Source organism: Synechococcus sp. A10-1-5-1 (genome assembly GCF_023115425.1).
Classification (GTDB): domain Bacteria; phylum Cyanobacteriota; class Cyanobacteriia; order PCC-6307; family Cyanobiaceae; genus Vulcanococcus.
Genome location: NZ_CP096032.1, coordinates 112,063 through 169,733, shown reverse-complemented (window position 1 = coordinate 169,733; position 57,671 = coordinate 112,063). Strand labels below are relative to the sequence as shown.

The 57,671-nt window shown below is 58.1% G+C and carries 52 protein-coding genes (2 of these 52 only partly in view); 28 read left to right on the top strand and 24 right to left on the bottom strand.

Going from position 1 to position 57,671, the window contains the following annotated elements; translation table 11 throughout:
- Positions 1–849: the 5' portion of a DUF4336 domain-containing protein gene (locus MY494_RS00850; protein WP_247910856.1), read on the bottom strand. 312 nt of this gene lie to the left of the window's left edge; 849 of the gene's 1,161 nt are visible here — the first part of the coding sequence; the start codon lies at positions 847–849; its stop codon lies off the left edge, out of view.
- 8 nt (positions 850–857) lie between these two features.
- Positions 858–1,733, bottom strand: coding sequence for a zinc transporter ZupT (gene zupT, locus MY494_RS00845; protein WP_247910855.1), 876 nt, complete (start codon positions 1,731–1,733; stop codon positions 858–860).
- 88 nt (positions 1,734–1,821) lie between these two features.
- Between zupT and MY494_RS00840 the strand changes: the two genes are divergently transcribed.
- On the top strand, positions 1,822–2,115 hold the full coding sequence (locus MY494_RS00840; protein WP_247910854.1) for a cell division protein SepF: 294 nt from the start codon (positions 1,822–1,824) through the stop codon (positions 2,113–2,115).
- Between the two features lie 141 nt (positions 2,116–2,256).
- Here the strand turns inward: MY494_RS00840 and MY494_RS00830 are convergent, their stop codons facing one another.
- From MY494_RS00830 to MY494_RS13260, 3 genes are all read right to left on the bottom strand, one after another.
- Positions 2,257–3,102: a PfkB family carbohydrate kinase gene (locus MY494_RS00830; RefSeq protein WP_247910852.1), complete on the bottom strand. Its 846-nt coding sequence runs from the start codon at positions 3,100–3,102 to the stop codon at positions 2,257–2,259.
- A gap of 128 nt (positions 3,103–3,230) precedes the next feature.
- A complete protein-coding gene (gene psbA / locus MY494_RS00825) occupies positions 3,231–4,307 on the bottom strand; it encodes a photosystem II q(b) protein (protein WP_247910851.1) in 1,077 nt (358 codons plus the stop codon).
- Positions 4,308–4,494: 187 nt separating this feature from the next.
- Positions 4,495–5,010, bottom strand: coding sequence for a YcjF family protein (locus MY494_RS13260; protein WP_371820730.1), 516 nt, complete (start codon positions 5,008–5,010; stop codon positions 4,495–4,497).
- Between the two features lie 997 nt (positions 5,011–6,007).
- On the opposite strand from MY494_RS13260, the gene MY494_RS00815 reads away from it, so the two are divergent.
- The 5 genes from MY494_RS00815 (at position 6,008) to MY494_RS00795 (ending at position 9,891) form a co-directional block, all read left to right on the top strand.
- Entirely contained in the window at positions 6,008–6,937 is a 930-nt protein-coding gene (locus tag MY494_RS00815) for a cation diffusion facilitator family transporter (protein WP_247912082.1), read from the top strand.
- Positions 6,930–7,442, top strand: a complete 513-nt coding sequence (locus MY494_RS00810; protein WP_247910849.1) for a hypothetical protein — start codon at positions 6,930–6,932, stop codon at positions 7,440–7,442. Before MY494_RS00815 ends, MY494_RS00810 begins: the two co-directional genes overlap by 8 nt.
- Before the next feature lie 19 nt (positions 7,443–7,461).
- Positions 7,462–7,929, top strand: coding sequence for a hypothetical protein (locus MY494_RS00805; protein ID WP_247910848.1), 468 nt, complete (start codon positions 7,462–7,464; stop codon positions 7,927–7,929).
- A 61-nt stretch (positions 7,930–7,990) separates the two neighbouring features.
- Positions 7,991–9,019 (top strand): tryptophan--tRNA ligase, encoded by a 1,029-nt coding sequence (trpS, locus tag MY494_RS00800; RefSeq protein ID WP_247910847.1) that lies wholly within the window; start codon positions 7,991–7,993, stop codon positions 9,017–9,019.
- A 209-nt stretch (positions 9,020–9,228) separates the two neighbouring features.
- Positions 9,229–9,891, top strand: a complete 663-nt coding sequence (locus tag MY494_RS00795; protein WP_247912081.1) for a glycoside hydrolase family 104 protein — start codon at positions 9,229–9,231, stop codon at positions 9,889–9,891.
- Here the strand turns inward: MY494_RS00795 and MY494_RS00790 are convergent.
- Positions 9,882–10,244 carry a DUF2605 family protein gene (locus MY494_RS00790; RefSeq protein ID WP_247910846.1) on the bottom strand — a complete coding sequence of 121 codons (363 nt, stop codon included), beginning with the start codon at positions 10,242–10,244 and terminating at the stop codon, positions 9,882–9,884. The two genes, MY494_RS00795 and MY494_RS00790, sit on opposite strands and share 10 nt — an antisense overlap.
- A 176-nt stretch (positions 10,245–10,420) precedes the next feature.
- Here MY494_RS00790 and thrS point away from each other — a divergent pair, with 176 nt between their 5' ends.
- From thrS to MY494_RS00760, 6 genes are all read left to right on the top strand, one after another.
- Positions 10,421–12,139, top strand: a complete 1,719-nt coding sequence (gene thrS, locus MY494_RS00785) for a threonine--tRNA ligase (RefSeq protein WP_247912080.1) — start codon at positions 10,421–10,423, stop codon at positions 12,137–12,139.
- Positions 12,140–12,145: 6 nt separating this feature from the next.
- Entirely contained in the window at positions 12,146–13,150 is a 1,005-nt protein-coding gene (gene glk, locus MY494_RS00780) for a glucokinase (RefSeq protein WP_247910845.1), read from the top strand.
- Between the two features lie 31 nt (positions 13,151–13,181).
- Positions 13,182–14,126 (top strand): homoserine kinase, encoded by a 945-nt coding sequence (thrB, locus tag MY494_RS00775; protein ID WP_247910844.1) that lies wholly within the window; start codon positions 13,182–13,184, stop codon positions 14,124–14,126.
- A 154-nt stretch (positions 14,127–14,280) separates the two neighbouring features.
- Positions 14,281–15,906 carry an NAD(P)H-quinone oxidoreductase subunit 4 gene (locus MY494_RS00770; RefSeq protein ID WP_247910843.1) on the top strand — a complete coding sequence of 542 codons (1,626 nt, stop codon included), beginning with the start codon at positions 14,281–14,283 and terminating at the stop codon, positions 15,904–15,906.
- Between the two features lie 63 nt (positions 15,907–15,969).
- Positions 15,970–18,096, top strand: a complete 2,127-nt coding sequence (locus MY494_RS00765; RefSeq protein ID WP_247910842.1) for a M3 family metallopeptidase — start codon at positions 15,970–15,972, stop codon at positions 18,094–18,096.
- Between the two features lie 38 nt (positions 18,097–18,134).
- Entirely contained in the window at positions 18,135–19,544 is a 1,410-nt protein-coding gene (locus MY494_RS00760; RefSeq protein ID WP_247910841.1) for a hypothetical protein, read from the top strand.
- Here MY494_RS00760 and MY494_RS00755 read toward each other — a convergent pair.
- The 8 genes from MY494_RS00755 to MY494_RS00720 all read right to left on the bottom strand — a co-directional run bounded on the left by MY494_RS00755 (position 19,518) and on the right by MY494_RS00720 (position 29,638).
- A complete protein-coding gene (locus MY494_RS00755) occupies positions 19,518–20,648 on the bottom strand; it encodes an alpha/beta hydrolase (RefSeq protein WP_247910840.1) in 1,131 nt (376 codons plus the stop codon). The genes MY494_RS00760 and MY494_RS00755 overlap by 27 nt on opposite strands.
- Positions 20,649–20,651: 3 nt before the next feature.
- The gene (locus tag MY494_RS00750; RefSeq protein WP_247910839.1) at positions 20,652–21,191 is read right to left on the bottom strand and encodes a hypothetical protein; all 540 of its coding nucleotides are present in this window, start codon (positions 21,189–21,191) and stop codon (positions 20,652–20,654) included.
- 25 nt (positions 21,192–21,216) lie between these two features.
- Complete coding sequence (locus MY494_RS00745) at positions 21,217–21,921, bottom strand: DUF6629 family protein (RefSeq protein ID WP_247910838.1); 705 nt, start codon at positions 21,919–21,921, stop codon at positions 21,217–21,219.
- A 76-nt stretch (positions 21,922–21,997) separates the two neighbouring features.
- A complete protein-coding gene (locus tag MY494_RS00740; protein WP_247910837.1) occupies positions 21,998–22,597 on the bottom strand; it encodes a triacylglycerol lipase in 600 nt (199 codons plus the stop codon).
- Between the two features lie 4 nt (positions 22,598–22,601).
- The gene (gene folB / locus MY494_RS00735) at positions 22,602–22,973 is read right to left on the bottom strand and encodes a dihydroneopterin aldolase (protein WP_247910836.1); all 372 of its coding nucleotides are present in this window, start codon (positions 22,971–22,973) and stop codon (positions 22,602–22,604) included.
- Entirely contained in the window at positions 22,970–24,211 is a 1,242-nt protein-coding gene (locus tag MY494_RS00730) for a glutamate-5-semialdehyde dehydrogenase (RefSeq protein WP_371820729.1), read from the bottom strand. The genes folB and MY494_RS00730 overlap by 4 nt, the downstream gene beginning before the upstream one ends.
- A gap of 102 nt (positions 24,212–24,313) precedes the next feature.
- The gene (locus MY494_RS00725) at positions 24,314–25,201 is read right to left on the bottom strand and encodes an ROK family protein (RefSeq protein WP_247910834.1); all 888 of its coding nucleotides are present in this window, start codon (positions 25,199–25,201) and stop codon (positions 24,314–24,316) included.
- Positions 25,202–25,210: 9 nt separating this feature from the next.
- Entirely contained in the window at positions 25,211–29,638 is a 4,428-nt protein-coding gene (locus tag MY494_RS00720; RefSeq protein WP_247910833.1) for a translocation/assembly module TamB domain-containing protein, read from the bottom strand.
- A gap of 33 nt (positions 29,639–29,671) precedes the next feature.
- Here MY494_RS00720 and MY494_RS00715 point away from each other — a divergent pair, with 33 nt between their 5' ends.
- The 9 genes from MY494_RS00715 to MY494_RS00675 all read left to right on the top strand — a co-directional run bounded on the left by MY494_RS00715 (position 29,672) and on the right by MY494_RS00675 (position 38,172).
- Positions 29,672–30,145 carry a Ycf51 family protein gene (locus tag MY494_RS00715; RefSeq protein WP_247910832.1) on the top strand — a complete coding sequence of 158 codons (474 nt, stop codon included), beginning with the start codon at positions 29,672–29,674 and terminating at the stop codon, positions 30,143–30,145.
- Entirely contained in the window at positions 30,142–30,555 is a 414-nt protein-coding gene (locus MY494_RS00710; RefSeq protein ID WP_247910831.1) for a DUF4332 domain-containing protein, read from the top strand. The genes MY494_RS00715 and MY494_RS00710 overlap by 4 nt, the downstream gene beginning before the upstream one ends.
- A gap of 61 nt (positions 30,556–30,616) precedes the next feature.
- Positions 30,617–30,901 (top strand): hypothetical protein, encoded by a 285-nt coding sequence (locus MY494_RS00705; RefSeq protein WP_247910830.1) that lies wholly within the window; start codon positions 30,617–30,619, stop codon positions 30,899–30,901.
- Positions 30,898–32,457, top strand: a complete 1,560-nt coding sequence (locus tag MY494_RS00700; protein WP_247910829.1) for a CocE/NonD family hydrolase — start codon at positions 30,898–30,900, stop codon at positions 32,455–32,457. The genes MY494_RS00705 and MY494_RS00700 overlap by 4 nt, the downstream gene beginning before the upstream one ends.
- Positions 32,458–32,478: 21 nt before the next feature.
- Positions 32,479–33,255, top strand: a complete 777-nt coding sequence (locus MY494_RS00695) for a DUF3887 domain-containing protein (RefSeq protein WP_247910828.1) — start codon at positions 32,479–32,481, stop codon at positions 33,253–33,255.
- Between the two features lie 67 nt (positions 33,256–33,322).
- Positions 33,323–35,626, top strand: a complete 2,304-nt coding sequence (glgB, locus tag MY494_RS00690; RefSeq protein WP_247912079.1) for a 1,4-alpha-glucan branching protein GlgB — start codon at positions 33,323–33,325, stop codon at positions 35,624–35,626.
- Between the two features lie 56 nt (positions 35,627–35,682).
- On the top strand, positions 35,683–36,741 hold the full coding sequence (gene hemE, locus MY494_RS00685; protein ID WP_247910827.1) for a uroporphyrinogen decarboxylase: 1,059 nt from the start codon (positions 35,683–35,685) through the stop codon (positions 36,739–36,741).
- Positions 36,738–37,736, top strand: coding sequence for an NAD(P)-dependent oxidoreductase (locus MY494_RS00680; RefSeq protein WP_247910826.1), 999 nt, complete (start codon positions 36,738–36,740; stop codon positions 37,734–37,736). The genes hemE and MY494_RS00680 overlap by 4 nt, the downstream gene beginning before the upstream one ends.
- Positions 37,737–37,830: 94 nt before the next feature.
- Positions 37,831–38,172: a c-type cytochrome gene (locus tag MY494_RS00675; RefSeq protein WP_247910825.1), complete on the top strand. Its 342-nt coding sequence runs from the start codon at positions 37,831–37,833 to the stop codon at positions 38,170–38,172.
- Positions 38,173–38,471: 299 nt separating this feature from the next.
- On the opposite strand, the gene MY494_RS00670 is transcribed toward MY494_RS00675, so the two are convergent.
- Positions 38,472–38,705, bottom strand: a complete 234-nt coding sequence (locus MY494_RS00670) for a hypothetical protein (protein ID WP_247910824.1) — start codon at positions 38,703–38,705, stop codon at positions 38,472–38,474.
- 28 nt (positions 38,706–38,733) lie between these two features.
- On the opposite strand from MY494_RS00670, the gene MY494_RS00665 reads away from it, so the two are divergent.
- The 3 genes from MY494_RS00665 (at position 38,734) to clpB (ending at position 42,280) form a co-directional block, all read left to right on the top strand.
- Entirely contained in the window at positions 38,734–39,111 is a 378-nt protein-coding gene (locus MY494_RS00665) for a hypothetical protein (protein ID WP_247910823.1), read from the top strand.
- Between the two features lie 102 nt (positions 39,112–39,213).
- Positions 39,214–39,525: a hypothetical protein gene (locus MY494_RS00660; protein ID WP_371820633.1), complete on the top strand. Its 312-nt coding sequence runs from the start codon at positions 39,214–39,216 to the stop codon at positions 39,523–39,525.
- A gap of 136 nt (positions 39,526–39,661) precedes the next feature.
- Entirely contained in the window at positions 39,662–42,280 is a 2,619-nt protein-coding gene (clpB, locus tag MY494_RS00655) for an ATP-dependent chaperone ClpB (protein ID WP_247910821.1), read from the top strand.
- Between the two features lie 9 nt (positions 42,281–42,289).
- On the opposite strand, the gene asnB is transcribed toward clpB, so the two are convergent.
- From asnB to MY494_RS13250, 5 genes are read right to left on the bottom strand one after another with little or no spacing between them, the layout of a single operon-like run.
- Positions 42,290–44,101 (bottom strand): asparagine synthase (glutamine-hydrolyzing), encoded by a 1,812-nt coding sequence (gene asnB / locus MY494_RS00650; protein WP_247910820.1) that lies wholly within the window; start codon positions 44,099–44,101, stop codon positions 42,290–42,292.
- Positions 44,102–44,133: 32 nt separating this feature from the next.
- Positions 44,134–44,418 carry a 4a-hydroxytetrahydrobiopterin dehydratase gene (locus MY494_RS00645; RefSeq protein WP_247910819.1) on the bottom strand — a complete coding sequence of 95 codons (285 nt, stop codon included), beginning with the start codon at positions 44,416–44,418 and terminating at the stop codon, positions 44,134–44,136.
- Between the two features lie 36 nt (positions 44,419–44,454).
- Complete coding sequence (locus MY494_RS00640; RefSeq protein WP_247910818.1) at positions 44,455–44,733, bottom strand: cupin domain-containing protein; 279 nt, start codon at positions 44,731–44,733, stop codon at positions 44,455–44,457.
- Between the two features lie 15 nt (positions 44,734–44,748).
- Positions 44,749–45,003 (bottom strand): hypothetical protein, encoded by a 255-nt coding sequence (locus tag MY494_RS13255; protein WP_371820632.1) that lies wholly within the window; start codon positions 45,001–45,003, stop codon positions 44,749–44,751.
- Between the two features lie 3 nt (positions 45,004–45,006).
- Positions 45,007–45,462, bottom strand: a complete 456-nt coding sequence (locus MY494_RS13250) for a secondary thiamine-phosphate synthase enzyme YjbQ (RefSeq protein ID WP_371820631.1) — start codon at positions 45,460–45,462, stop codon at positions 45,007–45,009.
- 178 nt (positions 45,463–45,640) lie between these two features.
- Between MY494_RS13250 and MY494_RS00630 the strand changes: the two genes are divergently transcribed.
- Positions 45,641–46,063: a thiol-disulfide oxidoreductase DCC family protein gene (locus MY494_RS00630; RefSeq protein ID WP_247910817.1), complete on the top strand. Its 423-nt coding sequence runs from the start codon at positions 45,641–45,643 to the stop codon at positions 46,061–46,063.
- Between the two features lie 24 nt (positions 46,064–46,087).
- Here the strand turns inward: MY494_RS00630 and MY494_RS00625 are convergent, their stop codons facing one another.
- Positions 46,088–47,719, bottom strand: coding sequence for a TolC family protein (locus tag MY494_RS00625; RefSeq protein ID WP_247910816.1), 1,632 nt, complete (start codon positions 47,717–47,719; stop codon positions 46,088–46,090).
- Positions 47,720–47,837: 118 nt separating this feature from the next.
- On the opposite strand from MY494_RS00625, the gene MY494_RS00620 reads away from it, so the two are divergent.
- Genes MY494_RS00620 through MY494_RS00610 form a run of 3 tightly spaced genes read left to right on the top strand, consistent with a single transcriptional unit; the run spans position 47,838 to position 53,933 of the window.
- A complete protein-coding gene (locus MY494_RS00620; protein ID WP_247910815.1) occupies positions 47,838–49,052 on the top strand; it encodes a hypothetical protein in 1,215 nt (404 codons plus the stop codon).
- The gene (locus MY494_RS00615; RefSeq protein WP_247910814.1) at positions 49,049–51,232 is read left to right on the top strand and encodes a peptidase domain-containing ABC transporter; all 2,184 of its coding nucleotides are present in this window, start codon (positions 49,049–49,051) and stop codon (positions 51,230–51,232) included. The genes MY494_RS00620 and MY494_RS00615 overlap by 4 nt, the downstream gene beginning before the upstream one ends.
- Position 51,233: 1 nt before the next feature.
- Positions 51,234–53,933, top strand: coding sequence for an ABC transporter ATP-binding protein (locus MY494_RS00610; protein WP_247910813.1), 2,700 nt, complete (start codon positions 51,234–51,236; stop codon positions 53,931–53,933).
- A 45-nt stretch (positions 53,934–53,978) separates the two neighbouring features.
- On the opposite strand, the gene MY494_RS00605 is transcribed toward MY494_RS00610, so the two are convergent.
- The 3 genes in view from MY494_RS00605 to MY494_RS00595 are tightly spaced (at most 5 nt apart) and all read right to left on the bottom strand, a layout consistent with a single transcriptional unit that may run on beyond the window.
- Positions 53,979–55,364, bottom strand: coding sequence for a hypothetical protein (locus MY494_RS00605; RefSeq protein ID WP_247910812.1), 1,386 nt, complete (start codon positions 55,362–55,364; stop codon positions 53,979–53,981).
- Positions 55,365–55,369: 5 nt separating this feature from the next.
- Entirely contained in the window at positions 55,370–56,923 is a 1,554-nt protein-coding gene (locus tag MY494_RS00600; protein ID WP_247910811.1) for a TfuA-like protein, read from the bottom strand.
- Positions 56,920–57,671, bottom strand: partial view of a YcaO-like family protein gene (locus MY494_RS00595; RefSeq protein WP_247910810.1) — the 3' portion only. The gene runs 490 nt beyond the window's last position; the window shows 752 of its 1,242 coding nt (coding positions 491–1,242); its start codon lies beyond the right edge, outside the window — the gene reads right to left on this strand; the stop codon is at positions 56,920–56,922. Before MY494_RS00595 ends, MY494_RS00600 begins: the two co-directional genes overlap by 4 nt.

Genomic DNA, 57,671 nt, shown 5'->3' with positions numbered 1-57,671 from the left:
TTCACGGGAACTCGAGCGCCATTGGAAGGGGAAGAACCCGAAGTAACTCCGGGCTGAACGACAGCCTGGCTGAAAGGCCTTGGCCAAGAGCTGCGCCAGGGGGGGGACCTCAAGGGCCTCCGGCCGCAGAAACGAGGCGAACAGTGCCAGGCGTTCCCACCCCTTTTGACGCAGTTCTGGGGTGTCCTTGAGCGGTTGATCGCCACTGTCGCGGGCGTGAAACAGCAGAGGTGTGGGGTCAAGGTCAAAGATTGCCGGGGGTGTCGAGTTGATCGCCACCAGCGCATCAGTCAGGAGCAGCGAGCCACTGGCCTGATGCAAACAAGCGAATTCCTGAAAGCGGCCCAGCCCCAGATCGAGCGGTCCAAGGGACGACCAGCTCAGCTCATCGCCATGGGGATAGCCGTCCTCCTGAAGCACCCGGGTCCGTCCCCGAGGGAATCCCAGCCAGGCCGGCGGCAGATTGACCGGAAAGCTCCATTGACCTGGCGTGATCCAGACCACCGCCTGAGGGAAGGCCCTGGCCATTGGGGGGACAGGCAGTTTGTGCTCCAAGCCGGAAGCCGTCGGCAAAACGATGGATTGGACCGGTCCAAATCGCGCCTCTAACGCCTGCAGAGCTGCACGCACCTCCTGGGTTGGCGCCACGGGGGCGTAAAGCATCAAGCCCCCCCGCACCCGGACCACCGTCATCCGAATGGGCACGGCCACATAGAACACACCCTGCAGTTGCTCAAAGCTCCAGAGCTGCTCTGGGATCAACTCACGCACCAAGGTGCGCTTGCGCCCGTAGGGATAAAGCGGCAACAGCGGCCACCAATTCCAGCGCTGATCGGAAGCTGCAACCATCGAGCGCTTCAGCTGAGCAGCACCAGACTGATGCTCATCACCAGCATCCCTGCCGTTACACCGGCCATCATCAAGTGGTGCTTGGCGCCGGTGCGCTGGGCAGCCGGAAGCAGTTCGTCAAAGCAGATGTAGATCATGATTCCGCCGACGCTGGCGAAGACCAAGCCGAGAACCACATCGTTCAGGAATGAACGCAGGAAGACATAGCCGATGAGCGCCCCGAGCGGTTCGGCCAAGCCCGAGGCACAGGAAATCCAAAACGCCTTACTGCGGCTGCCCGTGGCGTAATAGACGGGGGCTGAAACCGCCAGTCCCTCAGGGATGTTGTGGATGGCAATGGCAATGGCGATGCCAATGCCGAGACGGGGCTCGGAGAGTGCCGCCACAAAAGTGGCCAAGCCCTCAGGAAAGTTGTGGATGGCGATGGCCAGGGCTGAAAACAACCCGGTGCGCATCAGAGCGGAGGCATCAGAGCCCTCCCTCAAGGGCAAGATCGCCAGTTCATGGGAGGGGAGCAGTCGATCGATCAGGGCCAGGGCCAGCATCCCGGCAAAAAAGGCCAGAACCGTGACCAAGTAAGCGGTACTGGAGCCCAGGGCTGGCGTTAGAGACTGCCGTGCCTTGGGGAAGATCTCAACAAAGGAGACAAAAATCATCACCCCGGCCGAGAAGCTCAAGGCCGTGGTCAGCAATCCAGGGCTGAAGCGCCGGCTCAGCACACCAAGCCAACTGCCAATACCCGTTGAAAGGCCTGCTCCGAGGGTGAGCAAGAAGGCCGGCAGTACCTGGTGGTCCAGCGTTTGCAAGCCCGGCTCCTCGGCAAAGGTGGTTCGATGATCGCAGGCCAGGAGTCCATTGGTGGGTGGATCGATCGATCCACGCACGTTTCAACAATCGCCCCCTGAGCCCGCGCTGCCCTGGACAGACGCCCCTGCATGGGGCAGAACACAGACAACGCTGCACGAGCGGTCCATGCAGACACCATTTGGGATCTGGCTGCCGCAGGTCACGGTGCTGCGCTGTCAGCAGTTCGAGCAGGCCAGTGATGCCGTTGACGCGGTCCGAGAGCGGCAATGCGTCGTCCTGCAGCTCGAGGGGATGGAGCCGAGCGAAGCCCAGCGGATCCTTGACTTTGTCGCCGGGGCCGTCCATGCCCTCGATGGGCAAATGGAGCGGGTTGGCGATGGGACCTATCTCTGCGCGCCTGCGGGGGTGGGGGTCAGTCAGCTCCGTGGCTCGTCAGACGTATCCGTGGAGCCAGCCTGAAGACGGCGCTCCAACTGCACAAACAAAAACCAAGCCAGCCCCGCCGAGACGCCCCCAGCCCAATCCGAACGCAGCAGCTCAATGATGGAGGCGGTGCTCGCCGTCACCCTGAGCAGACGCAAAGCAAAACGACCGATTGGACTAGCCATAGGGCCCAAATCGAGTGGCACAGACCGCGCCACACTGGGCACCGAGCCTGATGGCATCCGCCAAGGGCCACTGGGCGGCCATGCCTGTTACCACCCCTGCCGCAAAACTGTCACCACAGCCATAGCTCTCCACCATGGGGCCTGGAAGCGGAGCTGCGAGGTAACGCCCGCCCGGAGAACTGATGCCACCTGAGGCTCCTTCAGTGCGGATCAAGGCCTGAGGCGCTGGATTGAGTTGATCCGGGTCCACCAACTCGCCGGGATCCAGTCCACTGCCAATCAGGGCATCCAGTGGCACCGCGGCCTGCTGAAGCACCGGAAGACGAACCCGCGGGGTTGCCGCCAGAACTTTGGCGCCGCGGCACGCCCTCAGCAGAGGGGGATCAGCCGCCGTCACAAAAAGGCCGTCGCAGCGAGCCAGGTCCTCCCAAGGCAGCGCGTCATCAAGAGAGGGACTCAAACGCTCTCCAATCACGGTGATTGCCCGATCTCCCTCACGGTCAACCAAACTCAGGCCCCGCCGGGTTGGCGCATCCCTCCAGGCGACATGGAGCTCAAGGCCCAATTGCTCAAGGCGCTGGACGGCGGCCTCTCCCACCGCATCGCGGCCCAGAGCTGTGAAGAACTGGACGGGCTGCTTGAGCAAACGCGCCATCTGGACGGCGACGACGGCTCCACCGCCGGCAGGTTCCTCCAAGGTCTGGAGTGCGTGACCAATCGCTCCCGGACGAGGCAGTTGATCCACCGCCAGGAACTGCACCCATTCGACATGCCCAACAACCGCCAAGCGAAGGGATGGCAACGCTGGCCATGGCGGCAGAGCGGAGGCGGAAGACAACGAGGGCCAAGAGCACGTGCAGACCCCATCAAAGTCCAATCAAACCCCTGAGACCAAACAAAAGAGCCCCCGCCGAAGCGAGAGCTCTTGGGCCTGAGCCTGAACTCAGGGGTGATGCGGACTGGTCCTCAGCCGATGGTGGGAGCGCTCAGAGCCACAGGAGTGGACTCGGACGCAGCCAGGTCGAGAGGGAAGTTGTGAGCGTTGCGCTCGTGCATCACTTCCATACCGAGGTTGGCGCGGTTCAGCACGTCAGCCCAGGTGTTCAGCACACGACCCTGGGAATCCAGGATCGACTGGTTGAAGTTGAAGCCGTTCAGGTTGAACGCCATGGTGCTCACGCCCATGGATGTAAACCAGATCCCGACAACAGGCCAAGCACCCAGGAAGAAGTGGAGGCTGCGGCTGTTGTTGAAGGAGGCGTATTGGAAGATCAGGCGACCGAAGTAACCGTGGGCAGCCACGATGTTGTAGGTCTCTTCCTCTTGGCCGAACTTGTAGCCGTAGTTCTGGGACTCGCTCTCGGTGGTTTCACGCACCAGGGAGGAGGTCACCAGGGAGCCGTGCATGGCGGAGAACAGGGAACCACCGAAGACACCAGCCACACCAAGCATGTGGAAGGGGTGCATCAGGATGTTGTGCTCAGCCTGGAACACCAGCATGAAATTGAAGGTGCCAGAGATGCCCAGGGGCATGCCATCCGAGAAGGAACCCTGACCGAAGGGATACACCAGGAACACTGCAAAGGCAGCAGACAGCGGGGCGCTGTAGGCCACGCAGATCCAGGGGCGCATGCCGAGGCGGTAGGAGAGCTCCCACTGACGGCCCATGTAGCAAGAGATGCCAATCAGGAAGTGGAAAACCACCAACTGATAGGGACCGCCGTTGTACAGCCACTCGTCGAGACTGGCAGCTTCCCAGATGGGGTAGAAGTGCAGACCAATGGCGTTGCTGCTGGGGATGACAGCGCCAGAGATGATGTTGTTGCCGTAGATCAGGGAGCCGGCAACAGGCTCACGGATGCCGTCAATGTCAACCGTAGGAGCGGCGACAAAAGCAACAATGAAGCAGATGGTGGCGGCCAGTAGGCAGGGAATCATCAGCACACCGAACCAACCCACATAAATGCGGTTGTCGGTGCTGGTGACCCACTCACAAAATTGCGTCCAAGAACTGGAGCCGCTCTTCCGAAGAGCAGTGGTCATAAGAAAAGGCTCAATTGAGCCAAATGAGTACGAATGCTGCGACTGCAGCCTGCAAAAACTAGAGGGACCCAGAAACCATTTCCTAGAGCAAAAACTAAATTCAAAAAAGAACCAAGATGTTTACAAAGAAATTTATGAAGTCTTCATGAAGTTATGCATAGCAACGGCTTCGAGGGGGCTCCGGTGGTTATGCCGATGCGGGTTGTTGTTTCAACCACTGCTGTGCTGACGCCACAAAAGCGCTCCAGTCGAGTTTTTCCTCTTCGGCCGCGCGGGCAACCAGCAGCGGAGCTTGACGCTGCAACAAGCTCTCCAACTCCTCTTCAGGAACGCCCACGGCCAAAGCCATGTAGTCAGCCATTGCACGGCCCACAACCCGAGTGAGGTAGGCCGCACTGAGGGCTTGCATGGCACCGCCCAACAACCAGGTCGGGCCATGCCACTTCACCACCGAAGCCAAAGCCTGGGAACTCCATTCCACGACCCCCAAGGCCAAGGCCGCCTTTCCCAACTGAGCAGCCCCAGCCTGCAATTGCTCCAGAGACCAAGGGCAATTCCAAAGCCGGGCCATCTCCTGGAGCATCAAGCCATTGGCAGCAGCCAAGACCAAGAGATCCAAGCTGGGGACTGGAGTTACAACAACACCCGCGGCGACCGTCCACTGGGTGCGTTGCAGCAAGCGTGACCAGGACTGACGCCTAATGACCTCAAGTTCGCGTTGCCAACCCTCATGCAGTTCCTGCAGGCAACGCTGCTGGTTGCGTTCACGGGTCAGGGGCGTGGACTCGGCTAACCAGGCCGAGAGATCCCGCCATCCGCTGGCCTCCAGATCAGGCAAAAGCCAACACCGCCCGCGCAGGTGAGCGGGAAGCTGCTGCTCGAATTGCTGCACCTGCAGGGGGGTCTCGAGCCCCGGCAGGGTCCGCACGAGAATTCCCACACGCTGCTGCTCTGGCAGGGCTTCAAGCCAACGCAGATCGGCCGCTGTCAGAGGCAGATCAAGCCGGTAGAGAAGCAGCTCGCACTGGCGAAACGTCTCGGTCCATTCCCAATGCAGCGGAGACAAGGGCAAGGCCTGACTGCGGTGGACCCGCAGGGGGTGGGGGCAGAGGCACTGACTGAGAAGTGCCTCTTGCTCAAGATCGCTCCAGGCTTGAGTCCCGACGAGCGCCAGGTGAATGCAGGACTCCTGTTGACGTTGACGCAGCGACTCCAATTGGGCGCGGCGCTGTGCCTGATCCCGCTGAAAGCGATTGACCTGGGCAGGGCTCACGTCGCTGCTGCCCCCTTGCAGGGTTTGGAACTGTTCGAGAACTGCCTCACAACGATCAAGCCAGCCCTGCGAAGACCGCGGCAGCTGCTGACCAGAAGGGCGCATTCGCCCCCCGAGCAACCAGAGCCCTGCACCAGCCGCTCCCAAGCTCAAGAGGGATGAGAAGGGGCCATGCACCGTCTCAAGCAGCATCCAGCCGCCCCCGGCTGCCGCAAACCAAGGCCAGTGGCGCAGGCCCTGGCGAAGGATGCCCGCTGTGAGCTGCTCCCCCAGGAGCACGGGCCTCGGCGATGGGGATTCAGCTGAGACCTGAGGAACAGTCAAGGGGGGGGGCCTGAACTCGGCGACCGCGCCAACTCTTTAGCTCAGCTATTAACCCATGCCCAGACCCAATAACTTGGGAGAACCTCAGCGAGCCTCCTTGGCCATGGGTCTTGCCGGCCAAAACAGCAAGCACGCCGACCGCCGATCGGAGGTTCAGCGAGTCCTGCTGGTGGCCCTTGGGGTCAACGTGGCGATGTTGTTGCTGAAGCTGATCATCGGACTCCTCAGTGGATCGCTGGCCCTGCTGGCCGATGCGATGCACAGCGCGACCGATGGCTTCTCCAGCCTGCTGGGACTGATCACCAACGGCCTATCGGACCCCAAGCCAGACCGTGATCACCCCTACGGCCACGACAAGTACGAAGCCATTGGCGCCCTTGCCATCGCTGGCTTCATCTGTTTGACGGCCTTAGAAATTGCGCGGACCGCCCTGGAGCGGATCACCTCGGGACTCCAACCGTTGCGCCTCGACGGGCAAGAGCTCTTGATGCTGTTGATCGTCCTGGGCTGCAACCTGCTGTTGGCCGGGTACGAGCGCAGTGAGGGCAAGCGCCTTAACAACCAGCTCCTTCTCGCTGACGCACAACACACCACCAGCGACATCTGGACCACCGTGGTGGTGCTGGTGGGCTTGTGCGGTGTCGTTTTCTTCAAGCAGACCTGGCTGGATGTGGCGATGGCCATTCCGCTTTGTTTGCTCTTAATCCGGGTCTGCTGGCAGGTGCTCAAAACCAACCTGCCGTGGTTGGTCGATCAAATCGCCATCGCACCGGAATCCATTCACGAAACTGCGATGGGCGTGCCTGGGGTGCTGAACGTCCATGACATCGCCAGCCGCGGCGTTCTCGGTCAAAGGGTGTTCATCGAGCTGCACATGGTGGTGGATGCCGATGATCTACCCAAGGCCCATCGCATCACCGAGCTCGTGGAGGACCATCTCGAGCGGCGCTTTGGACCTGTCCGCTGCACCATTCACCTGGAACCACGGGAGTACGCGGAATCGACCATCACCTTCCAGGGAACCCATGGCTGAGCTGAGGAGTTGGCTCACCCCCCATCAGCAGGACTTACTGGCGGATCTCAGCGCCCGCCAACAGCTGTTCAGTCGATGGGATGGCGATCGACCGATTGCCCTGCTGGAACGCTGTTGGTTGCGGCTGAGGATCCTGCCGATCAGCAAGCTCAACGCGGTTCTCCCGCCGGACAACAGTGGGGAAGCTCCGGAGTTGATTCGCTTCCGGAACCTGATCCGCGCTGGCTTCTCAGCGGCAGACGCCGAAGAGCAGTGCTGGGAGGACTTTGGCAAAGCGGCCTGCTCCGAGGCGCTCCAACGCTTTTGGGCCGCCCAGGACCAAGGCTGCAACGGCTGGACTCTGCAGGCCTACCTCGACCTGCTCTCGCGCTACCGCAGCAGCATCGAGGCGGAGGGACCAAATCCTTTACCAGTACTGGTCTTAGCTCGATCAGGCAGTCCAGAGCACCATCGCTTGATTTGGCACTGGCCTGCCTCCCTCTCCATAGGGCACACTTGCCGCTGACTTCTTCAGGTGTGCGGCCATGGCCGACGGTGATTTCCAGCGGAATTCGGGCGATCAGTCCCGCGACAACCGTGGTCCTCGTGAAGGGGGCGGATTCCGCATTCGCCTGAGCGATAACGAAATGCGCGCCGCCCGCGCCGTTCAAGAGGCCTTTGGCGTTCGCTCGACCGTGGCAGCCCTGGGCCTGTCCCTACGAACCGTGGCTCAGCTAATCGAAGAGGGCCGGATCGACGACATCGTTGCCCAACAGAAGGCCAGCGCCGGTTCCCGCGGCCGCGGCGAGCGCAGTGATCGTCGTGGCGGTAGCCGCGGCGAACGCAGCGAGCGACCTGGCAATCGCCCCAACCCCTTTGCACGCCCGGCCAAGCCTCCGGCTCCCGTCGCTGAAGAGGAGCCGGTGAGCGACTCGACTGCTGCTGCAAGCGATGCCGCTCCCGCCGAGGCCACTGCCGATGCAGTGGAAGCCAGCGAGACCACCGAGGCCTGATCGACGGCCGCTGCCGGGGACTGCCTCCAGGCAGAATCCGGCGAACATTTCGCCAGCTCGCATGCAACGCGCCAGGGTTCTGTCCGGAGTTCAGCCCACTGGCGCCTTGCATCTGGGCAATTGGCTTGGGGCCATCCGCAACTGGGTCGACCTGCAGAAGAGCCACGACACCTTTTTTTGTGTCGTTGATTTGCATGCGATCACGGTCCCCCACGATGCGGAGGTCCTGGCCCGTGACACGCGCAACACCGCTGCGCTCTACCTGGCTTGCGGGATTGACCCAGACGAAGCCACGGTTTTTGTCCAAAGCCACGTCTCAGCCCACAGCGAGCTCTGCTGGCTGCTGAACTGCGTCACCCCGTTGAACTGGCTGGAGCGGATGATCCAGTTCAAAGAAAAAGCGGTGAAACAAGGGGACCAGGTGTCCGTCGGCCTACTGGACTACCCCGTCTTGATGGCGGCCGACATTCTTCTCTATGACGCGGACCTCGTCCCCGTTGGTGAAGACCAGAAGCAACACCTGGAGCTGGCCCGAGATATCGCCCAACAGCGGATCAATGCGCGGTTTGCCCCGCGGGATGCCGAAGGCGAGCCCATCCCCGTACTGAAGGTCCCCGAGCCGCTGATCCTCAAGGAAGGAGCCCGGGTCATGAGCCTCACCGACGGCCGCAGCAAGATGAGCAAGAGCGACCCCAATGAGGGGTCCAGGGTCAACCTTCTGGATCCCCCTGAGGTCATTACTAAAAAGGTCAAGCGCGCCAAAACGGACCCCGTGATGGGTCTGGAATTCGGAAACCCCGAGCGGCCTGAGACCGACAACCTGCTTGGTCTCTACGCCCTGCTCAGCGGCAAAGGCCGAGATGCCGCTGCCGTGGAATGCGCCGAGATGGGCTGGGGGACCTTCAAACCCCTGCTCGCTGAGACCCTCGTGGAGGCACTTCGGCCGATTCAGGAGCGTTACAGCACCCTCAGCGCCGATCCAGCCGAACTCGATCGTGTTCTTAAGGCGGGTAGCGAGCGGGCCAATGCCGTGGCTCAGACCACCCTGGAGCGAACACGGGAAGCACTGGGGTTCCTGAAGTCCAACTGACTTCCAAAGCCCTTAATCAAAAACGGAAGGAAAGATAAAGGTGGCTAATTCATCAACGCAAGCCCAGCTCACCAAGTCCACCCAAATCACTCTCCCCAGCTCAAAAACTTCCAAAGCACATTGACTGGCCCACTGTCCAGTTCGGCCGGGAAGTCTCACCTTGGGACTCGATTAGCCAGCAGTCTCGTTGAACTGCGCAGTTGTGCCGCTTGCCAATCCGTCATCCGCTACAGCACTCCCTCAAGCCGAGTCGTGCAGCCGCTCCGGCCTGTTCCCTCGGTCTGCTGCTCCTGGCCGCTGGCCCCCTTGTTGCCCCCTCAAAAGGCACAGAGGTGGATCAATCCCTCGAGCACGTTGTGGCCGCTGCCAGCCAAAGCGATGCGGATGAGCTCTACGCGATCACGCCCGAGCGGCGCGCACTCCTGAACACGATCCGCTACGCCGAAGGCACCTGGAAGCAGGGCCATGAGGGCTACCGCACCCTCTATGGCGGCGGCCGTTTCAGCAGCTTGGCCAAGCACCCAGAGGTGGTGGTGGTGAAGCGCTACACCAGCGCGGCCGCAGGGGCCTATCAGTTTTTACCCGGCACCTGGAAAGAAGCCGCCACCAAACTCAGCTTGCGCAGCTTCAAGCCCCGTAATCAGGACCAGGCTGCTCTCTATCTGATCGATCGCCGTGGTGTGCTCGACCAGGTGGACCGAAGCGGTCTCACCCGCAATGTCATGGCTGTCCTCTCGAAGGAGTGGGCCTCGTTCCCGAGCCATAACGGCCTGAGCGCCTATGGCCAACCGGTGAAGAAAGCCACAGAACTGGCCAACTTCTACGAGAACAACCTCAAGCAACTCAAGCGCAGCCGCTGGGCTCAGGCCTGAGGAGTCTCGGGGCGCTGCTGCTCAGGCAACGGGACTCCCGCCATCCGCAACATCGCGGAGAGATTCCAGACCCGCATCATCAGGCGATGCCAGGGGGTCATGGCGTCCATGTCTACCGCCATGGGCGTCGAGCAAGCAGCCCGAAGCGACTGCGTGGCAGCAATCGCCTGAAGCCCCTCCTGCAGAGCCGCACGGAACTCCCGCTGCTCCTGCGGAGGGACCAAGTGATCAGGGGCATGATCCAAGAGGACCAGACCTCGCTCAAACCAATGGCAGAAGTCACCAAACAGTGACTCGAGCAAATGGTCGAGCAACTCAGCGGACTCAGCCTGGGATCCTTGAGGGTTGGTCACCTCCACACCCTAGTGATGGCCTGAATTGCGCTGCGTAGGATCGGGGTCGCTATGCCGCCGCCGTGACCGCGACCCGACCTGCCGAGCCTGCAGCCAGTGAAGCGGGGCAGGACGTGGTGACGGTGCATCTGCCCAAGACCAGCGAGAGCGAGCAGCTTCTGCGCATCCGCCACTCCATGAGCCATGTGATGGCCATGGCGGTCCAGCGGCTCTTTCCAAAAGCCCAGGTGACCATTGGTCCCTGGACCGAAAACGGCTTCTACTACGACTTCGATAATCCTGACCCCTTCACGGAGGCCGACCTCAAGGCCATCAAGAAGGAAATGATCAAGCTCATCAACAAGAAGCTCCCGCTGGAGCGCCTTGAGGTGAGCCGCGCTGAGGCCGAACGCAAGATTCAGGCCCAGAACGAGCCCTACAAGCTCGAAATCCTGGCGGGGATTCACGAGCCCATCACCCTCTACACCCTCGGGGAGGAGTGGTGGGATCTCTGTGCCGGCCCCCACGTCAGCAACACCAAAGACCTCAACGCCAAAGCCTTCGACCTCGAGAGCGTCGCCGGTGCTTACTGGCGCGGCGATGAGAACAAGGCCCAGCTTCAGCGGATCTACGGGACCGCTTGGGAAACCCCAGAGCAGCTCAGCGAGTACAAGCGCAGGCAGGAAGAAGCCAAGCGACGGGATCACCGGCGAATCGGCACCGACCTCGATTTGTTCTCGATAGAAGACGAAGCCGGTGCCGGCTTGGTGTTCTGGCACCCCCGCGGCGCCCGCATGCGCCTGTTGATCGAGAACCTCTGGCGAGAGCTTCACTTCAACGCCGGTTACGAGCTGCTCTATACCCCCCACGTCGCAGACATCAGCCTCTGGAAGACCTCCGGGCACCTCGACTTCTACAGCGAGTCGATGTTCGGCCCGATGCAGGTGGATGAGCGGGAATACCAGCTCAAGCCCATGAACTGCCCCTTCCACGTGCTGACCTACGCCAGCACCCTGCGCAGTTACCGCGAACTACCGATCCGCTGGGCCGAGCTGGGGACGGTCTACCGCTATGAGCGCCCCGGGGTCATGCATGGACTGATGCGCGTCCGCGGCTTCACCCAGGACGACGCCCACGTCTTCTGCCTCCCTGAGCAGATCAGCGACGAGATCCTGGCGATTTTGAATCTGACCGAACAGATCCTCTCGACCTTCGATTTCCTGAACTACGAAATCAACCTCTCGACCCGTCCCGAGAAATCCATCGGTGAAGACGCGGTCTGGGATCTAGCGACCCAGGGCCTGATCGAAGCGCTGGAGCGCAAAGGCTGGGACTACAAAATCGATGAAGGAGGCGGTGCGTTCTACGGACCGAAGATTGACCTCAAGATCGAGGACGCCATTGGCCGGATGTGGCAATGCTCCACGATCCAGCTGGACTTCAACCTGCCGGAGCGCTTCGACCTGAACTACGTCGCCGCCGACGGTTCAAGGCAGCGGCCGATCATGATCCACCGCGCCATCTTTGGCTCGCTGGAACGGTTCTTCGGGATCATGACCGAGAACTACGCCGGCGACTTCCCCTTCTGGCTTGCGCCCGAACAGATCCGTCTACTGCCGGTGACTGATGAGGTGCGCGACTACGCCGAATCCGTTGCCGCAGGCTTGAAAGCGGCTGGAGTCCGGGCCAGCGTCGACCACTCCGGTGATCGACTGGGCAAGCTGATTCGCAACGGCGAACAGATGAAGATCCCCGTCCTAGGGGTGATCGGCGCCAAGGAAGCCGAAGGTGGGACCATCAGCCTCCGCAGCCGCCGGGATGGAGACCTCGGCAGCATCGCCTTTGACACCCTTGTGGCCGCTGCTCAAGCGGCGAATCAAGATCGGGGAGCGGGGCTCAAGATCAGTCCCTGCTGATCCTCGATGACCACGCTTCTAGCCGGCGATATCGGCGGCACCAAGACACTTCTCGGGCTGTACAGCCTCGAAGGAACGGCGCTGATCCAGCGCGCGAGCCAGCGCTACGTCTCCGCCGATTGGCCTGATTTCTCAGCCCTGGTCAACCACTTCCTCGAAGGCCAAGCCCAGACCTTCGCGCGCCCGCAGCAGGCCTGCTTTGCCATTGCTGGACCGGTCCGGCAGGGACGCGTCAAGCTCACCAACCTGCCCTGGCTCCTGGAGGAGGAACGACTAGCGCGGGACTGCCAGCTCAAGGCCGTCGAGCTGGTCAATGACTTTGCGGTCTTGATCTACGGGCTACCGCATCTGCAGCCCGAACAACAAACGACCCTGCGGGACCCTTCTGGCGGTCAGCCGGACCCGAAGGCTCCCATTGCCATCCTCGGTGCTGGGACTGGCCTCGGGGTCGCCGTGGGAATTCCAACGGCCAGCGGCTTGCAGGCCATGGCCAGCGAGGCCTCCCACGGCGAGTTCGCCCCCTGCAACGAAAAGCAGTGGCAACTCAAGCGCTGGCTGATGGCCGAGCTGAACCTCCCGCGCCTCTCGATCGAACGGATCGTCAGCGGCACAGGGTTGGGGGATGTGATGCGCTGGCACCTGGCGACCCATCCCGATGGGCGCAACCACGCCTTGATGGGCACCGCAGACACCGAGCTTCCAGCGGCCACAGCGGCGGCGGCGGGCGGCGGTGATCCCCTCGCCCGCGCGGCCTTGGATCTCTGGCTGGAGGCCTACGGCAGCTGTGCTGGGGATCTGGCTCTACAGAGCCTTTGCTATGGCGGTCTCTGGGTGGGAGGAGGAACAGCGGGCAAGTTGCTCGATGAACTGAGGTCAGAGCGGTTCCTCCGCCCCTTCCTCAACAAAGGACGTCTCAGCCCAGTGGTGGAACAAATCCCAGTCCATGCCTTGGTCGATGGAGAGACAGGGCTCTTCAGCGCCGCCTGCCGGGCCCGGCATCTGAACGCCTGAGTGGGACACTGAGCCCAGCAGAACAGAGCGCATGGCCCGCCCCCGCATTGGACAGGGGGTTGTGGTGGATGTCCCCGCCACAACAGCCAACTTGGGTCCCGGTTTTGATTGCCTTGGAGCAGCCCTCGATCTGAATAACCGCTTCGAGATGCGCTGCATCGAAGGCAGTGGCGAGCGGTTTGAACTGGTGATTGAAGGCAGCGAGGGATCCCACCTTCGCGGAGGCCCCGACAACCTCATCTATCGCGCCGCTCAGCGGGTTTGGAAGGAGGCAGGTGAAGAACCGATTGCTGTCGAGGCACGGGTTCGCCTAGCGGTCCCCCCCGCCCGGGGACTCGGAAGCAGTGCCACTGCGATCGTGGCTGGATTGATGGGAGCCAACGCCCTGATCGGCGAGAAGCTCAGCCGCGAGAAGCTGCTTGAGCTCGCCATTGACATTGAGGGGCACCCCGACAACGTGGTTCCTTCTTTGCTGGGAGGCCTCTGCTTGACGGCGCGGGCAGCATCCCATCGCTGGAGGGTCGTGCGCTGTGAGTGGGACCCCAAGGTGATGGTGGTGGTCGCCATTCCTGCGATCCGCCTATCCACCAGCGAAGCCCGGCGGGTCATGCCGAAGGCCATCTCCATCCCGGATGCGGTCACCAACTTGGGTTGCCTGACCCTGCTGCTGCAGGGCCTGCGGACCGGAAACGGCGACCTCATCGCCGATGGCATGCACGACCGCATCCATGAGCCCTATCGCTGGGGCCTGATCCAAGGGGGCCAGGAGGTCCGCAATGCAGCCATGGGTGCAGGAGCCTGGGGCTGCGTCATCAGCGGCGCCGGGCCAAGCATCCTGGCGCTTTGCCCAGAGGAATCCACTGTGGCGGTCAGCAAAACGATGGTGCGGGCCTGGGAGGGTGCCGGCGTTGCCTCGCGCTCTCAAGTTCTGCAACTCCACCAGGGCGGGAGCCGCTGGGACCACCTGCCTTCCTAGGGGTTGAACCCTGGGTAGAAATGCCTAGGGCAGATCTGTCTCGCTGGTAGATTTGATTGCCAATAGGCACCTCCCGTAGGAGGAGGGTTGAGTCCCCTGAGGGCTGGACCCAGATACGGGATATCACCGAAGACATCCAAAAGCCGTGTACGCGATGGACGCCAACCTGCCCCTGATGGCCGCGTCCGCTGCGCTTCCAGGCTCAGCATTTGGTGACTCCGCCCTAGCCGATGGCATCCTGGCGGCGGCGCCCACCACGTTCCCTTGGCTGAGCCTGATCGCTCTGCTGCCAGTCGCGATCGCTCCGCTGGTGATGCTCCTCCCGGGAGATGGCACCGATCCCAAACTCCCTCGGACCGTTGCCCTGATCACGCTTTTGGCTGATCTGGGGCTGATGCTCTACGTCTACAGCCAGCATTACGACGGTTCGATCGCTGGGCTGCAGTTGGTTGAGCGTTTTGCCTGGGTCCCATCCCTCGGACTGGAGTGGTCCCTGGCCACCGATGGGCTCTCAGCACCGCTTGTGGTTCTTTCTGGACTGGTCACGTTGCTCTCGGTGGCAGCGAGTTGGAACATCCAGAAAAAGACGCGGCTCTACTTCGCTCTGCTTCTGGTCCAGGCATCAGCCCAAGCCTTGGTGTTCCTCTCCCAAGACTTCCTGCTCTTCTTCTTGGCCTGGGAGCTGGAGCTGGTTCCGGTCTACCTCCTCATTGCCATCTGGGGCGGCCAACAGCGTCAATACGCCGCCACGAAATTCATCCTCTACACCGCCACAGCGTCACTGCTGATTCTTCTCAGCGGCCTTGCCCTTGCCCTCAATGGCCCCTTCACCCTCAACCTGAGCGAACTCATCGCCCGCTCCCCCGGGGGTGTCTTCGGCCTGCTCTGTTATCTGGGCTTCCTGGTCGGCTTCGGTGTGAAGCTGCCGATGTTCCCGCTCCACACCTGGCTCCCCGATGCCCACGGTGAAGCCAATGCACCGGTTTCGATGCTTCTGGCGGGGGTGCTGCTGAAGATGGGGGGGTATGCCCTGCTGCGCTTCAACGTGCAGATGCTGCCTGAGGCACACGTGCAATTGGCTCCGGCTCTCATTGTCCTGGGCATCGTCAACATCGTCTATGGGGCCCTCAATGCCTTCGCACAGGACAACGTCAAACGACGGATCGCCTGCAGCTCCGTCAGTCACATGGGCTTTGTGCTCCTCGGCATCGGAGCAATCGACAGCCTTGGCATGAGCGGGGCGATGCTGCAGATGATCAGCCACGGGCTGATCGCCGCAGCGATGTTTTTCGTCACCGGTGTTTTCTACGAACGCACCAAGACCCTCTCGATCCCCAACATGGGTGGCCTGGCCAAGGTTCTGCCGATCACCTTTGCCTTCTTTGTCGCCAGCTCCCTGGCCTCCCTTGCCCTGCCGGGCATGAGCGGTTTCGTCAGTGAAATCACGGTGTTTCTCGGCGTCACCAGCAACGACAGCTTCACGGTCGGCTTCCGGGTGATCGCCGTTGTCCTGGCCGCCATCGGAGTGGTTCTTACCCCCATTTACCTGTTGAGCCTCTGCCGACGGGTGTTCTTTGGCCCACGGATCCCCGCACTGGCAGTGCTTGGCGACATGAAGCCCAGGGAATTAATGATTGGCCTGACCCTGCTGGTCCCGACCCTGGTCATTGGCTTCTGGCCCCGCTTGGCGATTGATCTCTACGAGGCGAGCACAACAGCCCTTTCCAACAACCTCGCGCAACACGCCGTGGTTGCCCTTCGGCTACCCGCCCTCGGCTGATCCCCGCCTGGGTCTGCAACTGGGCTGAAATGGGCTGATCACAGGCCCATTGCCTCAGCCCCAATGACTGTAAGCAGCGCCGCCACCGCCACCACTCGGCCGGAGATCCTCCGCGGCGAGGGGCTGCCGAACTTCGAGGCCATCACTCCCGAGGCTGTCAGCGAACACATCCCCGGACTGATGCAGTCCCTGGACTCTGAGCTGGGAGCACTGGAGGAAGCCCTAAGCCAGAAGCTGGATCAGGACCTGGCACTCAGCTGGAACGACGTCATCGCTCCCCTCCAGCGACTCGGTGAACGGTTGCGTTGGAGCTGGGGTGTGGTCAGTCACCTGAATGGGGTCTGCAACAGCCCTGAACTGCGCGATGCCCATGCCAGCCAGCAGGCGGCGGTTGTTCAATTCGGCAACCGCGCTGGCCAAAGCCAGGTGATCTATCGGGCCCTCAAGCAGCTGCAGGAACGGCGATCAGAACTCGATGGCACGCAACAACGAATTCTGGACGCAGAACTGCGGGACATGCAGCTGCGTGGTGTCGGTCTAAGTGGAGCCACTAAAGAGGCCTTTAACGCCACCAGTCAGACCTTGGCTGAGCTCTCGACCCGCTTCGGTAACCACGTTCTGGATGCCACCAACAACTGGACCCTGCGCCTAACCGAAGCCGACCAGGTCATAGGACTACCGGCGAGCCTGCTGGAGCAGCTAGCCCAATCGGCCCGCCAGGCCGGTGATCAGAGCGCCAGCGCCGAGGAGGGTCCATGGCTCATGGGGCTCGACATGCCTCGCTATGTCCCGTTCATGAAATACAGCCGCAGGCGTGACCTGCGGGAGCAGGTCTACAAGGCCCACATCAGCAGGGCATCGGGTCAGAACGGCAGCGATCTCAACAACTGGCCCTTGATCGAAGAGATCCTGACCCTGCGACGGCAACAGGCTGAGCGTCTGGGATTTGCCAACTGGGCGGAGCTCAGCATTGCCTCAAAAATGGCCGACTCTGAGCAGTCGGTCGAAGCGCTACTGGAGGACCTGCGCAGCGCGGCCTATCCGATCGCGCAACGGGAATTACAGGCCCTGGCCGCCTGCGCCCAAGCCCATGGGGCTTCTGAGGCAGCGGAGCTCCAGGCCTGGGACATCAGTTACTGGTCTGAGATTCTTCGCCAGGAGAGTTTCGAGCTCGACAGCGAAGCCCTTCGCCCCTGGTTCCCTCTACCCCAGGTCCTCGATGGGCTCTTTGCCCTGAGCGAACGGCTGTTCGGGATCAGTATCGAAGCGGCCGATGGGGACGCGCCGATCTGGCATCCGGATGTGCGTTTCTTCCGAATCCTGGAGCAGGGCGAGGCCATCGCCGGGTTCTACCTCGATCCCTACAGCCGTCCCGGGACAAAGCGTGGCGGAGCCTGGATGGATGAATGCCTTGTGCGCTCCAAGCGCGATGACGGCAGCTCGGTCCTGCCGGTGGCCTACCTGATCTGCAACCAGAGTGCACCAGTCGGGGACACACCGAGCCTGATGACCTTTGACGAGGTCGAAACCCTCTTCCACGAATTCGGGCATGGCCTCCAGCACATGCTCACCAGCGTGGAGCACCCTCAAGCCGCCGGCATCAATGGTGTCGAGTGGGACGCCGTTGAGCTGCCCAGCCAGTTCATGGAGAACTGGTGCTACGACCGCGCCACCTTGATGGGGATGGCCCGGCACTGGAAGACCGGTGAACCCCTACCGGAGGCTGAGTACACCAAGTTGCTGTCCGCGCGAACCTTCATGGGGGGTTCGGCGACCCTGCGGCAGGTGCACTTTGCCCTGGTGGACTTGCGCTTGCACAGCCAATGGCAACCTCACTCCGGCGTGAGTCCAGAGGCTCTCAGGCGAGAGATTGCCACCACCACATCCGTGTTAACCCCCATCGACGAGGACGCCTTCCTCTGCGCCTTCGGTCACATTTTTGCGGGGGGCTATGCAGCCGGGTACTACTCCTACAAGTGGGCGGAGGTCTTGAGTGCCGACGCCTTTGGCGCCTTTGAAGAGGTTGGACTGGAGAACGAGGAGCAAATTCGCGAAACGGGTCGCCGCTTCCGAAACACGGTCCTCAGCCTGGGGGGAAGCCTCGATCCCAAACAGGTGTTTGAGTGCTTCCGTGGTCGTCAACCCAGAAGCGATGCCCTGATCCGTCACTCCGGCCTGGTAGCCGTCTAGGACGAGCCTCTGCAGGATGGGGGGAGATGGGCCGCAACATGGCTCCTGGCTCTCCCCTCTTCTCCGTCACCGATCCTCTGCAACTGGATCCGGAGTGGACCTGCGGCGTTCCCCTGCTCGCCTTTGAAGAAGCCCTCGAGCAAAGCGTCTTTCGCTCCGGTTTGACCCGATCGGATTGGCTCAAACGCTTGGCGCACCAGCTCCACAGGCCCCGCTTGCTGCCACTGCTCTGGCTTCTGCCCAAGGGGTGGAAGTTAGCTCCAGCGGACTTACCGCAACGGGTTCAGTCCCTTGGAGGACTCGTGGAGCGCGAATTGCTGACTCCAGCCCTGCTCGGGGCTGTGGCCGATGGACTCCCCCACCTCTTGCCGGAGGAGAGCGGGGCGATTGGGCGTTGGCGTGGGGCACCAGAGGTCAACCTCCCCACCAGCCTGGAGCAACTGTTACGGCTTGATCCCGGACTCTCAGATCCAGCAGAAGCCAACGGAGACTCCGCGGATGCCGGGCACTTGAGCGGTGGGCTGATCTGGCACAACATTGGTCTCAACCATGAACAGTCAGCTGGCGAACGGCAACGCAATGCCCTGACCGCCCGCGTCCTGAATCGTCTCTCCGCCAATGGACTGGGGGGCGTTCCATGGCAGATCGATGGAGCGAGCAGCTGCAGGAGCTGGTTCGAGCAGTTGCAGCAAAGCGGCTGGATGCTGCGTGCTCAGTTGCGCGCGAGCGTGGCCAGTTTTGGCCTGGGTGCAAGTCTGCCGAAGTCAGGTCAACCCACGCCAGGCTGGAGTCAGGTGCCTTTGGCATTGCCCATCCGTACGGGGCTCTTAGGGGACGACGGGCAGGAGATTCAAAGCTTGCTCCCCCACAGCTGCCTGGAGCTGGAATGGCGAAAAGGCGAGGATCTCCTTCGCCTGCAGTACTACCAGGGAACAGAGGGGCTTTGCGGTTGGGAAGCGCTGAACGATCTGCATCGTCCCTGGCAAAACGACCGTGATAATGGAACAATCCGCTACTTCGGTGAGCCGTTCGAGGGTGAACGTCTCCTGGACGTCATGGATCTCTGCGAGCTCGTGGCGTTGATCCATAACCAGGAGAGCGAAGACGATGGCCTCTGGCTTGGGGGCTATGGCGCCTTGGGGTTCTGCATCGATAGCTCAGCGGTGTTGCAACAGGCCTTGGATGGACGCTGCGATCTCTTTCCCTGCCTGCTCGGCGGCATCTGGCGCGAACGGCTGCTGCATCGGGCCCGGCGGTTGCAACAGCAGCTGAACCCGCAGCATGAGTTTCAACAAAGGGCGCTGCAGCGCTACTGCCAAGCGATCACGGCTTTGCCCCACGACGGATTTTGTTTTGGCGAGACCAGGCGGGATGCTCAACGCCGCCTGAAAGCCTGCCAACCCCAGAGCAGTCCGTTCCGCTTAGCCCAGCAGGCCCTCCTCCTCTGACTCAATCGCCAGAACGATCTGCTGGACGACATCCTGCCGATGCAATTCGGCAAACGGTCCCTTCAGACCATTGTGGTTCATCCCGTCAATCTCGCGCCGTTCGATGCAGGAGCACTTCAGCGCTCGATTCCAATTGGAGAGGGGAAGCAACGGCGATCGCCCCGGATAGGCAATGCGACCAAAGGCCGCCACTGGGTCACGACTGCCAACAATCATCGTGATTTTCGAAAGCTGGTTCAACAGTTGGTTGCCACTGAACACGCCACAGAAGCTGACGATGCTCACCGGTGCCCGGCAAATGCGACGCAGGTACTCCGCCACCCCCATCGCCATCTCTGCTCCACCGCTATATCCCACAAGAACGACCCGTTGGCCCTGATCCGGCCTGAAGCCGACCTCTCCCAAGCGCAACGCAATCTTGAGGGAGAGCTCGTAGTTCATGATCGGGCCGTAGCGATGATCCGATGAAATCCCAACCTTGATGACGTTGTTGGCTTGAACCAAGACAGCGGCCAGCAACTGGATCCAGCCGTTGGGATGCTCTTCTTGCAACGCAAACAATCGGCGCCAGAACCAGGCACTACCGAGGTCTTGGGCAAGGGCCACGGGCAGAACGGTGTAGGCCTCTAACCCCTTCACCAGTCGGGTGGAGCCATTGAGCTGCTGATCCAGGAGTTGAAGAAAGGCTGAGACCCTTGGCGGATGATCCCGCTCCAACTGGTGGATCCCATCGAGGTAGACCACAAAGCAGCGGTGCTCCTTCGCTGCAGGAGTCTCGGGGAAAAGGACCGTTGGTTCAGGGAGTCCATCCAACCAGCCCTCCCAAAAGGCAAATTGCGTGACCAGCGAATAGATCCCAGCCGTCGGGATTAACACCAAGAGCAACAGGCCAGACCAGCGCAACAGCAGGCTGATGTCCGTCCAGTCAAAGATCGATCGCAGGGCCAAAAGGACATGGCCCACACCAAACCAACTCACCCCCAGGCCAACGGCCAACACCAAGACGACAAGTCCGAGCCTGGAGCGCAGACTGTGCTGCTGCACCTGAATTGCGGCTTCATTGGCCCTAGGGCGCATGGGACCGGCCTCGGACCTGGGGTTCATGACTCAAGACCCATGGGCATCGGAGAGTTGAGAGGCCAGGGTGCTGTATCCCGCCTGCCAGCTTTGGCGAAAGAGCAACCAGACCAACACCACAGCCACGGCATATCCAGGCGTCGCCAGGAGCAGCGCTTGGCCATAGGGCAAGTCGAAGCGCGCATGCAACAACGTCACCACGTTGAGATGCATGAGCACCCAGATCACAAAGCCAATGGTTTCACCGACGTAGGGGGCTGCCACGAACAGATAAAAAACTGCAGGAAGCAGGCAAACAGCCACCCCATTGACGAAGGCACTGGGATGGATATGGGCGCTAGCACTTGTGGCCAGCAGCACCATATCAATGGTGCTGCTTAAGAGAAAAGCCACCGAAAGCATCAAAGCATCAAGAATCAGGTGAATGATGATCTGGCGGCGATTGAGGCGATTGGCCAGAAGCGAAAAGACATGGGAAAGAGACATCGAAAGCCCCACCAAGAGCAGCAAGCCCAAACCGATATCAGCTTGAACAAGCCAACCGCCTAAAGCATCCAGTGCTGTTTGCACCCCCACGCTGAGACCTCCTGAAGATCTACTGACCTGATGCAGCGCGCAGGGCAGGCCGATTCACAATCCAGATGACGTAGATGGAGAGCACAGCGCAGTAGAAACACCAAACGGAATTAAATGTGGCGCTATAGGTCAACCAGGTCAGGAAGATCGAGACAAAGATCAGGACACCAAACAGCTTGACGGCTTTATCCGAGAGTGCGATCAACGGGAGAACAATGAAGCCCCAGTAAGCCAGTTCACCCACGGGCTCGGTGTTCACAAAGTTATGGATAATGCTGTGCAGGTTGGAAACGTCGTAGAGCAAACGGCCATTGCTATGAACTGCCGGTTGAAGGGCCGGTGGGTCAAACAAGACGGGCAAGTAGAAGGCAACCCCGAGGACCGTTGCCACAATCGCGACCCAGCGGAGCCGCTTTTGCAGTCCCTTGGAGTCGGTCGTTCGACTGATTGACCAGGCACTCCATGGAATCCAGATCATCCAGAAGCAATAGGCGAAAAAGAGAAAGCCGAGGCCGGCCAAACTACTGAGCGGCTCCACGCCACCGTTATCAATCGCTGTCCACTCCAGGCCTTCAACAAGTTGTTGGACCCCAAAGAAAAAGGGCACCAGTGCCAAGGGCACATAGTCACGCTTGCCCGTTTTCTGCGCGATATGGGTGCTGTAGAGGCCCAACGGCATCAACACCGCTGATGCCGTGAAACTGGCCGAGGCTGAAAAGCACATGCGAGGCCTTCAAACTTGGCCTACCCATAGACACGTTGCCAAAAGGAGACAACAGCGTTGATGAGATTCGTTGTTGTTAAGGAGCGAGCAAAACATCAGCCACTACCGCTGCGGCGCGCGGGTTAGCGATCAGTTGGCGATGCGTCCAAACGGGCAGGGCCTGCCGCGGCCCCTGGGGGAGAACCGCTCGCCAACCTGGAAAGACCGTGATGTCCGTGCGGCTGTACAAACTCACGCACTGCAAGCCATCCAATTGATCACGCCCTACATCCAGATCACGCAGAAGTGCGCTTCCGATCTTCATGTCGGCAATGCCCGCCAATGGCCAACTCGGAATCAACTGGGCCGTCAAGGTGCCCTGCTGAGGACTCCCCAAACAGACAAAGCGGCGGGTCCGTCGTGCCCCACCCCACTCCTGCAACCAGGTGCGGGCAATCACCCCACCCATCGAAAACCCAAACAGGTCGAGGCAGGTCTCGCTGCCAAAGCGCTCCCGAATCACCCCGTCCAGTTTACGGGCGAGCTGTCGAATCGGGGTCGCCCCCAGGCGATGGGGCAAGTGGGGAGCAAAGAGCTCTAAATCTGGTTCGCGCTCCAGCAACATCTGCTCGAGTCGCCCAAAGAGGCGAGGGGTATCCCACAGCCCATGGATCAGCACCAGAGGACGCTCTGACATGGTTTCAGGGCGATTGGTGACGGCTGCGCCGCACGCCCACCTGGCCGCCAAATCCAGGCACTGGAGCCTGGCATTTGCGCAGTTCAATGGCCATCGGCACCGGACCGTAGAGGTCCTCAAGCAAATCCAGGATCAACTCACTCCAGTGCTCCAAGGTCTGACAGCGCAACTGGGTGGCCTGGCGCTGCAGGGCCTGAATGGCGCGGCTGTAATCCAGGGTTTCTCCCACGTCATCGCTGGCAGCAGCGGCGCTGAGATCCCAACCGAGGTGGATATCGAGTTCGAACCACTGACCTGTTGCACGCTCGTGGGGAAGAACACCTACGTGCGCCCAGAGGCGCAGGTCACGCACCAGGATCCGGTCGGAGCCACTCACAAGGGGCAATCGCGATGGCTGAAGTTGCGGGCCCCTGAGGCGTAGTCAGCCGCGATATGACCATCACCACGCAACAGGTAGCGATAGGTCACCAGACCCTCCAGACCCACGGGACCGCGAGGCGGGAGGGTTTGGGTGCTGATGCCAACCTCAGCTCCAAAGCCGTAGCGGAAGCCATCGGCGAACCGGGTGGAGCAGTTGTGATAGACACCGGCGCTGTCCACACTGCGTAGGAACGTCTCCGCCGTCGAGCCGTTGGAGGTGCAGATGCACTCCGTGTGCCGAGAGCCGTTGCGGGCGATGTGATCCAGGGCCTGCTGCAGGTCATCCACGACCCGCACCGAAAGAATCAAATCGGAATACTCCGTTCGCCAATCCTCCTCACTGGCCGCATTGGGGACACCCAAGGACTGGCTGCTCGCATCCCCACGCAACTCCACACCAGCCTGGGCAAAGGCCGGCAACGCCTGCTCCAGGAAGGCTGCGGCACTAGCCCGGTGGAGCAGCAGGGTCTCAATCGCGTTGCACGCGGCTGGGTATTGGGTTTTGGCGTCCAGGGCAATCCGGAGCGCCTGGGCGACATCGACCTCCTGATCGACATACAAATGGCAGACCCCATCGGCGTGACCCAGGACAGGGATGCGGGTGTTGTCCTGAATGAAGCGCACTAGCGCATTGGAACCACGGGGGATGATCAAATCCACCAGTCCATCCAGCTTGAGCAAGGCCAAGCTTTCTTCACGGGAGGTCAACAACTCCAAGGCCTGGGGGGAGACGGCTGAGGCCGTCAATCCGGCGCGAAGTGCCGAGAGGATGGCGGTGCAGCTGCGGTTGGCCTCCCGGCCCCCTTTGAGAATGGCGCCGTTGCCAGAGCGAATCGCCAACGAGGCGATTTGCATGACCGCATCAGGGCGGGCTTCAAAAATCACCCCCAAGACTCCAAGGGGAACGCTGAGTCGCTCCAGCACCAAGCCGGAATCCAACTCTCTGTGCATTTGGCGAACGCCCACCGGATCGGGCAGCTGGGCCACCTGACGCACCCCGTCAATGGCCCCAGCCAACTTCTTGGCATCCAGCTTCAGCCTGGCCACCAACGCCGGAGCCAGACCATCGGCTGCCGCGGCCTCCAGATCAGCTGCATTGGCCGCCACGATCTGGCCGGCCTCGGCTTCGAGGGCATCGGCCATGGCCAGGACCGCCTGCCGCCGCTCTTGATCACTGCAACGCCCCAAGGCCATCGCAGCGCTGCGAACGGCACCAGCGCGCTGCAGCAGTTCAGGCGATGGATCTGGAACGTTCACACACTTCTCTGGCTCGAATGAGCATCATCCCAGCTGGACTCAAACGCGAAGGCGCTCCAAGGCCAAGCGTGCTGCCCCCAGCCGCCCAGCACCGTTCCCGAGCTGAGCACGGCGAATCTCAAGGCCCTGGCGGCTTTCGGCCTGCACCCGTTGCTCCACCTCCGCCAGGGCGCTGGGCAAGAAATGATCAGTGGCGGCACTCAGCCCCCCCCCGATCAAGACCAGCTGGGGTGTGAGGACATAGATCAGCGAACTCAGTCCGACCCCAAGCCAACGGCCGTAGTCACGCCAGGCCGCCAGAGCCTCAGGGTCACCAATACGGGCCAGCTGATCGAGCTTCTGTGGCTCAACATCCATCAGCCGACGTAAGCCCGAGATACTGCAGTGCTGCTCCAATGAGCCTCGGTTGCCGCTGTTGCAGGGAGGGCCCTCAGGATCGACGCTGATGAGCCCGGGCTCAGCCGCCGCGCCGCCGTGGCCGCTGAACAGTTGACCGTTCAGGAGGACCCCACCACCCACACCGGTTCCCAAGGTGAGCAGCAACACGTCGCGATACCCCACAGCGGCCCCTCTCCAGGCCTCCCCCATCAGGGCACAGTTCCCGTCATTGGCGAGGGTGACGCGCCGCTGGAGTTGCGGCTCGAGCCACTCCGCCAGGGGAATCTGCTGCCAGCCCGGCAGGTTGATGCAGACCCGAGCCACCCGCGCCTCAGCATCCATCGGTCCGGGCAAGCCAACTCCAACCCTGGAGGCCAATCGATCGGGATCGAGGACAGCGACGGCCTCAACGATGGCCGTCACCACCCCCCCGGGCATGGCCGGCTGCGGGGTAGGGCATTCCAACTCGGCCAGCAACTCACCATCGGTTGAGAAGCGCCCGAGCTTGATGGCGGTGCCACCCACATCCACTCCGATCAGTTGGCTCATGGGGGGCAGCTAGAAACGGAAGAAGACCTGCATCTGGGTCTGCCAACGGGCCTCCGCATCAATTGAGGTCTGCAGTCCAAGCCATGGCTTGGCCTGATAGCCAAGGGTCAATTGCGGAGGGATGTCACTGCGGTTCGGAGCAGCCAGCACGGAGGCGTTGAAGCGCTCAGTCACATCCAAGCCGATATCGGTGACGGGGACCAGTTGCGATGGCACCTGACCTGAGCGGTTGGAATCCACGTCGTAGTTCGTGGGCAAGACATAGGCCGGGTAAATCGCAAAGGTGAGGCGCTGGCCAAGGAGTTCCGTCAGGCTTCCCACCAGGGGAGAAAGCAGCGACTGCCCCACCACCGTGGCCACGGCCGCTCCGGCATTCCCCCCAGCCAGCCCCACCAGCGAATTGCCACCGATCAAGGCCAAGAGTCGATCTTCCGGCAAAGGCGGTGTGCTGGTCAGACGAATGTTGTCCATCAATTGATCGGCTGGGCCGGTGACCTCGAGCCGCACCCGCACCAGTTGCAGCTGATCGAAGCTGTTCGGGGTCAAGGAGGAGTTGCTAAAGGATCCGTAGGTGTTCCAGTCGTAAATGGTTGAGCGGTTTCCATCACCAAAGGCCGAGAGGGTGTCTGACACCCGTGTGCGTAGGACGATGTCCACGTAGGGAATCAGACCCAGACTCGGAGTGAAAACGGCCACGTTGGGAGCATCGGGGTCCAGGCTGAAGGTGGTGGTGAACAGTCCCAAACGACCCCGCAGCAGCCGAACCACCCCACTGATCTGAATGTCGGGATCCAGGGGACCGTTCAACGTCAAAAAGCCGCCGGCACCGAAGTTCAAGACGTTGGGAACTTCAACGCGGAGATCCCGGCCGAAGCGCAGCCTGAATCGCTCAAAGCTCACCAAGCCCAGGTTGGGAAGTGCCGCCCGGAGGTCTTGGCTGCTGGAGCTTTCCAGCTGACGTCCCATGACCAACAGGGGCTTGCTGAAGTCCCACTTGGACTCCAGTAGGGCAGGGAGAGAGGTGGCTTTGCTCGGTGCTTCTTCTGTGGCGAGCTCACCGGGCTGGACATTCAGCGCCCCATGGCTCAAGGCCAGCTCACCGCCAAGAACAGGGCGCAGCAAGCTGCCACCAATCTCCACGGTCCCGTCGGCAACGGCGGCCATGCGCGCGAGCTTGAACGGAACTTGCTTGAAGGTGAGGCTGAGCTGCCTCGGTTGTGGCCCATCCGTAGGGGAAAACAGATTGAGATCGCCGCTACCGCTGAGCTCGCCCTTCTTTCCGACCCGCGCGGTCAGGGCTTGCAGCTCCAGGGAGCTGAAGTCGAACAGCACCACCGCATCGAGATCGCGAACCGTCTGATCCGCCAGTTGCAACACTCCATTGCCGAAACGCAGGAAGCCGTTGGCCACCGGCTCCAGCAACGAGCCGCGCACCAGCAGCTCCAGGTCGGCACTCCCCTGCTTCCACTGAACCGCTGAACCCGAGAGAGCGGTGAGGAAGCGCAGGCCATCGCCGCGGCTACCAATCCGTAATTCGAGATCGTCCGACGAAGCCAGCAGGGGAACCTTGCCGCGCAGATCGACGACCTCCGTCGAACCACCTCCGCGCAGAACCCAATCGAGCTCAAGCCGATCGTCCTGAAGCTTGAGGTCGCCGCGCTCTAAAGCCAAGCGCTCCCCATTGAGGGAGCCATCTTGTAGGGCCAGGTTCAGCTCAAATGCCGGGCGTTGATCTGGGCCGCCAAGGCGATAGGTGCCGCGACTGGAGAGCGAACCGCGCAACCCATCGGGAACGGGGGCCACCAAGGCCAACAGCGCCAGGGGCAGATAGGCCAGCTCAAAGTCCCCCCCTTGGTTGAGGGGCCCATGGAGCCGCACGACTGTGGGCTGATCCGTCAAAGCCAGGTCACGGTCTGATCCCTGCAGCCAAAGGTGTCCCTTCGCTGCCAGATCAACAAACAATCGATCCGCTGATGGCCCCCTCAGGGTGAAGTCGGCATCGAAGACACCACGTAGGTCCTGCAGCTCGGCTTGACGCTGCGCGGATTGGGCCCGTTGGCGTTGACGCTGAGCTTGCGCCAAGGCCGTCAACTGATCCCCCAGGGAGAACCCCTGGGTGTTGAAGACCAGCGTGCCCAGGTCGAAGGCACGACCCGATGGAGCCAGGGGCAAGCCGCCCCATTGGGGAACGGCAGCCAGGATCTCCTGCAGGGTTTGCGATTGGAGTTGGCGCGCTTCCAGACGCAGCCAAAGCGGACCAGCCTGTTGACCTTTGAGCTGAATCCCTACCGTTCCAAAGCCCAGGGCCGCCCACTGACCATCGAAACGGAAGCGGCGCTGGCTGATCTCCGCTTTGGCTTGGAGCGACCGCCCAAAGACCCCCAAGAGCTGGGGTTGATCAACCCGAAGCTCACCATCGAGGGCTAGGGGCTTCATGGCCAAGGCCCCTTGACCACTGAGATAGCCAGAGAGGGGTTGGTGAGCGGCTGAAGGCCAAAGGGCCAGGTCAAAGCCCGAGAGGGGGAAACGCCTGGCACTCCAGCGGTAACGCTGGTTGGTTCCGCTGAAGGCGAGGGAGCCCCCAGCCCGCGTCAGGTTGACCGTGGTGGGCCACCAACGGGGATCCAGCACCGCCTGCACGGTTCCCGGGACCGTGGTGTCCTGAACCTGCAGGCGGAGACGGGTCCCTCCCTTCGGCAGGCCCTGGAGTTGACCAACCCAGCTTTCCTCAAGGCCGATCAGACCAAAACCAGGTGCCTCAGCCCGCAGGCTCAGATCAGGACTGAGCCGTTGCAGGGGTCCTTGAATAGTTCCTGTCGCGCTGAGTCGTCCGCGCAGCGCGGTCCCAACCAACGGCGAGAGGCGCTCAAGGGGAAAGCGCCGCAGATCCAGGTCAAGGCGCATGGGCGTGCCCTGCAGCGGCAACTGGCCCTGGGCCGACAAATAAGGGGAGGCGAAGGTCTCCAGTCGCAGGGCAGAAGGACGCCAGGTCAGCCGCGATCGAATCGAACCCAGCAGCGGATTGTTCGGTTGCTCAACGTCCAGGCTCAGCTGGGGCTGACTCCAATCGCCCCTTTGCTGAAGCTGAAGTTGAAGGTCCTTGGTGGAGCCCAAGAGCGTGCCCCAGTCCTGCTGCTGACGGCGGCCCAGCGCCAGGCGCTGACTACGGAGCTGAAGCCTGGGCCAAAGCGATCCGCTGGCCACCAGCTCGCCTCCACCCTGTCGAAGCACCAGCCGCTCCAAAATGGCGTCAAAGCCCTTTCGGTTTCGCAACAGGGCTTTGGCCTGGAGCTGCAGTGGCAGAGGCGGTTGGTTGGCCAAGGCCAACCCCTCCAGCTGTCCGTCGAGCTGAAGATGGAGCTGAGGCAACCGGCCCGCCAGCTCCGCTTTGAAGCGATGGCCCGCCTTGGGTTCACGGGCTTGGAGTCGCAGCTGAAGCTGATTAGACCGCGCACCAATCAAGGGCAGCTCTCCCTGCAATTGCCCGCGCCAACTGCCCCACAGCAGGGGTGAAGACGCCAAGCGAAGACCCTGGGGACTACAGCGCAGGTCAAAGCGAGCGGACCGCACGGGATCAACAGATGCTCCAGGCGCCCAGCGCAGCTGATTGAGCTGAAGCTGACCCTGACAGCGGTCAATGGAGGCCGTGCGTTCAAAGCGCAAACGGCCATTGAGGTCGCCACTGAGATCAGCCTTGACGCCCCCGGGCAGCAACCGCACCAGGTCTGAGAGCTTCAGCGCTTGCGGCTGTAGCTGCAAGCGCAAGCGTTTGCTCTGCCAGTCATTGCGGGCATCGATGTGCAGCTGACCACCACCGCCAGGCCTGATCTGAAGTGCGGTCTCCAGGCGGCGGCGGCGCAAATCAACCGCCAGGGATCCGTCCAAAGCCACCGATGTAGAAGCGCCCTTGGCCGGGTGCAGACGGACCTGGGCAGGCCCACCGCTGAGGCCATAGCGAAGGATGAGCGGCGGCGGCTCAGCGCCGGGGGGAATGCGCCCGAGCTGCCAGAGGGAACCTTGGCTGTTGCGCCGCAAGTCGACGCGGGCGCGATGGATCTGAAACTGAAGGACCCAGCTGCGGGTTAAGAGGCTGCGCAGCGGATCGAATGCCACCGCAACCGATTCCGCATCAATCGTGGACGGGTTGTCGATTCCGGGCTTAAAGCGACTGCCGCCGGCGGCCAAACCCAGGGGACGCAAGCCGCGGTAAGGCCCCAACTCCAGGGGATGGCCCATGGCGCGACTCGCCAACAACTCGAGCCAGGGTTTGCGCAGGTCGTATTGCCAGGCCGCGACCCGGTCGAGGCCAAACCAAGTCAGCGCGATTCCCGCAGCCGCCAGCAGGGCAGGCAGGGAAGAGGCCGCGGGGCCGCGCGTTCTGGGATTCCTTCGGCGGCGCGCTGGGCCCGTGGGTCTCGGGGGCTGAGAAGGCCGCAATATAAAGGTGTTTCTTGATCCAGAACATTCCCCATGCGTGCCGATCCCCTCTTGCTCACGGCTGGCGAATGGCTGGGGATTGCCGCTGGTGGACTGCTGCTCATCACAGTGGTGGCCTTCGTGGCGCGCTGGGGCTTCCGCTTTCGCCTGGTGGGCGTCACGAGCTTCACCGTGCTGCTCTCTCTGTCCTGTCTGGCCTTTGCTGTGAGCTACGCCCCCAGGCTGGTGGTGGAAGGGGCTGTGAGCGTTCCGGTTGTGTTCGACAACGGCTCAGACCTGGTGGTAGCAGCCGCCCCTGCGGACCTGACTGCTGAGACCTTCGGTCCCAGCGTTGAGCAGGTCGCTCGCAACCTGCGCGCCAGCGGCCGAAAGGACCCCACCGTTGAAGTGCGCCTGCGCCGCGTCGAGCCCCAAGGCGATGGAAGCGATCGCCCCATCGTCCTGGCCACCGCCATCCGCGATTGGACCACCGGCGAGGTGGACGTCAGCGTCAACGCCAAGCGGTGAGCAACGAGCCTTGCCCTTCGCCCTATCCCCTGCCCTCCCATTTCTCCAGGGAGCAGGCGGTGCTCATTGCCGCCGGCATTCAAAGCTGGGAGGCTATTGCTGGGCTGACTGATCGGGACCTCGATCAGCTCTCGAGGAGAGGCGGAGCGCTCGAGCGTCAGCTCCGGAAACTGCGCGGCCAAGCCCAGCTGGTGGTGGAGTTGGATCTTGAGCCCTACCAAGCCGCGTTGTTGCTCTATGCCGGGATCGCCAATCGAGAGGGCCTGGCTGCGGCATCCCCCCAACAACTCTTGACGCAGTTGGGGCGCCTCGAGCGGACTTTGACCGGGATGGCCCCAGCCCGCGTTTCGCCGTCGCTGGTGCGCGCCTGGATCCAACGGGCACAGCAAGCCGGTCGCTCAAGGAACTGACCCCTGATCCGCGGCGAAGTATCGCAGGCGACCTGAAATGTAAATAGTCAGAGCTCCTTCAGTGACACGCCCCCGCCTCTGCGGCCTGTCCCTGGCCGCCACTGCCCTCAGCCTGATCTTTGCCTCCCCGGCTCTGGCGGACTCAGCTCTGTTGGAATCGGTGAAGCAGAACCCCCAGAAAGCCAAGTCCCTCTGCGCCGAGCTGCAGGGTCTGAATGCCCGTGGGATTTCCTACAACTCCCCCGAAGCCACGGCCCAAATTGCCCAACAGCAAGGGCTGAACACAACCGACGCTGAAATTCTCTCCACCTATGTGGTGGGCCTGTATTGCCCGACAGTCCGGTGACTCAGGAGCAGCTGCGCTGCGCTGACGGCACTGTCCTGGAATCAACCCTATGGACGCCTGGGGGCGAAGGTCCTTGGCCCTGCCTGCTGATGCGTCAGCCCTACGGGCGCGCCATTGCCTCGACGGTCACCTACGCCCATCCGAGTTGGTACGCCCAAGGGGGGTTTGCAGTCCTTGTGCAGGACGTGCGCGGACGTGGCGACTCCGAAGGAGCGTTTCTCGGATTTCAGCAGGAGGCCAGCGACACCAGTGAGACCCTGCGCTGGATGCGCCAGCAACCCTGGTGCAACGGCAAGGTGGGGACCTACGGCTTTTCGTACCAAGGCCTTAGCCAGCTGCTCTATTCCAGTACTGAACACCTACCTGATGCCCTAGCCCCGGCGATGTGCGGGCTCGATGAGCGTTTGCATTGGGCCAGCGAGGGCGGATGTCACTGGTGGGCCTTGGGGTTGGGCTGGGCTCTGCAACTGGCGGCTCAACATTGCCAGCGCGAAGGCGACCACCAGGGCTGGGAGGAGATTCGGCGCAGCCTCGAGGACGGCGCTTTCGTGCGCGATGGCATGGCCTTGCTAGAGCGCTTTGACCCCACAGGGATGGGGCTGCGTTGGCTGAAGTCAGACCCCAGGCAACCGGACCACTGGGTGCAGCATCACACTCCCCAAGAGCTCTGGCAGCGGCCCATGCTGCTCATTGGCGGCTGGCATGACCCACACCTGATGGGCGTGCTGGACCTTTGGAACCGCTCTTCATCCGCTGGAGGTGCCACGCTGCTTCGGATCGGCGCCTGGAGCCACCTGAACTGGAAGGGGGGAGTCGATCAGCTGCAGCTGGACTTCTTCCATCACCATCTCTGCGGCCATGAACCCGCCACCCCCTTGGCTGGAACGCAGCTCATGGAGTCAGGATCCGGGCAATGGCAGGTGCGATCACCACGGGAGTGCTCTGGCCAACGCTGGCGATTAGCCAGCGGCGGACGAGCCGCCTTGTGTCTGAGCGATGGGCAACTGCTCGAGCGGGCCACCAGCAGCTCGGACGTCGTGATCGTGCATGACCCTTGGCGAGCCATGGGCGGCCGAGGAGGGCACCTTGGGCTGGATGCAGGACCGGTCGATCGCAGCGATCTCGATGCCCGCACGGATGTGGCCTGTTTCACCACTGCCCGCTTCGATCAAGCCACCGAAGTGTTTGGTCAACCCCAGCTGGAGATTGAGGCCGAAGCCGATCAGCCCGGATTTGATCTTTGCCTGGCCCTCTCGCTCTGCCACATGGATGGCCGCGTTGAACAACTCTCGACAGGGGTTGCCCGCTTCCTGGGGCCATCAGCCCAACGCTGCCAGCGGCGCTCCGTGGCACTCCAACCGCTGCTGATCAACGTTGAGGCCGGGTGTGCCCTGAGACTCTCGATCGCCCTGGCGGCCTGGCCGCAGATCGCCGTTAACCCAGGCGATGGATCTCAGCCCCGATCAGGTGTGAGTCCCAGCCATCGCGTCATCACTGTGTCCCTAAAGCTGCCCAACGCGGCCCTCAGCATTCTTCCGATGGTTGGGGCAAACTGAGGCCCACTCTGTGCCTCTGCAATGCCGCGCCAACTGCGCCTGCTCTCCGCCGGTCTTGGGTCCTTCACCCTGGCCATGGCGACGTCTGGCCTGTTGGCGAGCCCTGCTCCTGCGGAGGCGTTTCCCCAGCAACGTCTCAGTCCAATCGCCCAGGGCAGTGCCCTGAGCGTGGACCAGGCTCGGGCCGCTGCCGTTCGAATCCTCAAGGCCGTCAAAGACGGGGACGCAAATACCCGCTACGCCCAGTTCTCAGCTGAACGGCAGGCGATCACCAGCCCTTCGATGATCGCGGCCACCATGCGGACCCAGCCGAAGGTCCTGAGCTACACCTTGCTGAGTGTTCGCAGCGGCATGGGCAAGAGCACCGTTGAAGCCGAGCTGAACACCAGCGCCGGGAAGCGCGTGGTCTTCATGGTCCTCAATGGCGACGGCAAACTCTCGCGCTACTACGTCGATCGCGCCGACGATGCCAGCAGCATGGTTGCCAAGGGCTTCATCGAAGCCGTGAGCACGGGCAACTTCATCACCGCCCAAAGTTTCCTGAGCCCTGACTTCCAAGAGGAGATCACCCCTGATGCCCTCCAACGCAAGTGGCTGGGGCTGCAGCGGATCACCGGCAATTTCGTCAACATCAACCGCGTTGTCGAAGCGGAATCCACCCCGGACACGCGCCTGGTGCTGGTCAATGTGCACTTCAACCGGCTGAGTGACAATCTCTACGTGATTCTCAATAACGAGAACCAAATCACCGGCGTCGACTTCCCCGAGGAACCCGCTGCACCGGCTGCAGCTTCTTAAGCAAAAACCCGCTTAAGCTCCGAGCCACGCTTTGCCTTGAGGTCCTGTGCTGGCTCAGCTCGAGTGGATGGTTGAAGACGGTCAGCGCCTCGCGGAATGCCGCCATGACCATCCCCAGGCTGTCCTGGGTCCCCACCCGCTCGACAACGGCAAATGGGTCGTCCGGGTGTGGATGCCTGAAGCTGATCGGGTTGAACTGATTGGCGCCGGTCTGCCCCAGGCGATGGAGACCCCCCATCACCCCTGGGTCTTCGAAACCGAGCTCCCCAGCAACCCCGGCAGCGGCTATCAGATCCGCGTGCAGCGCGGCGGCATTGAACACGTCGCCCACGACCCCTGGGCCTTCCGCGAGGAGTGGATGGGTGAGTTGGATCGCCATCTCTTCGCCGAAGGCAATCACAACCACATCTGGCAGCGAATGGGTGCCCATGTGGTGACCCGCGATGGCGTCGCAGGCGTCATGTTCTGCCTGTGGGCACCCAACGCCCGCAGCGTCTCCGTGCTGGGCAATTTCAACAGCTGGGACGGACGCCATCACCCCATGCAGTCGCGCTTGGGCGGCTGCTGGGAACTGTTCATCCCTGGCCTCAAACCGGGCGAGATCTACAAGTACGAAATCCGTAGCCAGCAGGGGCACTGCTACCAAAAGGCTGATCCCTACGGCTTCCGCCACGAGGTCAGACCGGACAACGGCTCGGTTGTGGAAGCCCTGGAGGGTTACAGCTGGGGGGATGGCGCCTGGATGCAGGAGCGGGACAGTCGCAACCCTCTTGACCAGCCGATCTCGGTCTACGAGATGCACCTCGGAAGCTGGATGCACGCCAGTGCCGACCAGCCCTTCGTCGAAACCGATGGGACCGTGCGCGAGCCGGTACCCGCCGCCGACCTCAAACCCGGGGCTCGCCTACTGACCTACTCCGAGCTTGCCGATCGAGTAATCCCCTACGTGAAAGCACGGGGCTTCACCCACATCGAATTGATGCCCATCTCGGAGCATCCCTTTGATGGATCCTGGGGCTATCAGGTCACGGGCTGGTACGCCCCGACAAGCCGCTTCGGCCAGCCCGACGAATTCCGCGCCTTTGTCGATCGCTGCCACGCCGAAGGGATTGGCGTGATCCTCGACTGGGTCCCCGGACATTTCCCCAAGGACGCCCACGGCCTGGCCTTCTTTGATGGCGCCCACCTCTATGAGCATGCGGATCCCCGGATCGGCGAGCACAAGGAATGGGGGACGCTGATCTTCAACTACAGCCGCAACGAAGTCAGGAACTTCCTTGTCGCGAACCTGGTCTATTGGTTCGAGCAATTCCACATCGATGGCATCCGTGTGGATGCAGTGGCCTCCATGCTCTACCGGGACTATCTGCGTCCCGATGGTGAATGGATCGCCAACGAACACGGCGGGCGGGAAAACACCGAGGCCGTTCAATTTCTGCAGCAGGCCAACCACGTGCTGTTCCAGCACTTCCCTGGGGCCCTGTCGATCGCTGAGGAATCGACCACCTGGCCGATGGTGACCAAGCCCACCGACATGGGCGGTTTGGGGTTCAACCTCAAGTGGAACATGGGCTGGATGCACGACATGCTCGATTACTTCGAGCTCGATCCCTGGTTCCGCCAGTTCCACCAGAACAACGTCACCTTCTCGATCTGGTACGCCTACACCGAGAACTTCATGCTCGCGCTGAGCCACGACGAAGTCGTGCACGGAAAGAGCAACCTGCTCCACAAGATGCCTGGCGACGATTGGCAGAAGTTCGCCAACACCCGGGCACTCCTTGCCTACATGTGGACCCATCCCGGCAAGAAGACCATCTTTATGGGCATGGAATTCGGCCAGCGGTCGGAATGGAATGTCTGGGGTGATCTGCAGTGGGATCTGCTCCAGTACGAGCCCCATCAAGGACTGCAGCGACTGGTGGATGACCTGAACGTCTTCTACAAGTCACAACCGGCCCTCTGGCGCGACGACTTTGAGGAGTACGGCTTCCAATGGATCGACTGCAATGACAATCGTCATTCGGTGATCAGCTTCATGCGCCGGGAGAGCACCACCGGCCAGTGGTTGGTGGTCGTGGCGAACTTCACCCCCCAGAGCCATTCCCATTACCGGGTCGGCGTTCCCCTAAGCGGCTTCTACACCGAGGTCCTCAACACCGATGCCGCTCGCTACGGCGGCAGCAACCTGGGGAACCTTGGCGGGAAATTCACCGACGAATGGGGCATCCACAGCTACGAAAACTCCCTGGATCTCTGTCTTCCTCCCCTCTCAGTGCTGGTCTTTAAGCGGGATGAGAAGCGCAGCCAGGAAGGCCTAGGCGCTGCGGAGACTGAAGTTCGTGACGAAGCGGCGGAACCCAGGGTCTAGAAGGCCTCAACGGGGGGTTTGCTCGGGTAGGTTCCAAGGCCCATTCGCAAGCCCTCATGTCTTCTAACGCCCCCCTGCTGCTGCGCGCTGCCCGTGGTGAGCAGGTGGAGCGTCCTCCGGTCTGGATGATGCGCCAGGCCGGCCGATACATGAAGATCTACCGCGACCTGCGCGACAAATACCCCAGCTTCCGCGAACGCTCTGAGAACCCTGATCTCTCCTATGAGATCTCGATGCAGCCGTTCAACGCCTTCAAGCCCGACGGCGTGATCCTGTTCTCTGACATCCTCACGCCCCTGCCGGGCATGGGCATCGACTTCGACATCATCGAGAGCAAGGGCCCTCAAATCCAGGACCCCATCCGCTCAATGGCGCAGGTAGAAGCCCTGACCCCATTGAACCCGGCCGAGACCATGCCCTTCGTTGGCGAGGTGCTGGGTCGACTGCGCCAGAGCGTGGGCAACGAGGCCGCTGTCCTCGGCTTCGTCGGCGCACCGTGGACACTGGCTGCCTATGTCGTTGAAGGCAAGAGCAGCAAAAATTACGCGGTGATCAAGGCCATGGCCTTCCGCGAGCCCAAAATCCTGCACAAACTGCTGGATCATTTCGCCGAATCCATCGCTAACTACCTGCGCTACCAGATCGACTCCGGCGCCCAGGTCGTGCAGATGTTCGACTCCTGGGCCGGTCAGCTGAGCCCCGCGGACTACGACACGTTCGCCGCCCCTTATCAGAAGAAGGTGGTGGACCTGGTCAAGCAGACCCATCCCGACACACCGTTCATCCTCTACATCTCCGGCAGCGCTGGGGTCATCGAGCGGATGGCTCGCACCGGCGTGGACATCGTGTCCCTGGACTGGACCGTGGACATGGCAGAAGGCCTGGCCCGCCTTCCCGAGCACGTCGGTGTTCAAGGCAACGTGGACCCCGGCCTGCTGTTCGGGAGCCAAGACGCCATCCGCGACCGCATCGATGACTGCGTTCGCAAGGCCCGCGGCCGCAAGCACATCCTGAACCTTGGTCACGGCATCCTGCCCGGCACCCCTGAAGAGAATGGTCAGTTCTTCTTCGAGGCCGGCAAGTCCGTGATGGACCGCCTGGGAGCTGCAGTTTGAGTTCGGCGCCCGCAAGGATCCTGATCACTGGGGCCAGCGGCTGCGTTGGCCAGCACATTGCTGATCTTCTCTACCGAGAGACCAACGCCGAGTTGCTCCTCTGGCTGAGAGATCCCAGCAAACTGACGGCCGTTCCCGCCACTGATCCGCGGATCACGCTGTTGGTGGGGGACCTTCGTGATGTGGAACCCCACCGCGCACTGATTGCCTCGGCCACGCGCATCATCCACACCGCCACGGCCTGGGGAGACCCTGAACGGGCCCGGCAGGTGAACGTGGTGGCTGTGAAGCAGATGCTGGCGGCCACCAATCCTGAGGTTTTGGAGCAGGTGGTGTATTTCTCCACCGCCAGCATTCTTAATAGCGATCTCAAGCTGTTGCCGGAGGCGATGCCCTACGGCACTGAATACATCCAGACCAAGGCGCAGTGCCTGGAGCAGCTCGAACAGCATGTGCTTGCTCAGCGCATTGTGGCGGTCTTCCCCACGCTGGTCTTCGGAGGTCGCGTCGATGGCACTGGGGTCTTCCCCACCAGCTACCTCACGGCAGGACTGAAGGAAGGGGCCCGTTGGCTCTGGCTAGCGAAGTGGCTGCGAGCCGATGCCAGCTTCCACTTCATCCATGCCGCCGACATCGCTCGGGTCTGCGTGCATCTCGCCACAAACCCCCATCAACCCAACCCCGAAGCCGGTCAGGGCCCAGTGAGGCGACTGGTGCTGGGTCAGCCGTTCGTCACCGTCAATGAGACCGTGAAGCGGCTCTGCCGCTGGCGCCGAGGCTGGTATCCCCCGGTTGGCCTGGATCTTCAGGGCTGGCTGATCGAAGGCCTGATCAAGCTGCTGCGGATCGAAGTGAATGCCTGGGATCGTTTTTCGATCCGCCAGCGCCACTTTGTTCACGAACCGGTCAGCCCGCCTGAGCGCTTTGGATTGGTGAGCCATGCACCAACCCTGGAGGCGGTCTTTGCGGACGCGGGACTGAAACACCGGGGGTAATCACAACAGGAGGTTTCAAATGTTGCGAACCTCTGCAGCAAACACGACGAGTGCCACCTCGAGCTCTTAATTTGGCTGGGTTGCACGAGCTCAGATGCGCCGTCTCCTCTCCCTGATTGCCCTTTGCCTGGCGCTGGTGCTGGGTGCTTCCCCCAGCTTCGCCGCTGACGCCGACCATGGCGCTCAGATCTTCTCCGCGAACTGCGCTGCTTGCCACATGGGCGGCGGCAACGTGGTGAACGCTGAGCGCACCCTCAAGAAAGAAGCCCTCGAGTCCTACCTGGCCAACTACAGCGCTGGCCATGAAGAGGCCATCCAGTACCAAGTCACCAACGGCAAGAACGCAATGCCCGCCTTCGGCGGCAAGCTGAGCGACGGTGACATCGCTGATGTGGCTGCCTACGTCGAGACCATGAGCCAGAACGGCTGGGCTTGATTCGGTCCCACTTCAATTGACTCCAGCAACCGCCCCTTCGGGGGCGGTTTTTTTGTGCCTCTTTTCTTCCGTTGCAGCAGCCTGGCGAAGGCGCGATGGTGATCGAACCGCAGCAGCAAACGCATGGTTGACCGGCCTGTCCGCAACAAGAGCCAAAACGATCAAGCTCGATCCGTCGCCGACTTCCTCAAACGCTCCAAGCTCTCAGCAATCCCTCCCCTCAACAGCTCAGAGGCCAGGGAATCGAAAGCAGCACCGGAGGAGTCAGGAGGGCATTAGTCCAACAGACCGGGCGGGCTTCACTCAGAGGTAATCGCAGAACGCCTGGCCTCGAGCACTTCGAGATACAGCTCCTCATCCACCTCCCGGATGTCGTACTCACTCGGTAGACAACCGTGCTGATGGCGATGCACCACAAGCCAGCAATTCCGCTCTGGATCGCGGGCGGTGCCGTCAAAAGCGAAGGACTCCTGGGCCAGCCGTTGCACCAATTCAGGCCTTGAGGAATCGTGAGCAGCTGAATTGACGGTCATCTCGGATGGTCTTGAGCAGACTGGGGCCATGGATCTGACCATGATGGCCAGTCGGAGAGCGTGGTCGCTGCTGTTGATCAGCCTCTCGCTAGCTGGCACTGCTGCCCAAGCCCAGTCCAGCGGTGACATGGCGCCCCTAGACCTGATCAAAGGCGGCGGAACGCCGGCAGCAATCGGCCCCAATGCACTGCAAGTGATCCGTGCACAACCATGCCCTCTGGTGGTGAGCCCGCAGCTACCAGCACTCCAACCCCTACGGATCGCTCCGAAGGATGTAGCTGCAAAGAACCGCATGGGCTGCCTCTCCCCCGCTGATGCGATCTATGGCACCGATGGTTGCCCAGCGCGTCTTTGCAGCAAAACCAGTGGTGTTGTGCCCCTTCCATCAGGGACAGCTGCCCGATGAGATAACCGTGGCCACACTGAAAACGACACCCTTCACACCACCATCACGGTCATGTTCAAGTCGCTGGTGAGGAGCTCTGCGCTGATTGCAACGACAGCGATATTGAGCAGCCTTCCTGCCCTCGCGCAAGTCAGTGCAGCCAATGTGCGAGCCCTCAACGTTGCACGGAATTGGGCCGTCAACAACAACGGCGGGCTTTCGGTCTACAGGCCAGCTGCCTGCATGTTCAACACAGGAGATGGTGGGGGTTCATGCCTCATCAAGAAGGACAACAGCGGCTTTCGCTTTAAGTTCCTCGGAGGAGGTCCAGGCTGGGTTGAGTTGGGCAAATCGCCTACAACCGAAACGGAGCTCGAGGTCTCCGCGGATGGCCGCCAAGTGACCCAAGTGATCTACAACGGCTCTCCCCGCTGAGGGGAAAACCGTCCGGATCGGACGGTCAGCACGCCCAATGGGTAGAGGACCGAAAGCAGCATTTCGGTTCTCCGCTCCTCCACAGCCCAACAACCGCCATACGGTTTGGTCACCACCCAGTTGAGGGAAGACCACCATGCATCCCACTGCTGAACTCTTCACTGAACAAGCCTGGGCCGCAATTGTCGCCGCGCAGCAGTTGGCGCAGCAGCGCCGGCAGCAGCAGATGGAAAGCGAACATCTCTTTGCGGCACTCCTCAGCCAACAGGGGTTGGCTGGTCGAGTGCTGGAGAAAGCGGGGGTGGATGTGGGCACCCTCAGTCAGAAACTCGATGCGTACATCGAGGGCCAGCCATCGTTGAGCTCTCCTCCCGAGAACGTCTATCTCGGCAAAGGGCTGAACAACGTTCTCGAGCAAGCCAACACCCTCAAAGACTCCTACGGCGACAGCTACATCGCCATTGAACATCTGTTGCTCGCCCTGGCGAAGGATGATCGTTGCGGCAAACAACTGCTCTCTCAAGCAGGCAGTGATGCCACCAAGCTCAAAGACGCCGTCCAGGCGATCCGTGGATCCCAGAAAGTGACCGACCAAAACCCCGAAGGCACCTACGAGTCCCTCGAGAAGTACGGCCGTGATCTCACCCTGGCGGCCCGAGACGGCAAGCTCGATCCTGTGATCGGCAGGGATGAAGAGATCCGCCGCACGATCCAAATTCTTAGCCGTCGCACCAAAAACAACCCCGTCTTGATTGGCGAACCTGGGGTAGGCAAGACCGCCATCGTTGAAGGATTGGCTCAGCGGATCGTCAATGGAGACGTCCCGCAGGCACTGCAGAACCGTCAGCTCATCGCCCTCGACATGGGGGCACTCATCGCCGGGGCCAAGTACCGCGGGGAATTCGAGGAGCGGCTCAAGGCTGTGCTGAAGGAGGTCACGGCCTCCGAAGGTCAGATCGTGCTGTTCATCGACGAGATCCACACCGTGGTGGGTGCTGGTGCCAGCGGCGGAGCGATGGATGCCAGCAACCTGCTCAAACCGATGCTGGCCCGTGGGGAACTGCGCTGCATCGGCGCCACGACCCTGGATGAACATCGCCAACACATCGAAAAAGATCCGGCCCTCGAGCGGCGGTTCCAGCAGGTGTTTGTCGATCAGCCCACGGTCGAAGACACCATCTCGATCCTGCGCGGCTTGAAGGAGCGTTACGAAGTGCACCACGGCGTGCGTATCGCCGACAACGCCCTGGTGGCAGCCGCGGTCCTCAGCAGTCGCTACATCGCCGATCGTTTTTTACCGGATAAAGCCATCGACCTGATGGACGAATCCGCCGCCCGGCTGAAGATGGAGATCACCTCCAAACCCGAGCAGATCGACGAACTCGATCGGCGGATCCTGCAATTGGAGATGGAGAAGCTCTCCCTGGGCCGCGAATCGGACGCCGCCAGCAAAGACCGATTGGAGCGGCTCGAGAAAGAACTCGCTGATCTCAGCGAGCAACAGAGCACCCTCAATGCCCAATGGCAGCAGGAGAAAGGCTCCATCGATGAGCTGAGCGCAATCAAGGAAGAGATCGAGCAGGTTCAACTGCACATTGATCAGGCCAAACGCAGCTACGACCTCAACAAGGCCGCGGAGCTGGAGTACGGCACCCTCACGGGGCTCCACAAAAAGCTGGCCGCCAAAGAAGCGGAGCTGAGCGCCGGCGGCGGTGACAAGTCACTGCTGCGCGAAGAGGTCACCGAAGACGACATTGCCGAGGTGATCGCCAAATGGACGGGGATCCCGGTCGCCAAGTTGGTGCAGAGCGAGATGCAGAAACTGCTGCAACTCGAAGATGAACTGCACACCCGGGTGATTGGCCAGGAGCAAGCGGTGACCGCCGTTGCCGATGCCATCCAACGCTCTCGCGCTGGACTGAGCGATCCCAACCGGCCGATCGCCAGCTTCCTGTTCCTCGGCCCAACCGGGGTCGGCAAGACAGAGCTCTCCAAAGCTCTGGCCTCACAACTGTTTGACAGCGAGGAGGCCATGGTGCGCATCGACATGTCCGAGTACATGGAGAAACACACCGTCAGCCGGCTGATCGGAGCCCCTCCGGGTTACGTCGGCTACGAGGAAGGCGGCCAACTCACCGAAGCCGTTCGGCGCCGGCCTTATGCCGTGATCCTGTTCGATGAGGTGGAGAAAGCCCACCCCGATGTCTTCAACGTGATGCTGCAAATCCTCGATGACGGTCGCGTCACCGATGGACAAGGCCGCACGGTGGATTTCACCAACACGGTGCTCATCCTCACCAGCAACATCGGCAGCCAGTCCATCCTCGATCTCGCAGGCGACCCTGGGCGCCACAGCGAGATGGAAGCACGGGTGAATGAAGCCCTCCGCGGCCACTTCCGCCCGGAATTCCTCAACCGCCTGGATGAGTCGATCATCTTCCACAGCCTCAAACAAGATGAGCTGCGGCAGATCGTCGAGCTGCAGGTCAAACGTCTCGCCAACCGACTGGAGGACAAGAAGTTGGGCCTCCAGGTCAATGCCGATGCCCTCGATTGGCTCGCCGGGGTTGGTTATGACCCCGTCTACGGAGCCCGCCCGCTCAAGCGCGCGATCCAGCGAGAACTGGAAACCCCAATCGCCAAGGGGATCCTCGCCGGCCAATTCAGCGCCGGTCACGATGTGGCGGTCGACGTGGAAGGCGAAAAGCTGCGCTTCCAGCAAATGGACCCCAGCAAGCTGCCGCTGCTGGTCTAAGTCCCCTGGTCAGCCGGGTTGGAGTGCAATCGCCATGTTGCGCTCCAACCAATCAGCGAGAACGAAGAGTCCCCATTGCCGTGCCCAGGGCCTGAGGTCCACAGCTCGGGAAGCCGCCCTGAGATCCAGCTGAGGCAGACCGCCGATGTCAGCCCCCTCGGATGACGTGCGTAGCCACTGGTCAAAGGGAATGACAAAACCACGCTTGGGGGCATCCTTCAGCAGCGCCGTCACCTCGGGGAAGGCATCCCGCAGCAGCTGTTTGCCTGGAGCCAAACGCTCTGATGCGGCCACGGGAGACAGGGCCTCGAACAAACCCACGTCGACCAGCGGGACCCGAAGCTCTAAGGAGCTGGCCATCGATAGGGCGTCGCTATCGCGCAACAGCATCCCTCCCATGTAGCTCGAGGTTTCAAGCCACGCGAGCTGATCAGCGACGCTGGCCTCAGCCATCCCCTCAGGCAGCTCCGCCAGAGGTGGCGTGGCCGGCACCGTGAGATTCCAGAGCTTGATCAGCCGTGAGGCTTCACGCGCTGAAAAAATTGTGCGCATGCAGCGATGGGCCGCCACCACCCCAGCCGGGCTGGCGAGATAGTCCGCAAAACGCTGGAGCTTGGCTCGCTTTATCGGCCTGATCAGCTGCGAGGCAGCCCAGGCAGCCGGTCCAAGACGCTGGCGCAGCGCCAGCAGCTTCGGCACGGTTTCAAACAGGGGGTAGCCGCCAAAGAGTTCATCGCCACCCAACCCACTCATCACGACCTTGAGGCCCGCATCCGCGGCCTCAGCCGAAACGCAGTAGGTGTTGAAGCCATCCGTACTGGGTTGATCAAGGGCATCAAAAAAGGCGGGCAAGCGCGACCAGGCCTGATCCCGGCGCAGCAGCAAGCGGCGATGGTCTGAGCCAAAGCGACGAGCAACCTGCTCAGCGAGGGCGCTTTCATCGAAGGCCTCCTCTTCAAAACCAATCGAGAGGGTCGTCAGCCGCTGGTCAGAGGCCGCGAGGATTGCCGATGAATCCATGCCCCCCGAGAGGAACAGGCCCACTGGCACATCCGAGACCATGTGCGCTTTGACGCTCTTGCTCACCGCCGATCGCGTCCGCTCCACCAGCTCGTCGTATGAGCCACCCCCTTCTGCTCCAAAGCGGGGATGCCAATAGCGCTCAATCGCCAGCTCGCCGTTCTGCCAGCGGGCGAGATGCCCTGGGGGCAGGGCATTGAGACCCTGCACCAGGGTCCCCAGCTGGGGCACACAGCCGAACATCAGGTAGTGCTGAAGAGCCTCCCCATTGAGTTCGCGGGGGACCGCACCACTGCGAAGCAGAGCTCTCACCTCCGATGAGAACAGCAACCGCCTTTCTCTCGATCGGTAGAGATAGAGAGGCTTGATACCGAAGGGATCCCGCCCCAGCAAGGCGCTCTGACTGAGCTGATCAAATAGACAGAAGGCGAACATGCCGCGCAACTGGGGAAGCGCCGCTGCACCCTCGCGGATCAACAGCCGCAGGAGCACCTCGGTGTCGCCCGTGGAGACAAATCGCTCGCCGAGGGACTCCAAGTGGTTGCGGAGCTCTTTGTAGTTGTAGATCTCGCCGTTAAAGACCAGCCGGTAGCGCCCGCAGGATGACTGCATCGGCTGATGGCCCGCCGGAGACAGGTCCTGAATCGAGAGACGGCGATGAATCAGGGTGCAGGTCCGGCTCTGCCAAATGCCCGAGTCATCGGGGCCGCGGTGCAACAGGAGTTCAGCAATGCGCGCGGCCTGGGCGCGGGGCATGGTCTCAGCGGACCCACTCGTGAGTTCGCCTGCCAGTCCGCACATGCGAGGCGCCCCTCAGTGCGTTGAATCTACGGTCAAACCAAGGCGTTGATCCGATGCGCCAATTGCTGATCGAGGTTGGAGAGACCACCGGTGTCGTGGGTTGTCAGATCGATCACCACCCGGTTCCAGACGTTGCGCCATTCCGGGTGATGGCCCATCGCTTCGGCGATCAGGGCCACCCGGGTCATGAAGCCAAAAGCCTCATTGAAATCCGCAAAGACCAGCTCCCGGTGAAGCTTGCCGTCCACCAAGCTCCAGCCGGGCAACTGCTGCTCGAGCTGATCGATTTCAGCCGGGGTGAGCGGAACAGCGGCCATCACCAACCCATCCAACGGCCCTCAGCCTGGCGCGGCTCAACCGAAGCGGTAGTGCTTGCACACAGGCTGATGCACATCCCAGTGGCAGGAGAGCCCAGCGGCAAAGGTGACCAGATCGCCGGCGCCAAAGCGGACGGGTTCACCGCCCTCGGGCGTCACCGTGACAGCCCCCTGCAGCAGCAGGCAGGTTTCCTGCTCGTCATAGGTCCAAGGAAAGGAGCTGATCTCGCAGCTCCAGATCGGCCACTGGGCGACGCCCAATTGCTCCAATTGAGCGGGTTCAGGCCCGTGGACGACGTTGATCGGTGTGGCCATCCCAAAAACCTGGAACTAAGGCCCATTCTCGAGGGCCAAGTCATGCAGGCGATCGATCAACAGATCAATGTCGGTGTCGTCCTCCGGCTCCGGCGTGCTCTCCCGGCGGCGACGGACCTCCTCCGCCAGCCGTTCGGCATTGCGCCGCGCCAACTGGGTTGAAGGCGACAGGTCTCGGCCCCGCAGTGATGCCAGTTCCGCCTCCAGCGTCTCCACCCGCTCTTGCAGGCGCGTGAGCGCCAAGGTCAGTTCCTCGAGCGAAAGCGTCATCACCTACTCCCCGATCAGATGAGCCGCGACCCGCCTGCGCTGGGGTCTGGCGCGGTGCTCCCAGAGGTAGACCGCCTGCCAAATGCCCAGCAGCAACTTGCCGTCCACAACGCTCAGGGACAGGGTTTGGCTGGTCAACGCCGAGCGGATATGGGCGGGCATGTCGTCGGGCCCCTCGTCGTCATGCAGGTAACGGCGCAAGGAATCGGAGCCATCCAAGGCACCATGGGCAACCTGGGGAACCACCGCCTCCATCCAGGCCGCGAGATCGCCTAGAACCCGTGGATCGGCGTTCTCATTGATGGTCAGGCTGCAGCTGGTGTGGAGAGCACTCAGATGGAGAACGCCCTGGCGGACACCCGTTGAGCGAATCCAGCGGTTCAGCTCAGGGTCGATGCGCAAGAACCCCTTGCCGCGCGTCTGGAGGTCGAATTGCTCAAGAGCCTGCTGCAAGCCCATCAACGGTCCCGTTGGTGCTCAGCGCAGTCAAAGTGATCAGCGGCCCATGGCCCCAACCAGTGCTCCAAGCCAACGGTTGAAGGACATGCTCAAGTGCGGCGGCGGTCTTCACCACCGCGTGACCCAGCCACCGGAGGGGACGACCTTGCCAGGATTCTCTTAAGCAAAGTCCCGCTCCATGGCCACGACGGCGTCCCTCACGCTCCTCTACGACGGCGGCTGTCCGCTCTGTCTGCGGGAAGTGAAATTCCTGCGCCAGCGGGATCAGCGGCTGCACCCCAGCTCAGCTCTGATCGCGTTTGTCGACATCAACGACACCAGCTACAGGCCAGAGCAACACGAAGGGATCAGCTACCGGGAGGCCATGGGCCGCATCCACGCCATTCAGGGGGACGGAACCGTCCTGAAGGATGTCGCAGTCTTCCGCGAGGCCTATCGACTGATCGGACTGGGCTGGTTGTACGCCCCGACAGCCTGGCCCGTCATCGGACCGTTAGCGGATTGGGCCTATGGCCTCTGGGCCCAATGGCGCTTGGCCCTGACCGGTCGGCCTGACCTGGATGAACTCTGCAGCTGCCGACAAGCCGACAAAGTCAACTAGAGAGCAAGCAAGCTAGAACTGCGTCTAGTAATCAATAAAGTCCAGGATGTAGTCGCCATAGACAAGCTGGTATGGACGAATACCCTCAAAGTAACCGTCCCTAGAGAGATATTGGAGAGTAACGGATGAAGCCAACAGAGTCCGAAGCTGATTATTCCATGAGGTCAAAGCAGATGAATACTCAGTTAACCTCTGAAACAGGGTCGTGACATTAGAGAATCCAGCACGAAGGGCAACAAGGGTGTCATCGTAAGCGCGCCTCGAGAAATCAATGGACTGCAGAGAAGCTGCGACCTGGTTTGAAGAGTTGTGAAATAGACTGTAATTAGACGATGCGGTCTGAAGAACCGTCAGAGCAGCCTGTTTTGCAGATTCACGAGAAGCAATAGCATTCTTCTTTGAAGACGATGCCAAATACGCATTTGCCCCTGAGTCAAAGAAGTCCCAAGTGAAGGTTATAGCCAGGGAATTCCCCCACGTCGAATTGGACGTCTGACTGTAAGTGTTTATAATGGGGTCGCCACTATACTGCGCGAGACCGGCAGTATTATAAGAATACGTAGAGGATGGCGACCAGCCAAACGACAGACCGAACGATGGCAAGTACTCGGACAGATAGCTGCGCGACTGACTCTGAAAAGACTTGAAGTTGTAGTAGTCAACATAGATCTGGTCAGAGAAGACCAGGCTTTGACGCGACAAGCTCGCAAGGTCTCCGTACGGGAAAGACGCCAGCTTGGAGACAGTTTGGACAGAAAAGAACGAAGGCGAAAGCTTAAGCTTGCCAAAGGGCACGCCAGCGTTGGCGGCTAATTGAGCATAGTAGGTGTTAAAGCTTTCAATAGAGCTAGAAAGATTATTTTGATATTGGCGCAAAACGTTCAGGGACTGAGCGACATCCGGTATAGCAAGAGCTCCCAACTCGTACTGAGCGTATGTCGAGAGGAAGGAGGTCAAAGCAGATGAGACGTTCTTCTGGGCAATCAGGATTCCATTCTTTGCAGTCCATAGATCAACCGAGCTAGTCAGTGCATTGGAAAACTGAGACAGGTCGGAGGAAGAGGACGAATAAGCGGTTGAGAAAGATAAGTTACGATAGTAGAATGCAAGGTTTATAGAGTATGGATCAAAAAGGGGGACACTGATCGTTGGACTCAGCGAGGAAGAATACTCCTGGGCAGACGAGTTGGAATAGCGTTGCGTGATTGATGGCTGACCAGAAGCTGGCGTAGGCTTGGTCAAGGTAGAACTGTTCGAATAAATGCTAGACCAGCTGCCGGAAGAGATCGAGAATGTAGGGGCAAAGGCCTGGATGAAGAATGAAGCCTGCTGATCCTTGGAAGCTAGGTAAGAAAAATCAGCAGATATGACTGCTGGAGACTGCTTCGTAAGATCCAGAACATCCTGGAGATTGTCAATAGAAACATCGCCGTCACGGTAGTCAAGAAAGTTGTAGAAGGTTGCAGTAGAACAGTATTCGGGTTGATCGAGAAGACGAAGGGCCTTGGCAACAGAGGGATGACGCCGATCCAGACAAAGAAGCTGATTGACTTCGGAGGAAGCTGGGATAGCAGATAAAGAGGGGTCTGGGAGTTGAAATGCCAGAGACGAAGAAGGAATAATCAGAGGAAGGATTGCGAAGAGAACATGTCGCATACCAACACTACACGCAGTCAAACGGAACCTAGCACAAAAGAACACAACAAATGGTAACGGAAAGGGTGACACAGAAAGACGGGCAACTTATTTTTTAAAGATGTAGAAAAGATTTGACGTGCCCGACCGCGAAAGCAGCAGTAAACAAGAAGACAAAAGGGCTAAAGTTGTTGATCCATTAAAATACAGTGGTACAGTAAGTATTGTAGTTACCCCTATCAAATATTGGGCTGCGCTGTCAATTGCCGCATGCAGCGGCGTCTTGGGATGGGCATTACTTGGAAGAATACCAGAAAAGGTCAGTGGTGAGGGTTTGATTTCCAAACCATTTAAATTAGCAACAGTATCTCAGTCAGGATATGAGGGGGGTGTCATCACAGAAATATTTGTCAAGCCCGGATCGGTAGTAAAGAAAGGTGAAATAGTAGCTAGAGTGCGTTATGCAGCACAAGATGAGAAGGTTCAATCTGCACTCAATGACTTAAAGATTGCCGAGGCTGAGCACAAAAGACAATACAGTTCGAACTCATATGTGGGACTACTAGCCCAACAGAAAGAATCAATTCGATCGTCAGAAGATTACCTTCAAGCAGCAGTAGAGTTACAGAAGTCCGGGGTAATCTCAAAGACAACTGTAAGGAGTGCCAAGCAGTCGTACGAGAGTGCAATTCAGGACTTGCTAAATAGTGAAGATGAGGTTATCCGTTCTGACGCAAATCTGGCGAAGCTAAAAGCAGAGCTCGAAGCAGCTCGTGCTACAAGAACAGTTGCGTCGGATATCAAGACTGACTATCCGGGTAAAGTCCTGAATGTATTCGCAAATATTGGCCAGAAGAATGAACCAAGTGGTGCATTGCTTCAGATGGAGATACTGAGCGGGAAAGGTAAAGAGTCCTGGAATGCGGCGAATCCTCTAGAAGTAATTGCATACTTCTCACCACTGCAGGCTGCAAAGCTGAAAAAAGGACAGGAGGTACATGTTTTACCATCCAATATCCTGCCGAATACCTATGGATTCATTCTTGGCCGGGTCCGAGAGGTATCAGTTCTTCCAGTCACTAAGAATGAAGCATCAGGATTGCTTGGTTCGATTGCACTGGCAGATAGCCTAGTGGATGCCAATAAAACAATACAGGTAATCATAGGTCTTGTACCTAATGGACGTAGTCATACAGGGTACAAATGGATCAATGGCTCTGGACCGCCGTCGAATAATCCTGCGCTCTTTCCACGCATAGGCCTGCTCGCTGATGTCTCAGTGATTACAAAGAGGGTGCCACCTATCACGATTGGCATTCCAGCAACGAAGAAGTTCTTTGGGATAGACGGATGAAGTTTAAAACACCATCAAAGATTCAGATTGAAGCAATTGAATGTGGAGCTGTATCTTATTGGATAATCAATGGATACTACAATAATTGGCTTAGTACGGAGACGTGCAGAAATGACGTCAATATCACAAAAGATGGATCAAATGCGTATAACATCGTTCAAGCACTCAAACGTAGGGGCTTTGAATCAGATGGCTACGAAGCTTCCGTAGATGAACTAAAGAGTAACCAACCAACTTGTGGCCTCCCATGTATTACATGGATAAACAAGGATCATTGGGTTGTATTAGAGAGATATGATGGCCATCAGTTTCTGATCAGTGATCCGGCAAAAGGTTATCGTAAAGCAACACCAGAAGAATTCACTAAGGAATATTCCGGACTAGCGATCAGTGCAAAGCCTGGCAAGGATTTCTGTCCGAGTGGTAAAAAGCCAAATAACATTATTGAGATAGCAGAGTTAGTCAAGGATCAGAGATACGCTTTATTGCTTTATTGCGCCATAGCGACTGTACTTACGATTCCGATAATTGCTCTAAGTTCATATATAGGATATTTCACCGATACAATACTGTCAGAAGTTGATGCGTCGAATAGCTACATTTGGCTACTCGCTCTCCTTGTTGGTATCTATTTTACGGGCAAGTACATAGAGCAGCTTATACTTAGGCGGTTTCAACTTTCGACGTTGTCAAGGCTTCTAGAAAAGACAACCAAGAAGTTATTGGATATGCCTGTTACCTTCTATGCACTAAGAGACCTCGGGGAGGTGAGTCAAAGAAACACCTTGAATATCTCCTTAGCAAACACGTTGTCTGGGCCACTGGCGTCATCGGTGGTGGGAATAATCACAATGGTGATCTATGGGCTGATCATGCTGAGCTACAACTTAATACTCGGTGCGGTCGTTATAGCGATTGGAGTAGGAAACTCGTACTTGTTGTACAGATTAGCCGAGAGCTTAAGAGTTCTGTCTCAGAAGAGCTCCTTGATGAAAGGCAAGATGACATCAAATATACTAACGATGGCCAATGATTTCCACTCAGTGAAAGCGAATGGCCTTGAGTTATCGTTATTTCAACGTTGGTCAGATAATTTCAGTCAATATCAGTCTGTAAGCGAAAAGATCTCTTATGTGCAGAAGCGCAATGCTTGTACGACGACATTCACGAACCAACTGGCAGATTATCTAATAGTTATTTTATCCGGCTTATTTATCATGATGGGCAAACTAAGTCTGGGTGAGTTTATTAGCTTTCGGTTGATCGCCCTTGCTTTCTTAAAGCCTGTTGGGACATTGTCCGGTACAAACCAACAGTTCGAGAATGCTGTAGGTGATGTAAATAGACTGAACGATCTCTGGGGTGAGCAAGAATATTATAGTGTTGGAGAATATGATGCAACTGATGACAACTCAAGTGGCATCATTGATCTGAAGCAGCCCGGAAAGCTCAAACTAGATCTATCACCAACGCTAAAAGTAAACGGCCTTGGCTACAGATACACGTCATCGGCTGATCCTGTCATAGATGGGCTGAGCTTCAAGTTGAATTCCGGAGACGTCGTATCTCTATCTGGAAATCCAGGTATCGGAAAGACAACGCTCTTGAATCTTCTGATCGGTCTATTAAAGCCTACGTCAGGAGATGTACATGTTTGTGGTAAAGAGATAGGTGAGATACCACCTGATGTACTTGGATATACAATGTCTTTTGTGACATCTAACAGCTATCTCTTTGCTGCAGGTCTTGTAGAGAATGTAGGCGTATTTGACCCTCAAGTGTCACAGAGGGAGGTCACGGCGACCCTAAATCTATATGGTTTTAATGATCTTACAAAGTCGCTACCAAATGGATTAAGTTCTAGACTTGGGCCCTCAATACCAGTCAGTAATACTGATAAGATAATAATTGGATTGAGCAGGGCATTATCCAAGAATCCGAGAATCGTTTTGATTGATAGCGGTCTGGAATCACTTGGGGAGTATGGGTTAGAGGCACTAATTAAGATTACACGTTTCGTACCGATAGTCATTTTTGTATCTAATAGCCCCGAATACATAGAGCTGGCAAACCGCTCATTTGTCCTTAAGTCGGAAGGGCAGCTTGTTGAAACGAATCCGCAAGAGCTATCAACAGAAATACTGAAGAAGCAAGCCAATCAGGCAATTAGGAGGAATTGAGATGACAACAACTCAGTCTACATATGCAAGGGTCTACATAAGCTACGAGTTGGCTCACGGTGAATTACTTGAGGGAATTCATCTATTCGATATAAGACCAGGAAAAACTGACTCAGACTTCTGGAAGAAGCTACGTGGAGAGGCGACCGTTGATTTAGTACCCTTTGGAATCAACGAGGAGTCGAAGGCTGATGCACTACTGAGGCACTGCGTAGATCCAGCTGACGATACAGAACTGCTCAGTCGAGCGCTCGAGAATATCTATTTAAATACCAGGTTATCCTTACTCGGACTATCGGCACATGATCAGTCGGTTAGTAGAAGTGGTCTTATAACAAAGCCTGAGGATCTAGAGAGCGGATTCTTCCTTAATAGTAGCTCAGAAATAGCTATTGTTGAATGCAAAGATGGAGTTCATTCTTTTGATGACAAGGGCAGCGGTGTAGATAATCAAGTTAAGATATTGGTTCCGAAGAATGAGTCATTTACAATTTATGGTGATGCAAAATTCAGTCTATTGACACGCTGTGAAGATGACTCAGTTATGCGGTTACTCGAAACCGTGAGTCATCTGCATAGACTGTTAGACAATAGGATTCAACGAAGGGAAAGAATCCTCGCAGAATCTGAAGTGCGTGCTTATAACGCCTCTGTCGAGAATTTCGAAGAGTACTTAGGACACAATAGTTCAGCAGAGAACATAGAGCGTTCAGGAGGAAAATTCGAAAATGTGCTGTTCTGCGCAGGTCTAATTATCAGAAGAGAGTCGCGGGCGACTAGGCTATATACATCAGTAAACTTATCCAATTGCAAGAGTGAGCAGGACGCACTGCTAAGGCTACTTAATGTATCAAGTGTTTCATATAGGATTTCAGTGGCCCCTGAAATCGTCAGTGATAATAGAAGTTACTTGTTCCTTTCTGATGATGGAGGTGTATCCGCGTACGTACGCTACAGACTAGGGTACAAGATTTTAACAACTAAGGGGTCAGATTATTGTAAAGACAGCGAGCATCACGTCTCAGGGCAGATACTGACTATTTATCCAAAGTTTCCTGAAAATGGTAACGCCTGGGACTTTGCAAGATATGGACTTAGAGACACTGTTGGTGCTTTTCTTTCTGTTCTATTAATCTCATTAGTGTTGTCTGCGGCGACCTTAATTCCTGCTGTTCTTGTCACACAGCTTACATCTCTATACATACCATTCGGGGATTACTACTCATTATTGTTCTTTGGTGCATCGGCTGTTCTCGCCCTTTCTCTTGTATATATTATCCAGCTCCTGCAGGCTCGATATCTGGTGAGATTTGAAGTGGTTACAGACTCGAATCTACAGACAATGATTGTGGATAGATTCTTAAGGGTAAAGCTTGACGAGGTCTCGCTGTACTCTCCTGGAAGCCTCCAGAATAGAATAATGGGAATATCTGATTTGCGTTCAACTATAACCTCAAATTTGACGCCTATCTTGACGGCATTTCTCTCGGTCATCTTTAACTTTGTTTATCTATTTATTTATTCTTGGCAGTTGTCGCTGATCGTGATGTGTAGTGGTCTGGTTCTAGGAATAGCAACATTAATTGGGGCATTTCAACGCTTAAAATACTTTAGGGAGCTTACAGAGTTAGATGGGAAGTTATTGGAAACAACAAATGATTCAATCAGCGGTGTGGCGGCTGCTAGGGCAGCGGGTACAACGCGACATCTACTCCTGAGGTTCAGTGAGGTCATCTCGCCGCTTTTGGACGCGGTTTTTGGGGCTGTAAGGGTACGCAACAGGGTTGACACGTTGTCTGGGACAACGACATATATTCTCTACATATTCTTACTTCCGTATGCCTATCATCTTGCTCACGCAGGAACTGCAAAAGAAGTATTAACTGTGGGTGGCGTTGTGAGTTTTCTGACATGTACACAGACATTTCTTGCAAGCTTTGAGTCAGCAATCGATAAATCGATTACTTCTTTCGTGCGATTAAGTGTCTACTGGTCAAGGGCGATGGAAGTCGTATCGCTACCATCAGAACCAGGCAATATTGAGAAGACTCCTTCAGTATTTAATGGATCACTTAGAGCAAGTGAACTAACTTTCGGTTACCGTGGAGCCGATTCGAATAAGCGCTTGATACTGAGTGGTGTTACGTTGGAGCTTAACTCTGGAGAAGCTGCTGTAATTGTTGGAGAGCCTCGTAGCGGTAAGACGACTCTACTAGAAGTTCTTTCTGGGCTTCATGAGAGTTATTCTGGGAATATAATTGTGTCAGGCCATGACTTAAAGACAATTTCACCAAGGATATACCGTTCTTTTCTAGGCAATGTCCCCCAAAACTTGCAAGTAAGGCAAGGCACTATCTTCGATAACATATGCCATGGAATTGATGTTGGCCAAGGCGAAGTTGATCAATGTCTGAAGGACTTTAGCCTGGATGAATTCATCGGTTCTCTACCGTTAAAGCTTGGAACGATCATATCCCCTCACGCCAGTACTGTACCAGATGTTTATAAGAAGAGGATATTTCTTGTGCGCGCAGCCTTACGAAAGTCGAGGTATATTTTCATTGATGATATTCTTACAGGCTCGGACCGTGAGGAAGTAAGAAAGATAATCAGCTACTTCAAAAAGAATGGATCTAGTATTCTTGCGACCACATCAGACGCATCAATAGTCGAATGCTTTGATAAGCAATACAAACTATAATATTTTAGACAAACAGACGTAGTCGTGGCTTCATATTTTATCAGTCTATTCAAGTTGAACAAGAAGGGATAATATTAAAGAATAGTTCTCGAATACTTTTTTTCTTGCGAGTAGCGCGATAATCTCGTTGTAGTCATATGATTTCAGGCTTCCATCAGAGCACTCATCGATGAGCTCGTTTAAAAGATAAATACATCGGTCATTAAACTGGCAGTTAGAGATCCAAGTAAAGTCCGAAAGATGAAGATCAACTGGCTCGGGGTTTGCGGCTATGTACCGTTTACGTGAGGCGAGATAGAGGTATGGATCCTGCGTAGAGATGCAGTCTGAAAGGCTAGGCACATCTAGACAGAGTTTTGAATGTGTGTATTGGCTGAGAATAGACTGGTAACTAAAGGACTCTTGCCTACAAGTAATAGCGATAAAGCTAGTGTTGTTGCATTGAGCTAAATACTTGTTATAGATACGCAAACATTCCCTAGAGATGTAGTGCGGCTCAACTTCCAGCTTAGCCTGCAGTTTAATGAGCACGTCCCTCACATTAGAGTCACAAACGTACGGACCATCCTGAATACTCCAGGATGTAGGCACTACAAATTCTGGGTCAATATGTTCTGGGAGACCGTTCCAGTTATTGACAATTGGTAAGCATCCGGCTGCTGCAGCTTCAATGATAATCTTTCCCTGCGTTTCCTCGTAGCTGGTTGAAAAGATCAGGCAGAATACTGATTGGGAGAGAACTTCAGAGACCTCAGATGAGTTAAGGTTGTATCTCCAATCAATTACGACTCTAGATTCGTCTGCCTTCTCCTGTATGAGATCACGTATTTGACTCTCAGCTTCGGTCGATGGGGAGAAAACACAGAGGGTAATATTACTGTAGCTATCGACTGTTGATAAACCAGAAATGGCGTCAATTGTTCTTTTGAAAGAGCTCAGACGTGTAATTATCGCGATTCCTTCACGTTTCTGTTGGGAGGCAGACGACGGAATAGAAATACTGACTGGCTTGATGATTGCATTTATAGTCTTAGATGAAGGGCCAAATCGTTTGACTAGGTCATATGTAAACTGGCCATTGAAAAAGATTTTATCGCAACTAGATGATCCCCGTATAAAGCCAGCAATCCTATCTTGGTATCCAATATATGAGTTAATATAGAGCCTGATTTCAAAGTCAAGAGTAGTCTCTTCCCTTAGTTCAAGAAGAATCTGCCATATTTCTGAGCAAAACATTGAGGGCCAGAGGCATAGATGTCCATGCTTTTGGGAGACCACAGTTAGATAGTCACAAATAGAGTCTCTTGACCGATAAGCATAAGATTCAGTTGTATCCCCTGAAAGCGTGAGCGTCTTGAGAAGATACTTATTAAATACAATCGCCGTCTTACTCGCGGCTTCTTTTAAGTCTATGATTCGGATATGGTGCATTAAACTCAAGGCAAGGCTTTGCAGGCAATATTGATAAGTTGCCACAAGTCAAGATAATAGAACTTAAGATAGTCATCTTGACTGCGTATAGGGAAGAGGTACTTAGAGGCACATTCGTTGATCTTCTTGGCCGCGGACATGATCTCAGCTTGCGACAACATGCTTTGGTAGAGCGAATGAGGTAGAAAGTCATCACATCCTTGAAGAAGCATTTCCCAGTCGTTAAGCCATTGCTTAATATCCTTTGAGTCTCGTAATCGGTGAGATAGGAGGAGTCTTGCCTGATCTCTATAGGGGATAACCAGACTAAAGAACTCTGTAACCTTGTATGCGCCTAAAACCTGTTGGACATCAAGAGTATCATCGGCTATAAGCATTGATAGAATGTAATTAGTACATTCATGCTTAAGTTCTGACAGATGAATCTGAGTGTCGTCGCTGAGTTTTGTTGTACTCTTGAGCCAAGTCTTGTATGCGTGGTTAAACTCATCAGACAAGACTGTCCGACTGAAGTCATATGAACTGCTCGAGTTCTTCTCAAAGAAGTCTTTAATTTTTAACAACCCATCGCAACATGATATCTGATCATTTTTATAAATGCTGATTTGGTTTTGACTGCTATTATTGTATTGGTCTACCACGTATGGAATCGAATTCGATCTAGTCAGCTTGTTTCGCGAGAGTCCAATAGATGGATCATGATTAGCCTCGATACGATTGGAGTCAGTCATTAACATTTCTGCCCAGACTGACTGGTAAATAAGGTTCATTTCCTCAGGATAACGTAAAAAGCAGAAGCTCGTGAAATTACTGATTGTATTTGCGTGATCCTTTTGATTTAAGGAAAGACTGATTGGTATATCCTTGGAGAGTTGTCTGGATACAAATGGCGTCCAGGATAATGTTTGAGGAGCTACATTTGATTTGAGCTCAAGATATTTTCTATCGGTAAGTAAGACCGAAAGATCACGTGACTTCTGTGATGAGAAGCCTTGAAGGATTTTTTTTGCCTCGATTGAGCCGACGTAGTTTTTGAGAATTGCCGATACTACTGGAGGAGTTCTGTATTCAAAGTTACACGCACGAATATCCTCAAGTATTTGATTATGGTGATGCTGTGCGATAAGTCCTCGGTCAACACAGCCTCGAATATGGAAGAATAAGTCAACAAATGCCATGGTAGTCGGAGTCCATCCATGAGATTCAGGATGATGCAAAAGAGCGACATCAGAATCATCTCTTAAATCATTACAGAAATATTGATAGACTTTTCCAAATCCAATCATCCCGAAGTCGCTTAGCTCAGCGGCACGTAAAGCACCAATACTTGAAACTCCAATGACACGCTTTTTATTCTCGATTGCAAAGAGTATTTCTTTATGCCAAGGAGCTGGGATAGTCTTGTATAGTCCATCTGCAATAATGATGGATGAGATTTCATCATTATGAATATCAGCAAATAAGTCTGCCTGCTTACATGGACCGCGAACTATAAGTCCGCTTAAAAGCTCTTGATCTACGTTGGAGAGGCTTGGGCCTGCATAAAGAACTGTTTTCACAAGCCTGCCGCCGGTGAGTGTTTATCCATATGGAAAGGTGCAGTGGGTGTGACCAGATTGTTAGCAAGAATGCTCATGTGCTGATATCCAGGTACCAAGTAGCCATGAAGACCTTCAGAAACAAGGCGTACAACATGAACGTGATCGTCTTGCTGTGGATAACGAAACAAATAAAGTGGCTTGTGATGAATAGTCTTCAATTGATCAACAAGCTCTCTCGAGGTGAGACTTGTACTCACATCGATATTTCGAAGACCTGCCTCCTCTATAACTCTGTTAGTACTCGTCAGCTCTGGATAACCGTAAAGGTATAGTTCTTTATTCATGTCCTCTCTTGCTCCAGAGATCTCAATCAGTCGAGCTTGATTTGCCTCCGTTATTGCACGAGTAGCGGCAGTGACTCCATTTGAGTGGGTACCGTAGCCCACCCACCTTCGGTCATCACAAAAGAGAATACATTTGTATGTAGGAAACTGTGCAAAGATTGTATTATCGTAAAGGTCGACTTTGATAGAAGTATTGTAAGCCTTTAGTTTCTGGTACAGCTGTGATAAGACGGAGTTCTCAATGCTCTCATCACCAACCTTTTTCTTCTTATCGGTATGCATTAACTCGTTGATCGTGATGCTATGGCGCTCTACGATTTCATAGAGAGCAGACCGTATTGCGTCATCTTCAGATGCACCAGAGGCTAACCCATTTGATGATCGATAGAATGGTGTTCGACAGCCTGAATCGGTGAGTTCTC

Excerpts from the sequence above, each read along its gene's own strand:
- MY494_RS00840 (WP_247910854.1), top strand. The coding sequence starts at position 1,822 with ATGCAGACACCATTTGGGATCTGGCTGCCGCAGGTCACGGTGCTGCGC.
- psbA (WP_247910851.1), bottom strand. The coding sequence starts at position 4,307 with ATGACCACTGCTCTTCGGAAGAGCGGCTCCAGTTCTTGGACGCAATTT.
- MY494_RS00815 (WP_247912082.1), top strand. The coding sequence starts at position 6,008 with ATGGGTCTTGCCGGCCAAAACAGCAAGCACGCCGACCGCCGATCGGAG.
- MY494_RS00810 (WP_247910849.1), top strand. The coding sequence starts at position 6,930 with ATGGCTGAGCTGAGGAGTTGGCTCACCCCCCATCAGCAGGACTTACTG.
- MY494_RS00805 (WP_247910848.1), top strand. The coding sequence starts at position 7,462 with ATGGCCGACGGTGATTTCCAGCGGAATTCGGGCGATCAGTCCCGCGAC.
- trpS (WP_247910847.1), top strand. The coding sequence starts at position 7,991 with ATGCAACGCGCCAGGGTTCTGTCCGGAGTTCAGCCCACTGGCGCCTTG.
- thrS (WP_247912080.1), top strand. The coding sequence starts at position 10,421 with ATGAGCCATGTGATGGCCATGGCGGTCCAGCGGCTCTTTCCAAAAGCC.
- glk (WP_247910845.1), top strand. The coding sequence starts at position 12,146 with ATGACCACGCTTCTAGCCGGCGATATCGGCGGCACCAAGACACTTCTC.
- thrB (WP_247910844.1), top strand. The coding sequence starts at position 13,182 with ATGGCCCGCCCCCGCATTGGACAGGGGGTTGTGGTGGATGTCCCCGCC.
- MY494_RS00770 (WP_247910843.1), top strand. The coding sequence starts at position 14,281 with ATGGACGCCAACCTGCCCCTGATGGCCGCGTCCGCTGCGCTTCCAGGC.
- MY494_RS00765 (WP_247910842.1), top strand. The coding sequence starts at position 15,970 with ATGACTGTAAGCAGCGCCGCCACCGCCACCACTCGGCCGGAGATCCTC.
- MY494_RS00760 (WP_247910841.1), top strand. The coding sequence starts at position 18,135 with ATGGCTCCTGGCTCTCCCCTCTTCTCCGTCACCGATCCTCTGCAACTG.
- MY494_RS00755 (WP_247910840.1), bottom strand. The coding sequence starts at position 20,648 with ATGAACCCCAGGTCCGAGGCCGGTCCCATGCGCCCTAGGGCCAATGAA.
- MY494_RS00745 (WP_247910838.1), bottom strand. The coding sequence starts at position 21,921 with ATGTGCTTTTCAGCCTCGGCCAGTTTCACGGCATCAGCGGTGTTGATG.
- MY494_RS00740 (WP_247910837.1), bottom strand. The coding sequence starts at position 22,597 with ATGTCAGAGCGTCCTCTGGTGCTGATCCATGGGCTGTGGGATACCCCT.
- MY494_RS00730 (WP_371820729.1), bottom strand. The coding sequence starts at position 24,211 with ATGGCCTTGGGGCGTTGCAGTGATCAAGAGCGGCGGCAGGCGGTCCTG.
- MY494_RS00725 (WP_247910834.1), bottom strand. The coding sequence starts at position 25,201 with ATGAGCCAACTGATCGGAGTGGATGTGGGTGGCACCGCCATCAAGCTC.
- MY494_RS00715 (WP_247910832.1), top strand. The coding sequence starts at position 29,672 with ATGCGTGCCGATCCCCTCTTGCTCACGGCTGGCGAATGGCTGGGGATT.
- MY494_RS00695 (WP_247910828.1), top strand. The coding sequence starts at position 32,479 with ATGCCGCGCCAACTGCGCCTGCTCTCCGCCGGTCTTGGGTCCTTCACC.
- glgB (WP_247912079.1), top strand. The coding sequence starts at position 33,323 with ATGGTTGAAGACGGTCAGCGCCTCGCGGAATGCCGCCATGACCATCCC.
- hemE (WP_247910827.1), top strand. The coding sequence starts at position 35,683 with ATGTCTTCTAACGCCCCCCTGCTGCTGCGCGCTGCCCGTGGTGAGCAG.
- MY494_RS00675 (WP_247910825.1), top strand. The coding sequence starts at position 37,831 with ATGCGCCGTCTCCTCTCCCTGATTGCCCTTTGCCTGGCGCTGGTGCTG.
- MY494_RS00670 (WP_247910824.1), bottom strand. The coding sequence starts at position 38,705 with ATGACCGTCAATTCAGCTGCTCACGATTCCTCAAGGCCTGAATTGGTG.
- MY494_RS00665 (WP_247910823.1), top strand. The coding sequence starts at position 38,734 with ATGGATCTGACCATGATGGCCAGTCGGAGAGCGTGGTCGCTGCTGTTG.
- clpB (WP_247910821.1), top strand. The coding sequence starts at position 39,662 with ATGCATCCCACTGCTGAACTCTTCACTGAACAAGCCTGGGCCGCAATT.
- asnB (WP_247910820.1), bottom strand. The coding sequence starts at position 44,101 with ATGTGCGGACTGGCAGGCGAACTCACGAGTGGGTCCGCTGAGACCATG.
- MY494_RS00645 (WP_247910819.1), bottom strand. The coding sequence starts at position 44,418 with ATGGCCGCTGTTCCGCTCACCCCGGCTGAAATCGATCAGCTCGAGCAG.
- MY494_RS00640 (WP_247910818.1), bottom strand. The coding sequence starts at position 44,733 with ATGGCCACACCGATCAACGTCGTCCACGGGCCTGAACCCGCTCAATTG.
- MY494_RS13255 (WP_371820632.1), bottom strand. The coding sequence starts at position 45,003 with ATGACGCTTTCGCTCGAGGAACTGACCTTGGCGCTCACGCGCCTGCAA.
- MY494_RS13250 (WP_371820631.1), bottom strand. The coding sequence starts at position 45,462 with ATGGGCTTGCAGCAGGCTCTTGAGCAATTCGACCTCCAGACGCGCGGC.
- MY494_RS00630 (WP_247910817.1), top strand. The coding sequence starts at position 45,641 with ATGGCCACGACGGCGTCCCTCACGCTCCTCTACGACGGCGGCTGTCCG.
- MY494_RS00625 (WP_247910816.1), bottom strand. The coding sequence starts at position 47,719 with ATGCGACATGTTCTCTTCGCAATCCTTCCTCTGATTATTCCTTCTTCG.
- MY494_RS00615 (WP_247910814.1), top strand. The coding sequence starts at position 49,049 with ATGAAGTTTAAAACACCATCAAAGATTCAGATTGAAGCAATTGAATGT.
- MY494_RS00610 (WP_247910813.1), top strand. The coding sequence starts at position 51,234 with ATGACAACAACTCAGTCTACATATGCAAGGGTCTACATAAGCTACGAG.
- MY494_RS00605 (WP_247910812.1), bottom strand. The coding sequence starts at position 55,364 with ATGCACCATATCCGAATCATAGACTTAAAAGAAGCCGCGAGTAAGACG.